Here is a 56,891-nt window from a genome sequence, read left to right as displayed (position 1 = left end):
CCGGCGACGACGGCGTCGTTCGATCCGTGCACCTCTAGGCGGCAGTCGTATCCGCGCGCGTTGTAGCGGGTGTTCGAGACGACGCCGATCGTTCCGTTCTCGAACGTGAGCGTCGTCGTGGCGGTATCGACGTCGCCGTACTCGGTGAACTTCGGGTCGCCCTGGTTGGACCCGGCCGCGTACACCTCGGTGACCTCGTGGCCGACGATCCACCGGACGATGTCGAAGTCGTGGACGCTGCAGTCACGGAAGATGCCCCCCGAGACCGCGACATAGTCGAGCGGCGGGGGCGCAGGATCGAGAGTGGTCGAGCGGACGGTGTGCAGCCATCCGAGATCGCCCGACGCAACAGCGTTCTTGGCCGCGGCGAACGCCGGTGCGAACCGGCGGTTGTAGCCGATCTGCACCTGGACGCCCGACGACTCGATGCCCTGGACGACGGCAAGGCTCTCGCCGGGGGTGGCGGCGATCGGCTTCTCGCAGAACACGGGGATGCCGGCGTCGACGCAGGCGAGTACGAGCGAAGCATGTGCCGGAGTTGCCGCAGCGACGACAACTCCGTCGACTCCGGACTTCAACAATGCCTCAGCGCTGTCGACCGAGGTGGCGCCGAACTTCGAGGCGACTGCCTCCGTGACGGCGGGGCGCTCGTCGGTGACGACGAGTCCGTCGACCCCGGCGAGCGTGCTCAGTGTGTCGGTGTGAAATGCGCCGATCCGGCCAAGGCCGATGACGCCGACGGTTACGCCCATCTGTGGTGGTCTTTCTGCAGGAGAAATGTAGACCTCGAGTGTGACTCAGATCGAGGCGTAGGATCAACCGTCGGAACGCATCAAAAACGCCTCAGAGGATGGTCGTGACGCATCGCTACAAGGTCAGTGAGATCGCCCAGCAAGCCGGGCTCAGTCGCGCCACCGTCGACCGCGTACTTCACGAGCGGCCGGGGGTGCGCAGTGCTACCAGAGCGGAAGTGCAGCAAGCGATTTCCGACCTGGACAAACAGCGGTCACAGCTTCGTCTGAACGGCAGGAAGTTTCTGTTCGACGTCGTCATGCAGACACCCGCGCGCTTCTCGGCGGAATTCAGGGCGGCGCTGGAGGCGGAACTGCCGATGCTCTCGCCCGCCGTGGTTCGGTGCCGGTTCCACTTCCGGGAGACCGAATCGGTGACCGAGATGGTGGACACGCTGGGCCGGTTCACCGCGCGCGGATCGCACGGTGTCATCGTCAAGGCGCCGGACGACCCCGAGGTGGTGGAGGCGGTCGACCGGCTCGTGGCACTCGGTATTCCCGTCGTGACGTACGTGACCGACGTGCCGAGCAGCGCGCGGCTCGGCTACGTCGGCATCGACAATCGGGCGGCGGGATCCACCGCGGCCTACCTGGTCGACTCCTGGCTGGGCGACGCGCAGTCCTCGGTACTGATCTTGTTGACCAGCAACATCTTCAGGAACGAGGGGGAGAGGGAGATCGGGTTCCGCAGCAGGTTGCGGGCGTTGGACTCCGGCAGACGCGTCGTCGAGATATCCGACAGTGAGGGGCTCGACTCGACGGTGGAGGAACGGGTCTCGGACGCGCTCGCGGAGTACCCGGACATCGAGGCCGTGTACTCCATCGGCGGCGGCAACACCGGCGCGGTCCGGGCGTTCGAACGGGCGGGCAGGAGGTGCCGGGTGTTCGTCGCACACGACCTCGACGGCGACAACCGGCCGCTGCTGCGCTCCGGAGCCTTGTCGGCCGTGCTGCACCACGACCTGCGCGCCGACGCCAGGACGGCCTGCCGCCTGCTGATGCAGGCCGCAGGTGCCGTCGACGGCGTCGCGGCCGAGCCGTCTCCGATCCAGATCGTGACGAGGTTCAACACCCCGGCTGTGCGCTGAGGGCTCCGGCGCGCGTCGTTACCGGGCGAACGGGCCGTCGGTGATGCCCAGCTGTCCGCGAATCGAGTCGATGATCGCCAACGTCTGCACGGCGTCCTCGATCGTGTGCACCGACGATTCGAGGCGTCCTTCGCCGATCGCGCGGGCAGCATCGACGGCTGCGTAGTGGAGACCGTCCACCTGCACGCCCTTGTCCTCGCGGTACTCGAGGGTCTCGCCGTCGCGGAGGGTCACGGTGAAGGATCCCGGCATGAAGAACGGGCCCTCGACCGTCAGCGTTCCGTCGCGGCCACAGATCGTCGCCGACGTCGGGGTGTTGCTCAGGATCGTGGTGTTCATGACCGAATGGTTGCCGCCGGTGTGGGTCAGCACGGCGGAGACCTGGCCGTTCAGTTCGTCGTTCGCGGGCTGGCCGACGGCGGTGATGGACTCGGGCGCACCCAGGATCGTGTGGATGAACGATGCGTCGTAGGTGCCGAGGTCCAGCAACGGGCCGCCTGCCAGTGCCGGGTCGTAGATGCGGTGGTCGGTGGTGAAGTACTCGCCGTGGTCCACCAGGACCGTCCGGATCGGGCCGAGCACGCCGCTGTCGACGATCTGCCGGAGTACGTCGAACTTCGGCAGGAACTTCGTCCACATGGCTTCGCCTACGAACACGCCTGCTTCGGCGGCGGCTGCACCGATCTCGGCGGCGCGAGTTGCATCGACGGCAAGTGGCTTCTCGACGAGCACGTGCTTGCCTGCGGCTATCGACGCCAGCGCGTTCGTGTGGTGTTCGGTGTGCGGCGTCGCGATGTAGACGACGTCGATGTCCGGATCGGCGAGCAGAGCGTCGTAGCTTCCGTAGGACTTCGGCAGGGAGTGGCGCCCGGCGAATTCCGCTGCTCGATCTTCGCTTCGGGAGGCCACGGCCACGACCTGCTGAGTCGAGTTCTTCGCCAGCGATTCGGCGAAGCGGTCCGCGATCCAGCCCGGACCGAGAATGCCCCAACGCAGTACCGGTGCCTCGTTCGGATTCGGCACGGTGGAGACGGGTAGCGAAGTCATCGGCAAACCTGTTCTGTCGAAGGGTAGTTTGTTAGGACATCAGGATGTAATACTCAGCACATGACTGTACGCGTTGGAATCATCGGAGTCGGCGTCATGGGTGCCGATCACGCTCGCAAGATCAACGGATCGATCTCGGGTGCGGAGGTGTCGGCAGTCGCCGATTTCGACACCGACCGGGCCAAGACCGTCGCCGCAGAGCTGAAGGCCGCAGACGTGGCGGCCGACGGCTTCGAGCTCATCGCCAGCGACTCGGTCGACGCGATCGTCGTGGCGTCGCACGACTCCACCCACGCCGAGCTCGTGCACGCCGCGCTCGCAGCGGGCAAGCCGGTCCTGTGCGAGAAGCCCCTCGCGCCGACGGCCGACCTGTGCCGCGAGATCATCGCCGCACAGGGCGACCGCAACCTCATCACCGTCGGGTTCATGCGCCGATTCGACCCCGCGTACAACGAACTCAAGCGCGCAGCGGCACCCGAGCGGATCGGCGACACCCTCGTTGCGCACTGCATCAGCCGCAACGTGGTGGCCGGTCCCGGCGACTCCGCCGCGACCATCACCAACTCCGCGATCCACGAGCTCGACATCATGCCGTGGCTGCTCGGCTCACCCATCACCGAGGTCAGCTGGCATGCGGGACGCACCAGCAAGTACTCGGGAGTTCGTCAGGACCCCCAGATCATGCTGCTGCGCACCGAATCCGACGTTCTCATGACCGTCGAACTGTTCGTGAACGCACGGTACGGTTACGACACGCGATGCGAGATCGTCGGGGAAGAAGGGATCGCGCAGTTCGCCATCCCGGCACACGTCATCGTCGACAGCGAACTCAAGCGCTCCATCGAATACCCCCTCGACTGGGTTCCCCGCTACGCCGAGGCCTACCGACTCGAACTCCAGGAATGGGTCGATTCGATCGAGGAAGGCCGCGCCTCCACCCTCGCCGACGCCGACGCGGGCCTGCGCGCCGGTCTCGTCGCCGACGCACTCGTGGTATCGATGAACGAGGGCGGCCGAACGGTCACCGTCGAATACTGATCGAAAGAGGTTCCATGACATCGACATTCCCGCTCGCCGACGGAACCGTCCTCCCCGCAGTGGGTCTGGGGACGGTTGTCGCCGACGGGGAAGACATGGCGGCGACGGTCACGTCGGCGCTCGAATCCGGTTACCGTCTGATCGACACCGCGCTGCGGTACGGCAGCGAGGAAGGCGTCGGACAGGCTGTCCGGGAGTCCGGCGTTCCTCGTGACGAGATTCTCGTGACGACGAAGATTCCCGGTCACTACCACGGCTACGACGAGGCCAAGGAATCCGTCCGGCTCTCGCTGGAGAACCTGGGCCTGGAACGAATCGACCTGCTGCTCATCCACTGGCCCCTGCCGAAGGTGGACAAGTACGTGGACACGTGGCGCGCGATGATCGACCTCCAGCGTGACGGTGTCGCGACGTCGATCGGTGTTTCCAACTTCACCGAAGCGCATCTCGACCGGCTGGTGCAGGAGACCGGAGTTGCTCCGGTGGTCAACCAGATCGAGCTCCATCCGTACTTCCCCCAAGCACGGTTGCGCGCGTACCACGCCGAGCACGGAATCGTCACCGAGAGCTGGAGTCCACTCGGTCGAGGCTCGGAGCTGTTGAAGGCCGACCCGGTTGCGGATGCAGCCGCCGCACACGACGTTTCGCCGGGCCAGGTGGTCCTGCGGTGGCACAATCAGCTCGGTTCGGTGTCGCTACCGAAGTCGTCCAACCCTGACCGTCAGCGCCAGAACCTCGACATCTTCGGTTTCACCCTGACCGACGACGAGGTGGCGGCGATCTCGTCACTGGAGCGTGGGCGTATCTGGGGCCAGGATCCCGACACCCACGAGGAGTTCTGACCGGCGCAGGCGCGTCGGTATTTCCTCGCGGGCTGGCGCTGCTCGTCGCCGGCGCGTTGTTCATGGAAATTCTCGACGCGACGGTCATCGCGACCGCTGTGCCCGCGATGGCCGAATCGTTCGGAGTGGATCCGGTCGACATCGGTATCGCCATCTCGTCGTACATCCTCACGCTCGCCGTTCTGATCCCGGCGAGCGGGTGGATGGCCGACCGCTTCGGTGTTCGACGTGTGTTCCTGGCTGCGATCGTGGTGTTCACCGCGGCGTCGATCGGGTGTGCGCTGAGCCCGACCCTTCCGGCTCTGGTCGTGATGCGGGTACTGCAAGGCGTCGGCGGCGCCATGATGGTGCCGGTCGGCAGGCTGGCAGTGCTGCGCGCCACGACGAAAACCGAACTCGTGCGAGCGATCGCGTACCTCACCTGGCCTGCACTGACCGCGCCGGTCATCGCCCCCGCGGTCGGCGGCGCAATCGTCACCTATGCGTCCTGGCGGTGGATCTTCCTGATCAACGTGCCGCTCGGCATCATCGGATTCGTGGTGGGACTGCGGCTCGTGCGCGGCGTCGACGGCAGCCGGGCGCGTCGGCCACTCGACTGGCGCGGGTTGGTGGCTACTGCCGTCGGTGTCGCGGTGTTGATCGTGTCCCTAGACGGTGTTCGCACCGAGGGAACGAACTGGCTCACGGTGGGAACCGGCGTGGTCTTCGCGGCGCTGGTCCTGGCTGTCGCCGCTGTTCACCTGACCCGGACCGAGCATCCGCTGCTGGACCTGACGGTGCTGAAGATCGAATCGTTCCGCAACACCGCGACCTACGGATCGTTCTACCGCATGCTGATCACGGCTGTCCCGTTCCTGCTGCCGTTGATGTTCCAGCTTCGCTTCGGCTGGTCGCCGTTCGTCTCCGGACTGATGGTCATCGCTCTGTTCGCGGGCAACATCCTCGTCAAGCCGACGACGACGCCGCTCATGCGACGATTCGGAATCAGGACCGTCATCATCGCCGACGGAGCGTTGTCGGTGCTGTGCTTCGGAGCGATAGCACTCGTCGACGTGGACACTTCGCCGGTGATCATCGCTGCCGTCCTGGTGATCAGTGGGGCGTTGCGGTCCGTCGGATTCACCGCGTACAACACCCTGGCCTTCGCGGACATCGACAGCGACCGACTCACCCACGCCAACACGTTCCACGCGTCGGCTCAAGAGCTGTTCTCCGGATTGGGCGTCGCGCTGGGAGCAATCGCCCTGACCGTGTCCACCGGCGTCGTCGGCGGGTTGGGGTGGCAGTCGGGGCAGGCGTTCGCACTGTCCTTCGCCTCACTGGGGGTCCTCATGACCGTCGTGGTGGTCGGCGGCCTACTCCTCCCGTTCGACGCCGGTGCCGCGGTGACGAAGCCCAAGACCTCGGCCTGATCCACCCTGGTGGACGATGAGAATTTCCTCATCTCGGCTTCCTCTTCCTCTCACGTTCGACGGACATGCTTGCCATGTCACCGAAAGTCGGACATCGAAGGGAACACACCATGAGGAAAGTAGTCACGCTCGCCGTCGCCGGATCCGCGGCGACACTTCTCGCACTCGGCGGAATCGGCGCCGTCGCACTCGCCGACGACAGCCCAGCGCCCGCACAGCTACCGACATCGACTCCGACCGCACCCGACTCCGCGCCGGCATCGCCGAACCCAACCGATCCAGGGGTACCACCGCAGCCGTTCGACGACGACTGGCACGACGACGACTGGGACGACCGGCACGATGATGACTGGGACGACCGGCACGACGATGACTGGGACGACCGGCACGACGATGACTGGGACGACCGGCACGACGACTGATTCCCCCTCGACGCAGCGGGGCCTGTCCGACCCATCACATACGCGAAAGGGCCGTGCATACGATCAGATCGTATGCACGGCCCTTTCACGCGATCAGCGGTGCGGCTACCCGCGACGCCGTGGCGACAGCGGTCTAGCGAGCGAACAACAGTGCGCGCTTGACTTCCTGGATCGCCTTGGTGACCTGGATGCCACGAGGGCATGCGTCGGTGCAGTTGAAGGTGGTGCGGCAGCGCCACACGCCTTCGACGTCGTTGAGGATGTCCAGACGCTCGGAGGCGCCTTCGTCGCGGCTGTCGAAGATGAACCGGTGTGCGTTGACGATGGCGGCCGGACCGAAGTAGCTGCCGTCGCTCCAGAAGACGGGGCACGACGTGGTGCAGCATGCACAGAGGATGCACTTGGTCGTGTCGTCGAACCGGGCGCGGTCGGCCTGGCTCTGGATGCGCTCACGCGTCGGCTCGTTGCCGCTGGCCATGAGGAACGGCTTGACGGCGCGGAAGGCATCGAAGAAGGGCTCCATGTCGACGATGAGGTCCTTCTCGACCGGCAGACCCCTGATGGGCTCGATCGTGATGGTCAACGACTTGGACGAGTCCTTCGGCAGCATGTCACGCATCAGCACCTTGCAGGCGAGACGGTTGACGCCGTTGATGCGCATGGCGTCGGAGCCGCAGACACCGTGCGCACAGGAGCGACGGAACGTCAGGGTGCCGTCGAGGTAGCCCTTCACGTACAGCAGCAGGTTGAGCAGGCGGTCCGTCGGCAGCGTCGGCACCTGGAAGCTGTCCCAGTGCTGTCCTTCGCCGTTCTCCGGGTTGAAGCGGGCGATCTTCAGGGTGACCATCACTGCACCGTTGGGCACGGGCGGCTCGGCGACCTGATCTGGCTTGTCGAGAGTGGGGGCGCTCATATCAGTACTTCCGCTCCATCGGCTCGTAACGGGTCTGGATTACCGGCTTGTAGTCCAGACGGATGTCGGTGAGCAGGCCAGTGCCTTCTTTGTAGGCCATGGTGTGCTTCATGTACTCGTCGTCGTTGCGGTTGGGGTAGTCCTCGCGTGCGTGTCCGCCGCGCGATTCCTTCCGGTTGAGTGCTCCGACGACCGTGACCTCTGCCATCTCGAGCAGGAAGCCGAGTTCGACGGCCTCGAGGAGATCGCTGTTGTAGCGAGTTCCCTTGTCCTGCACGGTGATGTGGTTGTACCGCTCCTTGAGGGCGCGGACGTCCTTCAGCGCGGTCTCGAGACGCTCCTCGGTACGGAACACCGAGGCGTTGTTGTCCATGGACTGCTGCAGCTCGGTGCGGATGTCCGCGACGCGCTCGTGGCCGTGGTCGGACAGAACGAGCTCGAGCCACTCCTCGACCATCTTCGCCGGCTCCTCCGGAAGCGGGGTGAAGTCCACGGAGTTGGCGTACTTGGCCGCTGCGATGCCCGAGCGACGTCCGAAGACGTTGATGTCGAGCAGCGAGTTCGTGCCGAGACGGTTTGCGCCGTGCACCGACACGCATGCGCACTCACCTGCCGCATAGAGGCCGGGGACGATGTCGTCGTTGTTGCGCAGCACCTCACCGTTGATCTTGGTGGGGATACCGCCCATGACGTAGTGGCACGTCGGGTAGACGGGCACGGGCTCCTTCACGGGGTCCACGCCGAGGTAGGTGCGCGAGAACTCCATGATGTCCGGGAGTTTCTCGTCGAGAACTTCCTCGGGGATGTGCGTGACGTCGATGTAGACGTAGTCCTTGTTGGGACCGCCACCGCGTCCTTCGAGTACCTCGAGGACCATCGAGCGCGCGACGATGTCGCGAGGTGCGAGGTCCTTGATGGTGGGGGCGTAGCGCTCCATGAAGCGCTCGCCGGACTCGTTGCGGAGGATGCCGCCCTCGCCTCGCACGGCCTCGGAGATGAGGATGCCGAGACCTGCGAGACCTGTCGGGTGGAACTGGTGGAACTCCATGTCCTCCAAGGGAAGTCCCTTGCGGAAGACGATGCCCATACCGTCGCCGGTGAGCGTGTGGGCATTGGAGGTGGTCTTGTACATCCGGCCCGAGCCGCCCGTCGCGAAGACGATCGACTTGGCGTGGAAGATGTGCAGTTCGCCCGTCGCCAACTCGTAGGCGATGATGCCGGTCGCAACCGGACCGTTGTCCGTCTCGGTCAAGCAGAGATCGAGCGCATAGAACTCGTTGTAGAACTCCACGTCGTGCTTGACGCAGTTCTGGTAGAGCGTCTGGAGGATCATGTGGCCGGTGCGGTCGGCGGCGTAACACGCACGTCGAACGGGGGCCTTGCCGTGGTCACGGGTGTGGCCACCGAAACGACGCTGGTCGATCTTGCCCTCGGGTGTCCGGTTGAACGGCAGACCCATCTTCTCGAGGTCCAGAACGGCGTCGATCGCTTCCTTGGCCATGATCTCGACGGCGTCCTGGTCGGCGAGGTAGTCGCCACCCTTGACGGTGTCGAAGGTGTGCCACTCCCAGTTGTCTTCCTCGACGTTGGCGAGTGCGGCACACATGCCACCCTGCGCGGCACCGGTGTGCGAGCGCGTCGGGTAGAGCTTGGTCAGTACCGCCGTGCGGGCCCGGGGGCCGGCTTCGATGGCTGCTCGCATGCCTGCGCCGCCGGCGCCGACGATGAGCACGTCATAACGATGTTCCTGCATGAATGCTTCAGTTCCCTTAGCTCGCCGAAATGTTCGGATCAAAGGTGAAGATGACGTAGGTGCCCAAGCCCATGATCAGGATCATCGACAGTACGAGCAGCGTCGTCAGCCAGAATCGGGTCGAGTCCTTGCGCGAGTAGTCAGCGATGATGGTGCGCAGGCCGTTGCCTCCGTGCAGCTGAGCCAGCCACAGCATCGTCAGGTCCCAGAACTGCCAGAAGGGGCTCGACCAGCGTCCGGCGACGAACGCGAAGTTGATGCGGTGCACTCCCTCGTCGAGCATCAACATGATGAACATGTGGCCCAGAACGAGGACGACGAGCGCGAGTCCGGAGAAGCGCATGAACAGCCATGCGTACAGCTCGAAGTTGCCGCGGGACTTCCGGCGCGGCGAGCGCGGGTTGTCCAGGCTTGCCGGTCGGTCGTAGGTCTTGCCGAGGGACTTGGCCTCGGATCCGTGTGTCGTTGCCATCAGTGCCCGCTCGCTGTGAACATGTTGTAGAAGATTCGGCCCGCTCCCGGAATCATGACCACGATCCACACCGCGGCGATGACCCACAGCATCAGCTTCTGGTACTTCGGTCCCTTGGACCAGAAGTCGACCAGCATGACGCGGATGCCGTTGAGTGCGTGGTACAGCACTGCAGCGACGAGACCGATCTCCATGAGGCCGACGAGCGGCGTCTTGTAGGTGTCGATGATCGCGTCGTACGTCTCGGGGTTGACCCGGACCATTGCGGTGTCCAGAACGTGGACGAACAGGAAGAAGAACACCAACACACCGGTGATCCGGTGCAGAACCCAGGACCACATTCCGGGATCACCGCGGTACAGAGACCGCTTACGCTCCTTGGCCGGAGCGACTTCCGTCGTGCTACTCATCGAGTGCAAAGCCTCCAACGTCATTGGTGGACGCGTCGAGCCTGGTAGCCGGGGCTTGAATGCCTGGCTCGATTTGTCTTACTCCGGCTCCGAACGGTTATCGAATGCCGCCGTCTTCGAACTCTAAACCCATTGGAAACTTGGAACTAATTCGACTCGAGATTCGTACTGACCTGCATTTCGTTGTTAGGTTTGCCTTCCCAATTCTTCGGGATCGGTTCAGTCGTCTGTGGTGCACGGCGGACTCGCCCGTGATTTGATTGTGAACATGCCTGAAATCGACTGGAAAACGTTGCGAGACAAAGCTCATGAGGTTATGAGGCAAGCCTATGCGCCGTACTCCGACTATCCGGTCGGTGCCGCGGCTTTAGTGGACGATGGGCGAATTGTCACCGGATGCAATGTGGAAAATGTCTCATATGGTTTGGGGCTCTGCGCAGAGTGTGGGCTCGTGTCCAACCTTCATTCGACCGGAGGCGGACGTTTGGTCGCCTTCGCATGTTGCGACAGCCGCGGGCAGAAGTTGATGCCCTGCGGCCGATGCAGGCAGTTGTTGTTCGAGTTCGGCGGGGCCGGATTGCTCGTCGACACCGCATCCGGACCGACCCCGCTGGGGGACCTGCTGCCGTCTGCCTTCGGTCCGGACGACCTCGATTCGGGCAGAGTAGGGAACCATGTCTGACGCAACTTCCGTCATCTCCGCCAAACGCGACGGCCACGAGCTCACCGCCGACCAGATCGATTGGGTGATCGACGCCTTCACTCGGGGCGTCGTCGCCGACGAGCAGATGGCCGCCCTCGCGATGGCCATCTTCTGGCGAGGCATGACGCGCTCCGAACTGAGCCGATGGACGTCGGCGATGATCGCGTCTGGATCGACGATGGACTTCAGCGGTCTGCCCCGGCCCACCGTCGACAAGCACTCGACGGGGGGAGTGGGTGACAAGATCACGTTGCCCCTCGCCCCGCTGGTGGCCGCCTGCGGCGCTGCGGTTCCCCAGCTGTCCGGTCGGGGGCTGGGCCACACCGGGGGCACGCTCGACAAGTTGGAGTCCATTTCTGGGTGGCGCGCGGACCTGACCGGCGACGACATCCACCGGATCCTCGCCGATCCCGCGGTCGGTGCCGTCGTCTGCGCCGCCAACGCGGACCTCGCGCCCGCCGACAAGAGGCTCTACGCCCTGCGTGACGTCACCGGAACCGTCGAGTCGATCCCGTTGATCGCCAGTTCCATCATGAGCAAGAAGATCGCCGAAGGAACCGGCGCACTCGTCCTGGACGTCAAGGTGGGCGCGGGCGCGTTCATGAAGAACCTCGCCGACGCTCGGACATTGGCGGAAGCCATGGTCGATCTCGGAAGCGACGCAGGTGTGCGCACCATCGCTCTTCTGACAGCGATGGATTCACCGCTCGGACTGACCGCAGGCAACGCGCTCGAAGTCGAGGAATCGCTGGAAGTTCTCGCCGGCGGAGGGCCCGCGGACATCGTCGAACTGACGGTCACGCTTGCCCGAACGATGCTGTCCGCAGCCGGAATCGAAGGTGTCGACCCCGCGGACAAGCTGGCCGACGGTACTGCCATGGACCGGTGGAAGGCGATGATCTCCGCGCAGGGCGGAGATCCGTCGGCTCCGCTTCCGGTCGCGGCGGAGTCGCACGACATCACCGCCGAGTCCGACGGTGTGATCACGGGCCTCGATGCGATGGGTGTGGGCGTCGCCGCCTGGAGGCTCGGCGCGGGGCGGGAGCGGCAGGGCGAGCCGGTGCAGGCGGGCGCCGGGGTACGTCTGCACGCGAAGCCTGGGGACCGCGTCACCGCCGGGCAGAAGATCGCCACCCTCTACACCGACACCCCCGAGAAGTTCGAGTACGCGACGGCGGCGATGGCCGACGCCTGGTCTTTCGGAGACACGTTCGAGGCGTCGCCTATCGTCCTGGAACGAGTGGGCGGGTAGCGCGCAGCCGTGGGTGCGGCGCGGGGCCGATGACACGCGAACGTTCGACGATCGCGCTACCGTCGGACCATGAGTACCGCGACCAGATCGACAGAGTCCACCGGCGGGTCGTCGCCGCTCGACCTCCCCACCATCAAGACCGCTCCGAAAGCACTGCTGCACGACCATCTCGACGGCGGTCTGCGGCCGCAGACCGTCCTGGAGCTCGCCGAGGAATGCGGATACGACGGCTTGCCCGCGACGGACGGACAGGCTCTCGGGGAGTGGTTTCGCACTGCCGCCGACAGTGGTTCGCTCGAGCGGTACCTCGAAACCTTCGCGCACACCGTTGCGGTGATGCAGATACCGGAGGGGTTGTCGAGGGTTGCGCGTGAGTGCGCCGAGGATCTCGCCGACGACGGGGTCATCTACGCAGAGGTCCGCTTCGCGCCCGAGCAACATCTGGATCGAGGGCTCTCGCTCGACCAGGTCGTCGAGCACGTTCTCGAAGGATTCCGGGCCGGCGAGTCGGCGGCACGGGTGAACGGCAAGAGGATTCGGGTCGGTTGTCTGCTGACGGCCATGCGCCACGCGGCGCGGTCTCGGGAGATCGCCGAGCTGGCGGTGCGCTTCCGTGATCGCGGTGTCGTCGGGTTCGACATCGCCGGTGCGGAAGCAGGCTTCCCTCCGAGTCGTCACCTCGACGCATTCGAGTACATGCGAGCAGCCAACGCGCACTTCACCATCCACGCCGGTGAGGCCTTCGGGCTGCCGTCGATCCAGGAGGCCGTCGCGTTCTGCGGGACGGACCGACTCGGGCACGGAGTGCGAATCATCGACGACATCGACGTCTCCTCCGACGGTGTCCCGAACCTCGGCCTGCTCGCCGCATACGTGCGGGACAAGCGGATGCCCCTGGAACTGTGCCCCAGCTCCAACGTTCAGACAGGTGCAGTCGACAGCCTCGAGAAGCATCCGTTCGATCTGTTGGCCCGGCTGCGTTTCCGCGTCACCGTCAACACCGACAACCGGCTCATGAGCGACACCACCATGTCACGCGAGATGCACAAGCTGGTGAGCACATTCGGATACGGCTGGACGGACCTCGAGCGGTTCACCATCAATGCCATGAAGTCGGCGTTCATCCCGTTCGACGAACGACTCGAGCTGATCGACGACGTCGTCAAACCGGGTTATGCGGTACTCGTCGGCTGAACCGGCCACAGGTCACTCCTTGCGTAGGCGGGCCTCGAATTCGCGTTCGAGCGCCCGCCACGCCTCGGCTTCGACGGCGAACGGCGGACTCGGCGCCAGCCTGTTCGGATCCGGCTCGAGGGTGTACGACACGTACCACCCCAGAGGCGTGGAACTGGCGAGCGCCTCCTCCACCGAATCGTCGTCGGCGAAGTCCGCTGCATCGGTGAACAATTCGACGGCCAGATCCAGCTGGTCGGTATCCACCGAATCCGGACCCTCGGCGAGGTCGTCGGCCAGGCCGGGGAGGACGTAGACGTTGTCGTCGGTCACCTCGATCTGCAGTGAGCCGTCGATCGCGGCCGTCTGAACGTCGGCGAACGTGCTGACCTTGGCGAGATCGTGATCGTGATCGTCGGCGAGGTAGCGGGCCAGCGAACGCTCGGACCCGAACACGGTGATGGACCCGGTGCGCCCGAGAAAGATCGGCTCGTCGTCGATGTAGCACCGCAGGGTGTAGTAGGTGTCCTCGGACGTGATGATGCGTACCGGGTCGATACCGACACCCGCCCAGAAATCGTCCTCGGCGGCGTGCACGGCAATGGGATCCGGATCCTCCTCGGTGTCGCTCTCGCCGTCCTCGGTGTCCTCGTCGGGGTCGTCCTCGCTGAGATCGTCGGCGTCGACGATGTTCTCCGCGGCAGCCAGTAGTTCCGCCTCCGCGACGTCCACGGCCTTGGCGTCGACGTCGGGTGTGGTGACCACCGAGTCGATGGCGTCGATGATGTCGTCCCAGCTCTTGGCGATGGACGCACCGATGCGGTCCCACAGCTTCTGGCCGTCCTTGCCGACGTAGGCGTCGACGCCGAGACCCACCGAACCCAGGTGGGGGTTGCCGGCGAAGAACGAAGCGACAGAGTTGATCTCACAGACATCGCCGATGGTCTGAACCATCTCGAAGATGGCAGTGAGCTCGGCCAGGACGTCGGAGTCGGGTTCCTCGGCGACGAGCTCCGGCACACCGACCAGATCGAACCGGTGGAGATCGTCGGGCTCGAGCTCGTTCGCCGCAAGCGAGGACACGACCGTCCACGACGGATGGTCGACGAGGTCGTTGTCGTTGTCGTTCCGGATGAATGCGGCGAGGTGAGCCACGGCTTCGAAGCCGTAGAGGTCTTCCTCGTGCCCGAGGAACGCCTCCCACTCGTCGTCGCCCTCTCGCCACTCCGGAGCCCACAGGGTGACGAAGTCGCCGCGGGTGAGACCAAGTTCGATCGGGATGATGTCGCCAGCCATGGCCGGAAGCCTATCTCAGGTCTCTGAGAGGGAACTTTGCATCCTGTCCAAGATCGCCGCGCGACGTTCGAGAGCTTCCCGCGCCGCGTCGGAGGACAGTTCGACGATTGCTCGTCCGAGGTCCCGGGCCGACGTTCCCGTGAGGTCGGGTGCCAGCTCCAGCGCGGTCAACGCACCGCTGCCGTCGACGGTGACCGACACGTGCCCGTCCTCGGTGCGACGTGTGACCTGCAGCGATGCCAGTGCCTCCGACGCGTCGTGCATGGTGTCCAGAGCACGGTCCGCGTGTGCCACGAGCATGACGATCGGATCGGTCACAGTGGTGTCATCCACGACGACGGTGGCTGCTCGGTGTCCATCAGTTCGTTCTCCGCGTCCGCGACGTCGGATGCGGACGGCAGGCCGAGCATGTCCAGGACGTCCCTGCTCATCCCCGATTGTTCGAGAAGTGTTCTCCGTTCGGCACGCGCTCGTTCGGTTGCGCGCCTGCAGAGATCGAGCACCGTGGCAGCCAATTCTGCACCCCCGTAGCGGAGTTCGGCCGAATCGATGTGAATGGACACAGGCAAGCCGGACTCGGATGCACGTACCCGTACCGAGTCGTCTCGAGTAGCCGCCTGCGCGATCATCGGCTCGCTCGTCGTCTCGTCCGTCATTCGGTGGGCCTGTAGAAGCCCTTGAAGCCCATGCCGGAGTTGGTCGTCCTGATCTCGCCGACCTGTACCGGGTCACCTGCTTCCACGAGTTGGCCGTTCCCGATGACCATCGCGACATGGCCGTCCCACACAGCCAGATCGCCCGGCATCAGCTCGTCCTGCCCGACCTGGGTGCCGACGTTCTGTTCCTGAGCCAGCCGCGGAATCTCGACTCCCTGCTCGCCGTATGCCCACTGGGTGAGCCCGCTGCAGTCGAGGCCCTGCCCGGGGGACGTGCCTCCCCAGACGTACGGAGTGCCCTGCTGAGTCAGAGCGCTTCTGACTGCACCCGCGGCTTGCTCGTTGGGAGCAGTCGCGACGCTGCCGTCGGGCAGAGCGACCTGAACGCCGCGGCCGGGCGCGCCGGTGTCGGCTGTCGTGCGGTCCGGAGTTCCGGTGTACATCGACATGCCCGGCGGGGGAGGCGATGCGGCCGGACTCGAGGACGGTGAGAGGAGCGAGGACGGTGCGTCGGGCATCGAGGGTGCCGACGCGGACACCGTGCGAAGGAAGTTCCGACCGAACTGGCTTCCCGGATCGGATCCAGGCGCCGCGGCCGTCACGGTCCTGACCGGGTCCGGGGCAGGGGAGGCGGCGGTGGGAGCAGCCCCGGCGGGCTCGGGAACCGGCGGTGGCGCCGCGTACGCGCCGATCTCCGCTGCGTGGCCGGCGAGCTCGGCTCGCACACGTGCGACGACGGCAAGCGCCCGCTGCAGATGATCGATTGCCGCACCGATCAGCATTGTCGACCCGGCCGGAGTGAACAGCACGGGTGCGGCAGTGGTGGCCACCGCGACGAAGGACTGCAGGATGCCGTGGAGCTCGGCCAAGCCGGCTTGTACCTTGTCGCATGCGCGGTCCACGACGGCCGCGATCTCGTCACCGTGCTCGGACAACCCGATCGCGCTCGTCTGCGCCTGTCCGGCGAGGTCCAGCGCCGCCGTCGCGGCCGGACCACTCCACGTGGCAGCCAGTTCTCCGATGGCGGATCGCCCGATGCTCTGCACGGAGTCGAGTGCCCGAGACGACGATCTCAGTACATCCGCCGGACCACCTGCGGGAATGATTCCCGACCCGAATCCGCCCAGCAGATCCGTGATCGGTTTCGCCAGCACATCGATCACGCCAGGCTCGCAGCCGTCGACGCATCGGTGGTGTCGTACCCGGCGGCCGACGCGGACGCAGCAACCCCGATGCTCGCGACGGTGCCGGCCAGCCGGGACACCGCAGCGGTGTGGGCAGTGTGCACCGCGGTGAACGCGGCGAGGAATTCCGTCCCGATTGCGCCGAACACCGGCGCGAGCACGGCCGGGCCCGTCGCGGCCGTGGCGGCGGCCGCGACGGCGACCTCGGCCGCCATGGACCCCGCCGTCGACGAGAACGCGTGTATCCCCGCTGCCACTGCCGAAATCTCCGTCACCGGTTCCCCCAGGTTGCTCGAGCCGCTCGATCCGCGCAGGGAAATCCCTACATTTATCTTCGACGCAACCGAGGGCCGATCGGTTCCCACAATTATCCTTGGATCCATGGAAACTCACGTGGTCGAACATCCACTGGCCGCAGCACTGCTCACGAGGATGCGCGACGAGCGCAGCGACAACGCAACCTTCCGCTCCGCCCTTCGCCAACTCACCCACATGTTGGTCTACGAAGCCACCCGCGACGCGGCGATCGAGACGTTCGACGTCAAGACTCCGGTCGCCGTCACCAGTGGCACGCGGCTGAGCAAGCCGCCACTGCTGGTTCCCGTCCTCCGCGCAGGACTGGGGATGGTCGAGAAAGCGAGCGGTCTCATCCCGCAGTCGCGTGTCGGCTTCGTCGGGATGGCGCGTGACGAGCAGACGCACCAGCCGGTGCCGTACATGGAATCGCTGCCCGACGACCTGTCGACGACGCCCGTGTACGTGCTCGATCCCATGCTGGCGACCGGCGGGTCCATGGTTCACACGATCGAATTGCTCGTCGAGCGGGGTGCAGCGGATGTGACGTGCATCTGCGTCGTTGCCGCACCGGAGGGCGTGGCGGCGTTGGAGGCGTCGGGACTGCCGGTACGACTGGTCGCCGCGAGCATCGACGACGGTCTGAACGAGGATGCCTTCATCGTTCCCGGGCTCGGCGACGCCGGTGACCGTCAGTTCGGTCCACGCTGAGCGTCTCGCTGGTCCTCGGGGTCACCTGGCCCGCGCAGGAGGGTGACCCTCGGTTGCGTGTGCTGGACGTCGAGTCGCGTGAGGTGAGAACGGTCGATCTGCGCGGCGGGCATCTCGGGTTCCACGCGCTCGGTGCCCAGCGCTGGTGCACCGGGCGTGTGGCGTTCGGGGCGGCGCCCGGATATGTACCGTGCCCCGATCAACGTCCCGTGGACAGCGGTAGTCAGTGCGAGGAGTGCGAGTCGAAGGATCCGTTCCGGTTCGTGCACACCGTCCACCGCGGAGGATTCGTGTCGAAGGATCTCGAACCTCATGTGATGCAACCGCATTGGTTGTACATCGCGACGTTCGCGGGCGGAGTGCACAAGGTCGGTACCGCAGCGGATACCAGGAAATGGGGCAGGCTCGCCGAGCAGGGAGCGGTCTGCGCCGAGTACGTGGCGCGGGCCGACGACGGCAAGATCGTACGGGTGCTCGAAGATCGCGTCACCGAGCGACTCCAGGTACGCCAAGCCGTCCGGTCGTCGGCGAAGGCCGCGGCCCTGGCCCTCCCCGTCGACACTGCACGGTTGGGTGCTGCGACGGCGTCACTGGCGACGACGGTGCGCGAGGACCTCGCTCCGGTGTCCGACGACCCCGGGTATCGCGTCGTCACCGAATCCTGGGAGGTGGCAGGGTTCCGCGACCTTGCCTCCGGCAACCGGCTCGCCTACCCCGGCGACCTCACGAGCGGCCCGCACGGATTCACCGTGAATGCCTGCATCGGTCAAACGGCCATCGTGGACATCACCACGTCGACCACGGGACGAGACGCCGCCGACGAGACGTCGTACGTGGTGGATCTGCACGCGCTGAAAGGGCGCCGAATCAGGTTCGGGGACTACACGTCCGACCTTCCCGCCGTCCAGACCGCACTGTTCTAGGTCACAGGTCCTGCGCGAAGGCCCTCAGTTCGTCGAGCGTCGCCTGCGCCCGGACTCGTGCATCCGCCAGTCCCTCGCGGGAGTCCACGGGTTCGACGACCTCGAGGTACGCCTTCACCTTGGGCTCCGTCCCGGACGGCCTGACGATGATGCGTACGCCTTGTCCGGCGAGCTCCACCGCGTCGGTGCGCAGCGCGCCTGCATTCTGCAGATAATCCGTGACGGTGAGTGGGCGAGGGCCCAAGTCGGTCGGTGGAGCGTGCCTCAGATCCGCCATCATCCGGGTGATCCGATCGGTGTCCTCGACTCGCTTGGACACCTGTGCGCCCGCGTGCACTCCGAACTCGACGGCGAGATCGTCGAGAGCGTCCAGGAGCGTGCGTCCGTTCTGCTTCAGCGTCGCAACGAGATCTGCCAGCATCACGGCAGCGGAGATTCCGTCCTTGTCGTTGACCGACCGTGGGTCGACGCAGTGCCCGATCGCTTCCTCGTAGGCGTACACCAGGCCGTCACCCGCACGGACGAGCCACTTGAATCCGGTGAGGGTTCGTGCGTAGCGCGCACCCCGGGCCGGTGCAAGTTTCGACAGCAACTGCGAGGAGACGATGGTGTTGGCCACCAACGAGTTCGGAGGTGCGTTGCTCAGGATGTGCTCCGCGAGCAGTGCACCGGTCTCGTCACCGCTGAGCATGCGCCACCCGTCGAGGCCCGGGACCCCGATCGCGCAGCGATCCGCGTCCGGATCCAACGCGATCGCCAGATCTGCCTCGATCTCGTGGGCCAGCGCGAGCACGGCGTCGGCGGCGCCAGGCTCCTCCGGGTTGGGGAAGTCCACCGTCGGAAACTCGGGGTCTGGGTCGAATTGGCTTGTCACGAATGAGATGTCGCGGAATCCGGCGCTGCGTAACGCTGCGACCGCGACCTCGCCGCCGACGCCGTGCATCGGCGTCAGTGCGATGCGGATGCCGCGTTCGGTCGAACGTGCCAGGGGCGCAATCGTGTCGAGGTAGCGTGCGGTGACGTCGGAGCCACCGGAGAAGACGATGGTTCGTGGGACGTCGGCGGCGGGACCGACTGCGGCGATCTCCGCCTCGATCTCTTTGTCTGCGGGCGGAACCAACTGCGCGCCTCCACCGAGGTACACCTTGTATCCGTTGTCCGCGGCGGGATTGTGCGACGCCGTGATCTGGACGCCCAACTCGGCGTTCAGGGCTCGCACGGCGAACGCGAGGACGGGTGTCGGCAGTGGTCGGGGGAGCAGGACGACGTCGAAGCCCTGTGCTGCGAAAACCTCGGCGGCTGCCGTTGCGAAGGCATCGGAACCGTGTCGCGCATCGCGGCCGACGACGACCGTGCTTCCGTCGAGCTTCTGCTTGTGCAGCCACGCTGCGATTCCGGCGGACGTGCGGGTGACGACCGCGACGTTCATGCCGTTGGGGCCTGCACGCACTGCGCCTCGCAGTCCTGCAGTGCCGAAACTCAGTGGTGCCGAGAATCGTTCCGCGAGTTCGCTTTCCGGGAGCTCGGCCAGCTCTTCTCGGGTGGCAGGGTCGGGATCGGCGGCGATCCACGCCGCGACCTGCGCCTGAAGGTCGGAGGTCACAGTGCGCCGACCAGGCGGTGCAGCAGCTCGCCCATCCGCTCCGCCGACGCCTTCCCGGCTTCCAGTACTTCCTTGTGATCGAGGTGCTCGCCGGTCATTCCGGCTGCAAGGTTGGTCACGAGGGACACGCCGAGGACACGGGCGCCCAGCGCACGTGCGGCGATGGTCTCGTGCACCGTCGACATACCGACCAGGTCCGCACCGAGCGCTCGCAGCATCCTGATCTCGGCAGGAGTCTCGTAGTGCGGCCCTGGCAGGCCCGCGTAGACACCCTCCTCCAAGGTCGGATCGATGCCCTGGGCCAGGGCACGCAGCTCGGGCGAGTAGGCATCGACGAGGTCGACGAACTCTGCCCCGATCAGTGGGGATCGCGCCGTCAGATTCAGGTGATCGGAGATCAGCACGGGCTGTCCGACGCCCATGCCCTCGCGGATTCCGCCCGCGGCGTTGGTGAGAACCACCGTGCCGACACCCGTCGCGATGGCCGTGCGAATCGGGTGGACTACCCGGCGGAGCTCGTGGCCCTCGTACGCATGGGTGCGTCCCTGCAGCAGCAGGGTGTCGGTGTCTCCGACCTTCACGGATGTGATGGTGCCCGAGTGCCCGGACGCCGACGGCGGGGCGAACCCGGGGAGGTCGCTCATCGACACCGTGGCGGTCGGTGCGCCGAATCGGTCGGCTGCGGCCTGCCACCCGGAGCCGAGCACGATCGCGACCGAGTGCGAGGCGACACCGGTCGCGTCGGCGATGGCCTGCGCAGCGCCGGCGGCGGCACCGGCCGGGTCGACCGTCGGGTCTGCAGTGCTGGAGTTCGAGTCAGAAGTTCCCACGGTTGACCACCCTAGGAGATGGGTGTCCCGTGGTTCTTGGACCATCGCATGTTACCGATGGGTAGGATTGCCGCATGCCATATCTCGAGCGCAACGGTGACGTCCACATTCTCTTCCTCGGCGACCAGGACGGTCCCGAGAACAACGAGAACCGCTTCCATCCCGACTGGATCGACCGTGTGCACGCACTGCTCGACGAGGTGGAGGCCGTGGAAGGCCCGGCGGCGCTGGTGACGACGGCGACCGGCAAGTTCTTCACCAACGGACTCGACACCGACTGGCTGTTCGCCAACCTCGACAAGATCACGTCCTACCTCGACCGCGTCCACACGCTCTACACACGGCTGTTGACCTTTCCGATGACGACGATCGCCGCGGTGCAGGGCCATGCGTTCGGCGCAGGTGCCATGTTGGCCACCGCGCACGATTTTCGGATCGTGCGGGCCGACCGAGGGTTCTACTGCCTTCCGGAGGTGAACCTGAACATGCCGTTCACGGTGGGCATGTCCGCCCTCGTCAACGGCCGGTTGCCGAAGCAGACCGCGGTCGAGGCCATGACGACAGGACGCCGCTACGGAGGTGCGGACGCGGTCGCGGCGGGGATCGCCGACGCCGCCGTCGACGAGGATCAGGTGCTGGTCGCTGCTGTCGAGCGGGCCGCCGCGTCGACGAGCACGCGGGGGAAGAACCTGGCGGGGATCAAGGCAGGGATCCACGCCGACGTCCTCGCAGCGTTGAACATTCCGACCGGTGAGAGCAACTTCAGCTTCGGAAACCAGTAGTGACAGACTGGTGCGGTGATCGATGAGACCGACAGCGGTGTCCACCGCGCCGCACCAGAGCTGCTCGCGCTGTCGCACTCGATTCATTCCGAGCCCGAGCTCTCGTTCGAGGAGCATCGAAGTGTCGCCAAACTGACCGATCTACTCGCCGCCCACGATTTCGAGATCGAACGCGGTGTGGCCGATCTTCCCACCGCATTCACGGCGACGTTCGGTAGCGGAGATTTGGTCATCGGCATCTGCGCGGAGTACGACGCACTACCGGAGATCGGCCATGCGTGCGGACACAACATCATCGCCGCAGCCGCTGCGGGTGCAGCGGTGGCTCTTGCCCCGCTCGCCGACAGCCTCGGCATCACCGTGCGTCTTCTCGGCACTCCCGCCGAGGAGAGCGGCGGCGGCAAGGTGCTGATGCTCGAACGCGGGGTCTTCGACGGTGTCGGTGCGGCGCTGATGGTGCATCCCGGCCCGTTCGACATCGTCGGGGCGACATCGTTGGCGTTGTCGGACGTCGCGGTGACGTACACCGGGCGCGCGGCACACGCGTCGGCTGCCCCGGAGTGGGGAATCAACGCCGGTGACGCCGTCACCGTCGCGCAGGTCGCCGTCGGTCTTCTGCGCCAACACCTGTCGCCGGGACAGCAACTGCACGGGATCGTCGGCGACGGTGGGCTGGCGCCCAACATCGTTCCCGGCCATGCCGAGCTTCTGTACTACCTGCGGGCGACGTCGTCGGAATCGCTTGCGGCTCTGACGCGCAAAGCGTTCGGCTGCTTCGAAGCGGGGGCTGTCGCCACAGGCTGTACTCACGAGATCCGCACCGTGTCACCGACGTACGAGGAACTGACCCCCGACCCGTGGCTGGTCGCGCAGTTCCGGCGCGAGGCCGAAGCGATCGGTCGTTCACCATTGGCACCCGAACTGGAAGGATTCCGCCCACTGGGCAGCACCGACATGGGAAATGTGACGAACGTTCTGCCGGGGATCCACCCGGTCATAGGCTTGGATTCGGCAGGTGCGGTGACGCATCAACCGGAGTTCGCGGCAGCCTGCATCACCGAGTCGGCGGATACCGCGGTGCTCGACGGAGCGCGGTTGCTTGCGCGAACAGCAGTGCGCGCGGCACAGGACCCGGCTGTGCGCGATCGCCTGCTCGACGGCGCGGAAGCGCGGGCGAGCAGATGACGATCGCGTCGACCGACGATCGGTTCGCCCTCGTCGACAAATGGATCCTCGACCACACCGACGAGCTGTCGGAGTGGCGTCGTCACATTCACGCCAACCCCGAGCTCGCTCGCCAGGAGTTCGCCACCACTGCGTTCGTCGTCCAGAAACTCGAAGCCGCCGGCCTGAGCCCGAAATTGTTGCCGGGCGGAACGGGACTGACGTGCGACATCGGACCCAGCGGCCCTCGCGTCGCGCTGCGCGCGGACATGGATGCGTTGCCGCTGCAGGAATTCACGGGCGCGTCGTACAGCTCGACGGTCCCCGGTGTGTCCCACGCCTGCGGACACGACGCCCACACGACGGTACTTCTCGGCACGGCGCTGGCGTTGGCGTCGCTGCCGGACCTGCCGTTCGGGATCAGGCTCATTTTCCAGCCCGCCGAGGAAGTCATGCCCGGTGGTGCCCTCGACGTGGTCGCCGCCGGCGGTCTCGACGGTGTGTCCAAGATCTTCGCACTGCACTGCGACCCGAGGCTCGAGGTCGGCAAGGTGGGAGTGCGCGTCGGCGCCATCACGTCCGCGGCCGACACCGTCGAACTACGCCTGGACTCCCCGGGCGGTCATACGTCCCGCCCGCATCTGACGGCGGATCTGGTGCACGCACTCGGAACCGTGATCACCGGCTTGCCCGGCATGCTCAGCCGGCGGATCGACCCGCGGACCAGCACGGTGATGGTGTGGGGCGCAGTTGTCGCGGGTCAGGCACCGAACGCGATCCCGCAGACAGGCATGCTCACCGGAACCGTCCGTACCGGCGATCACGAGACCTGGGCACTTCTCGAGCCACTGGTGACGGAAATCGTCGCGGGCTTGCTCGCCCCGACAGGCGTCCGATTCGAACTGAACTACCGGCGCGGGGTTCCGCCCGTGGTCAACGGACCCGAGGTGACGCGAACGTTCGAGAACGCCATCCGCAGGCTCGGGCCGACGGCGCTCGCGGACACGCCTCAGTCCGGCGGAGGCGAGGATTTCTCCTGGTATCTGGAAGATATTCCGGGTGCCATGGCCAGGCTGGGAGTGTGGTCCGGCTCCGGACCCCAACTCGACATTCACCAGCCGACGTTCGACCTGGACGAGCGCGCTCTCGCGGTGGGCGTCAAGGTACTGACCGGTATCGCCCTCGACCCACACTGACGTGAGCTAGGGGGTGCCGGGGCCGACGTTCCGGCTGTTGCGCGTGCGGAGGTCTCGGACGTACTCGGCGGGCGCCCCGGCGATCTCCGCTGCCTCGGCCATGACCCCGAGGTAGCGTGCGGACGGCAGACCTCCCTCGTAGGCGTCCAGCACATAGAGCCACGCGAGCACCGGCCCGTCCGCGGTGTCGACACGCAAGCGAACCTTGCGGTGGATGCCGAGCTCCGAGCCTTCCCACCGGTCCAGGCTCTGCTCGTCCTCGTCCGACACGTCGTAGAGCACGACGAAGACCTTCTCGTCTGCATCGGGTGCAACGGTGGCCAGCGCACCTTCCCAGCCGATATCGCCGCCACCGAACGTCAGGCGCCACCCATGCAACCATCCTGTTCCGGACAGCGGGGAGTGAGGGCAACGCTGCAACATCTGCTCCGGATGCATGTTCGATCCGTAGGCGGCATAGATTGGCACGTCGGCCAGCCTAAACCGTCGGCGTGCGGTCGGTCGCGGGCCGACCCCGGATCGTGGCATTCGTGCTGGTCGAGGCGAAGTGAAGTAATCCTTACCACTGCATGACGCGCGTCACTGGAATAGCCTCGATGTCAGCAACGAGGCTCCCCCAATCTTCAGAAAGAGGATCAATGACGACGCGGATCGTGATCATCGGTGGCGGACCCGCTGGGTACGAGGCAGCACTGGTGGCGGCGCAGCACGGGGGAACGGTGACGCTCGTCGACGCCGACGGGATCGGTGGTGCGTGTGTTCTGTGGGACTGTGTGCCGTCGAAGACCTTCATAGCGTCGACCGGCATCAGAACGGAGATGCGGCGCGCGAGCGATCTCGGCATCGCCCTCGACCCGTCGCAGGCGGCGATCGCTCTGCCGCAGATCCACGAGCGTGTGAAGTCGCTCGCGCAGGCGCAGTCCGCGGACATCGCCGCCCGTGTGCGATCGGTGGGCGTCGAGCTCATCTCGGGTCGAGGTGAGCTGATCGACTCGAAGGTGGGAATGGCCGCGCATCAGATTCGCGCGACGCTCGCCGACGGGTCCGAGCGGATCCTCGACGCCGACGTCGTACTCATCTCGACGGGGGCGAGCCCGCGCATCCTGAAGGGCGCCGAGCCCGACGGTGAGCGCATTCTCAATTGGCGTCAGCTCTACGATCTCGATGCACTTCCCGAGCACCTCATCGTCGTCGGCTCCGGTGTGACCGGTGCCGAGTTCGTCTCGGCGTACACGGAGATGGGCGTGAAGGTCACCGCCGTGTCCAGCCGTGATCGTGTGTTGCCGCACGAGGACGAGGATGCAGCGCTGGTGCTCGAGGACGCGTTCAACGAGAGGGGCGTCACCCTCGTCAAGCATGCCCGCGCGGATTCGGTGGAGCGCACCGACAACGGTGTCATCGTGAAACTGGCCGACGGACGCACGGTCGAGGGATCCCACGCTCTGATGACGGTCGGTTCGGTTCCCAACACCTCCGGGCTGGGGCTGGAGAACGTGGGGATCGAGCTCGACAAGGGTGGTTACCTGCGCGTCGACCGCGTCTCTCGTACGTCCGTGGCCGGTATCTACGCCGCAGGCGACTGCACCGGATTGCTGCCTCTGGCCTCGGTCGCGGCGATGCAGGGCCGCATCGCGATGTACCACGCTCTCGGTGAGGGCGTCACGCCGATCAAGCTGAAAACCGTTGCCTCGGCGGTGTTCACGCGTCCCGAGATCGCGTCGGTGGGCGTCAGTCAGTCCTCGATCGACAAGGGTGAGGTGCCGGCCCGGACCGTCATGCTTCCCCTGGCAACCAATCCGCGGGCCAAGATGTCCGGCCTCAAGCGTGGTTTCGTCAAGATCTTCTGCCGCCCCGCGACGGGTGTGGTCATCGGCGGCGTCGTCGTCGCCCCGACGGCATCGGAACTGATCCTGCCGATCGCGATGGCCGTGCAGAACAACCTGTCCGTGGGCGATCTCGCTGCGACGTTCTCGGTGTACCCGTCGCTGACCGGATCGATCACCGAAGCTGCTCGTCAGCTCATGCGGCACGACGACCTGGACTAGCTGCTGTCTCGAAATGTGAGATCCGCATTTCATATTTTGATTTGTCATGACATAGTGGAGGAGCCGACCACCATCCGGCTCCTCCACACCCCAGTCGATCCTCGGGTTCTTTCAGACGCATCCGACACGGGGAGATCTCATGACTTCTACCTTTCCGACCCTGGCACGCCGACTCGACACCGTGCACAGTTCCGCCATTCGTGATCTTCTCGCGCTCACCGCGCGAGGTGACGTGATCAGCATGGCGGGCGGGCTACCGGCCACGGAATTGATTCCGCTGCAACGGATTCGCGACGCCGCGCACGACGTTCTGGCCGAGACCGCGTCGGTCCAGTACGGCGAGACCTCCGGCGTTCGCGGGCTCCGAGACATCGTTGCCGCCCGCGAATCGGCCGCGATCGGACGCAGAATCGACGCGTCCGAGGTCGTCGTGACGCACGGTTCGCAGCAGGCCTTGACGCTGGTCGCGCAAGCAGTGGTCGACCCGGGGGCAGTCGTCGTCGTGGACGAACCCGCCTACACCGGTGCCCTGCAGGTCTTCTCGATTGCCAGCGCCGACGTCCGTGCGGTTCCGATCGACAACGAGGGCATGGACGTCACAGCGTTGGAACGGCTGCTGGCAGAAGGGCTTCGGCCGGCCCTCGTCCATACCGTCAGCAACTTCCACAACCCGCGGGGAGTGACGATGTCGGCCGATCGCCGACGCGCACTCGCCGAACTGGCCGAACGGTACGGCTTCTGGATTCTCGAGGACGACCCGTACGGGGAGATCTGGTTCGACGCACAGCCTCCGGCACCGATCGCGTCGCACTCGGACCGCGTCATCAGACTGTCGAGCGCGTCGAAAATTCTGGCGCCCGCGCTGCGGGTGGGGTGGTTGGTCGCGCCGAAACCCGTGTGCGACGCCGTCGAGCTGCTCAAGCAGGGCGCGGACCTGTGCGGATCGTCGATGACGCAGCAGATTGCGGCACGGCTCCTCAGCGACTCACCGTGGTTGACCGCGCACCTGGACACGTTGAGGGCCGAGTACGGCAGCCGCGCAGCCGCGTTGCATCGTGCTCTCACCACCACGTTCGGTGACGCCATGTCGGTGTCGCCTGCGGACGGCGGCATGTTCGTGTGGGCGACGCTGAACGACGGTACCGACGCGACGGCTCTGCTTCCGCGAGCGCTCGATCACGGCGTCGCGTTCGTCCCGGGTAGAGCCTTCGCGGACGACAGGGTGTACGAAGGCGCCATGCGGTTGTGCTTCGCCAGCGCCGAACCCGACGTTCTACACGAGGCCGTGCGCAGGTTGGCGTCGGCTCACGCGCTGTCGTAGGTGCGCTCGACCGCTCGATTCCACCGGGCGTACATCTCGTCACGAACGGTGGGGTCGAGGTCGGGCTCCCACGTCTTGTCGTCCGACCAGTTGGCGCGGATGTCGTCCTCGCCACTCCAGTAGTCGACGGCGAGCCCGGCAGCGTATGCCGCACCCAGTGCGGTGGTTTCGTTGACGACGGGGCGCACGACGGGAACGCCGAGTATGTCCGACTGGAACTGCATCAGCAGTTCGTTGACGACCATCCCGCCGTCGACCTTGAGCGTGGTCAGTTCCACGTCGGAATCGGCGCGCATCGCGTCGATCACTTCCCTGGTCTGAAACGCTGTGGCTTCCAATGCTGCTCGTGCGATGTGGCCCTTGTTGGCGAATCTGGTCAGTCCCGAGATCACGCCGCGGGCGTCGGGGCGCCAGCGCGGCGCGAACAGCCCGGAGAACGCAGGCACGAAGTAGACGCCGCCGTTGTCGTCGACGGTGCCCGCCAGGTCTTCGATGTCCTTCGCGTTCTTGATGATTCCGAGGTTGTCACGTAGCCACTGGACGAGCGAGCCGGTGACGGCCACGGAACCCTCCAAGGCGTAGACGGTGTCCTTGTCTCCCAGCTTGTAACAGACGGTGGTGAGAAGTCCGTGCTCGCTGCGGACGGGCGTGGTTCCGGTGTTGAGCAGTAGGAAGTTTCCGGTTCCGTAGGTGTTCTTCGCTTCACCGGGCTCGAGGCACGCCTGGCCGAACGTGGCGGCTTGCTGGTCGCCGAGGATGCCGGCGATCGGTACTCCGGCAAGCACTCCTTTCGGGCGTACCTCGCCGTAGATCTCCGAGGAGGTGCGGATCTCCGGGAGCATCGAGACGGGAATGTCGAAGTCTGCGCAGATGTCCTCGCGCCACTGCAACGTCTCGAGATCCATCAGCAATGTGCGTGAGGCGTTGGTGACGTCGGTGACGTGGATTCCGCCGTCGGTGCCTCCGGTCAGGTTCCACAGGACCCAGGAATCCATCGTGCCGAAGCACAACTCACCGGCCTCGGCGCGCTCACGTACGCCGTCGACGTTGTCCAGGATCCACCGAACCTTCGGCCCGGCGAAGTACGTGGAGAGGGGGAGTCCGGTGATGTGTTGATATCGGTCCGTTCCCTCGTCACCGGCCAACCGGGTGCACAGCTCGTCGGTTCGAGTGTCCTGCCACACGATCGCGTTGTACACCGGCTTTCCCGTCGCGCGGTCCCACACCAGAGTCGTCTCACGCTGATTGGTGATGCCGACCGCGGCGATGTTCTCTGCTTTGACGTCGGCGTTGCCGAGCGCTGCGCCGACCACCTCGCGTACGTTGACCCAGATCTCCTCGGCGTCGTGTTCGACCCAGCCCGCCCGGGGGAAGATCTGCTCGTGCTCCTTCTGTGCCGACCCCACGGGCTTCCCGTCGTGGCCGAAGATGATGCACCGGCTCGAGGTCGTTCCTTGGTCGATCGAAGCGATGAAGGTGTCGGAGGTCACGTCTCTCCTTACGTAGGTGCGATGCACAGGGCGGGTACTCGCCTCGAACGGTAGCCTTGATTCGGCGCCGACAGACGGACAAACGAACCATCCACGTGGGGAGCGAGCTCTTGAGCAACCGATCGAACACCACCTTCCTTGGTCCGCAGGCACGTGAAGACGCGTGGCAGGCTCTCGGTTCGGAACAGTTCGACGTGGTCGTGGTCGGCGGTGGAGTCGTCGGCGCGGGCGCTGCACTCGACGCCGCGACGCGCGGCCTGAAGGTAGCGCTCGTCGAGGCACGCGACTTCGCGTCGGGCACGTCGAGTCGATCGTCGAAGATGTTCCACGGTGGCCTTCGCTACCTCGAGCAGCTCGAGTTCGGCCTGGTGCGCGAGGCGCTGCACGAGCGTGAGCTGTCGCTGTCGACGCTCGCGCCGCATTTGGTGAAGCCGCTGAAATTTCTCTTTCCGTTGACACATCGTGTGTGGGAACGCCCGTACATCGCGGCCGGAATCTTCCTCTACGACACCATGGGCGGGGCCAAATCCGTTCCGGCGCAGAAGCATCTGACTCGTTCCGGTGCGTTGCGGATGGCTCCCGGCATGAAGCGCAAGTCCTTGATCGGTGGGATTCGCTACTACGACACCGTCGTCGACGACGCACGCCACACCATGAGCGTCGCGCGCACCGCAGCTCACTACGGCGCCGTCGTGCGTACGTCCACCCAGGTCGTCGGCTTCCTGCGTGAAGCCGACCGAGTGTCCGGTGTGCGCGTGCGCGATTCGGAGAACGGTGCGACGACGGAGGTGCGTGGCCACGTCGTCATCAACGCCACCGGTGTGTGGACCGACGAGATCCAGGCGTTGTCCTCGCAGCGAGGACGCTTCCGCGTGCGCGCGTCGAAAGGCGTGCACATCGTGGTTCCGCGCGACCGCATCGTCAGCGAGGCCGCGATCATTCTGCGCACGGAGAAGTCCGTGCTGTTCATCATTCCGTGGGGTGCACACTGGATCATCGGGACGACGGACACGGACTGGAAGCTGGATCTGGCGCACCCGGCAGCAACCAAAGCGGACATCGACTACATCCTCGGTGAAGTCAACTCGGTGTTGGTCACTCCGTTGACGCACGAGGACATCGACGGTGTCTACGCCGGACTTCGTCCGCTGCTGGCAGGGGAGAGCGACGAGACCTCGAAACTGTCCCGTGAGCATGCGGTCGCGCGCGTCGCGCCCGGACTCGTCGCGATCGCGGGCGGAAAGTACACGACGTATCGCGTCATGGCGGAGGATGCCGTCGACCTCGCCGCCGACGACATCCCGGCGCGGGTCGCGTCGTCGATCACCGAGAAGGTGCCGCTGGTCGGCGCCGACGGATACTTCGCGCTCGTCAACCAGACCCATCACCTCGCGGAGATGTACGGACTCCACCCGTACCGGGTGACGCATCTGCTGGACCGCTACGGCTCTTTGATCGACGAGGTGCTCGAACTGGCCAAGGACAAGCCGGAACTGCTGCAGCCGATCACCGACGCGCCCAGTTACCTCCAGGTCGAGGCCGTGTACGCTGCGGCAGCCGAGGGGGCACTTCACCTCGAGGACATCCTGTCTCGGCGAACGCGCATCTCCATCGAGTACTCGCACCGCGGCGTCAACTGCGCCGGTCAGGTCGCGGCACTCGTCGCACCCATCCTCGGTTGGGACGACGCAACCGTGGACCGTGAGGTGGAGACCTACACCGCTCGCGTCGAAGCCGAGGTCAAGTCTCAGATGCAGCCCGACGACGAATCGGCCGACGCCCTGCGCGTCGTAGCTCCCGAGGCGCGCCAGGAAATCCTGGAGCCGGTACAGCCACTGACGAAGTGACGCTCACCGTCGCTCCGGGGTCCGAACGAGGCTCCGGGGCGCACGGGATGCCACGGCACCGGACACCGCCATCACGGTCAGGGTGAGAATTGCCAGGAAGATCATGACTCGATGGTGAGAGTCGAACCTGTGGATCAGCTGGGACGAGGCTGGCAATACGGGCACGAATAGATCTGGCGTTCCTCGAGCGGATTGTCTCCCAACAACCCGAATTCGACGGTGGTGCTGCATCGTCTGCAGGGCTTGTTCTCTCGTCCGTACACCCAGAAGTGGCGCCCCGCTCGGCGGTCACCGGTGGTGACTCGCTGGTTGCGGTCCTTGTTCGCCATGATGGTGCGGAAGGAGAGGTCGACGAATTTGGCGATGCTCCCTGCGTCCTTCACCGGTGTGCGCGGATCGACGCCGCGAAGAAAACAGATCTCGTTGCGGTAGACGTTGCCGAGCCCGGCAAGGTTGCGTTGATCGAGGAGAGCGAGACCGATGGGGCGTTCGGGATCCGATTCCAGATTTAGTACGGCCAGTGCCGCGTCCCAGTCCGGCCCCAGGAGATCCGGGCCGAGGTACCCGACGGCGTCGTTCGCGTCCTCGACGATGTCGAGCACACCCAGCTCGAAGCCGACGGCCTGCGACGTGTCCGTGGTCAGGATGATCCGAGCTTGAAACGCCGGACGACGCCACCGCTGGCCCGATTCGTAGACCTGCCAGGTTCCTTCCATCTTGAGGTGACTGTGGATCCAATGATCGTCTACCCCGATCAGCAGGTGCTTACCTCGCGACTGCACCGAGTGCACGGTCTGGCCGGTGAAATCGACTGTGGCGTAACGCGGAACACGGATGTCGCAGCCGGTGAGTTCCTTGCCTTCCAGTGCGGTGCGCAGTCTGTTGGCCGAGCGGTACACGGTGTCGCCTTCGGGCACGTCAGTTCCTCAACCGTAGGCCGCGAGGGGTGGCGGAGAATCCTGCGTCCGTCAGCATTCGGGAGAAGCCGGTGCCGTGAATTTCTTGCCCGTCGACGCGTTCGACGAGCAATTTGTCGACCCCGCCGCGCTTGACGACCTCGGCGAGCGCACCGGCGGCAGCAGCCGTCACCGCATCGTCGTCGGAGAAGGTGAGAACGGTTTTGCCGCCGCGCTCCACGTACAACGCGAGCTCGCCCTCGTGCAGAACGACCAGCGCGCCTGCCTTGCGACCCGGTCGATGTCCCGGTCCATCTTCGCCCGTGTCGCGTTTGGGCCACGTCAGCGCCGCGCCGTACGGGTTGGCAGGATCGCAGGCGGCGAGCACCAGCGCGCCTGTCTTCTCTCGCTCCTCGTAACTGCGCAGTCGGTCCACCACCTCGGATGTGGAGAACTGAGCACCACCGAGGGTGTCCACGAAGTAACCGCGCCTGCTACGTCCGGAGTCCTCGAAGGTGGTCAGCACCTTGTACATCGTCGCGAATCCCCCGGGCACACCTTCGTTCATGACCGCACCTCGCGTGACGACGCCGTATCGCTCGAGCAGTACGTCCGCGGTGGCGTGCGCGCGAATGGTCGCATCGGGTTCGATCTCGGGGACGCGTGACCACCTGCCGCCCGCAGTGGGCGGACCGGTGCGGGTCGGTAACGACGGCCGCTCGAACCGTCGGTACGACCGCAGCCGTGGGGTCCTCCGCGGGGAGCGATGGCTGGGGGCTGCTCGCGTCGTCGAGTTCAGCAGTGCCCGCAGCGGCGCGAACGTGTCGTTGCCGATTCGGCCCGCCCACACCAACTCCCACAGCGCCGCATGCAGACTGTCGTCGTCCGTGCTTCCGACGGTGTCGGAGAGTTGCCGGAAGAAGTAAGCGCCACCGGCAGCGACGGCGTCGAGTATCGAGATCTGTAGTTCGGAGAGATCCGATTCCGCAGGAGGAGCCAAGGTCAGGGGAGCGGTGTCCGCCATGTGCAGGCATACCCATCCGTCCTTGGACGTGATGGACCCGTGGCCGGACCACAGAACCTCACCGGTCGAGGTCAACTCGTCGAGCATTGCGGGCGAGTAGTCCCGTACACGGGAGGACAGCACCAGCGACTCCCACGCGGAGGCTGGAATGGGCACTCCGGCAAGCTGCTCGACGACCGCCGCGACTCCGTCGATTCCGGAGAGCTGCCTGCTCTGCACGTGCTGCCACGCAGGGAGGAAACGGCCGAGGGTGGCGGTGGCGACGGGCTCCACTTCCTGGCGCGCCGCGGCGAGGGACCGCCGCCGCAGGCGGCGCAGGACTTCGGCGTCGCACCACTCCGATCCTGCTCGGTCCGGACGGAATTCACCTTCGATGATCCGTTTGTCGGCGGCGAGCCCCGCCAGAGATGCTCGCGCGACAGCGATTCCGAGGCCGAACCTCTCGGCGAGGTCGTCCACCGAGAACGGTCCGTGGGTGCGTGCGTACCGGCTGACCAGGTCGGTCAGGGGGTCGTCGACCGGTTCGATGAACGCGGCGGGCGTCCCGATGGGAAGGGGCACACCGAGTGCGTCGCGCAGCCTGCTGGCGTCCTCGATGGCCACCCACCAGGACGTGCCGGCGAACGTGACCTCCATGGCGCGCTTCGCGGAGACCAACTCTGCCAACCACATCGGCGATTCCTCGCCGTTCGTTCGGGCAGCCACCTCGTCGGTGGTCAGCGGCCCGAGCATCCTGAGGAGGTCTGCGACACCCTCGATGTCCTTGGCACGACGGTCCTCGGCGAGGCGTTGCAGCTCCAGTTCCGTCGTCTCGATGACGGCCTGATCGAGGAGCTCGCGCAGCTCCACACGTCCGAGCAGTTCCGCGAGCAGCGTCGAGTCGAGGGACAGGGCTTGGGCACGGCGTTCCGCGAGGGGGCTGTCGCCCTCGTACATGAACGCCCCGACATAGTTGAACAGCAACGAATTCGCGAACGGAGACGGGGTCGGGGTCTCGATCTCGACGATGCGAATCTGACGCCGTCCGATCTGCGCGAGAATGTCCTCGAGCGCGGGCAGATCGTAGACATCTTGCAGGCACTCACGGACCGTCTCGAGCAGAATGGGGAACGTCGGGTACTTCCGCGCCACATCGAGCAGTTGCGCCGAACGTTGCCGTTGCTGCCACAGCGGTGCGCGCTTGCCGGGATTGCGACGCGGCAGCAACAGTGCACGAGCGGCGCATTCGCGAAAGCGTGATGCGAAGAGCGCCGATCCACCGACCTGTTCGGTGACGACGTCGGCGATCTCGTCTTTCTCGAACACGAACAGATCCGCGCCGGGCGGCGTGTCCTCGGTATCGGGGAGCCGGACGATGATGCCGTCGTCGGACGCAGTGGGTGCCGCGTCGATTCCGTATCTCTCGATCAGCCGTGCTCCGATCGCCAGTGCCCACGGTGCGTGCACTTGCTGCCCGTAGGTCGAGTGCAGCACCAGACGCCAGTCTCCGAGCTCGTCCCGGAACCGCTCCACGATCATTGTTCGGTCGGTGGGCAACTGCCCGGTCGCTTCCTTCTGATCGTCCAGCAATGCAACGAGATTGGTCACGGCGTTGGGGTCGAGGCCGTCACCGGCGAGACGCTGTTCGAGATTTTCTCGCTCGGACGTACTACGCAGGAACTCGCCCAGGGCGCGGCCCAGCTCGGCGGGACGCCCGAGTCCGTCGCCGTGCCAGAACGGCAGTCGTCCGGGTTGACCGTATGCAGGGCTGACGAGGACCCGGTCGTGAGTGATCTCTTCTATCCGCCAACTGGTCGCACCGAGCGCGAAGACGTCCCCGACACGGGATTCGTACACCATCTCCTCGTCGAGTTCGCCGACACGCGACGCCTTCTCGCCCACCATGTACACCGTGAACAAGCCGCGGTCCGGGATGGAGCCACCGGAGGTGACGGCGAGGCGTTGCGCGCCGGGCCTGCCCGTCAGCGTGTTCGCGTCACGGTCCCACACGAGGCGAGGGCGAAGCTCGGCGAACTCGTCCGACGGGTACCGACCGGACAACAGGTCGAGGGTCGACTCGTACGCAGACCGGGGCAGAGTGGCGAAGCTCCCGGTCCGACGCACCGCGTCGTACCAGTCGTGTGCATCGATGGGCTCGAGCGCGCACGCCGCCACCGTCTGCTGCGCCAGAATGTCCAGCGGATTCGCGGGAACGAACAGTGCCTCGATCTTGCCCGTCGTCATCCGCTCGACGGTCACCGCACAATGAATCAAGTCGGTTCGGTGCTTGGGGAACAGCACTCCCTTGGAGATTTCACCCACCTGGTGACCCGCACGCCCCACGCGCTGCAGACCGCTCGCGACCGAGGGCGGTGCTTCGACCTGGATGACCAGATCCACCGCGCCCATGTCGATTCCGAGCTCGAGGCTGCTGGTCGCCACGACGCACCGCAGGCGTCCGGTCTTCAGATCGTCCTCGATGAGGGCGCGCTGATCCTTGCTCACGCTGCCGTGATGCGCACGTGCCAGCAGCGGTTCGGCACCGTGGCCCACGTCGCTGGAGCTACCGACGAGAGACGCGGGGCCGTGGGCGGCGTCGACCCCGTCGCCGAGACGGTCGGCATAGATCTCGTTGAGGCGAGCGGTGAGACGCTCGGCCAGGCGTCGGGAATTGGCGAACACGATGCACGACTTGTGGTCGAGAACCAAGTCCACGACCTTCTCCTCGACGTGCGGCCAGATCGATCCGTGCTGCGGCGCAGCCGAGGCATCACCTTCCGCTGTCTCCACGACACCCAGTTCCGTCATGTCCTCGACCGGGACCTGAACCGTGAGATCGAACGTCTTCGGTGACGGGGGAGCAACGATCTCGATGGGGGCGGCGCCGGTGAGGAACCGTCCGACCTCCTCGTGGGGCCGCACCGTCGCCGACAGCCCGATCCGCTGCGCGGGTGTGCCGAGCAGCAGATCCAGACGCTCCAGGGACAGCGCGAGGTGCGAGCCACGCTTGCTGCCGGCGACTGCATGGACCTCGTCGACGATGACCGTCTCGACCGAGTCGAGAGATTCTCTGGCCGCGGAGGTGAGCATCAGGAACAGAGACTCGGGGGTCGTGATCAGTATGTCCGGCGGAGTCTTCAGCATGGCCCGACGATCTGCCTGACTGGTGTCACCGGAGCGGACTCCGACCGAGATGTCCGGTGGCTCGAGGCCCAGCCGTTTGGCCGTCTGTGTCACCCCGACGAGCGGCGCGCGGAGGTTTCTCTCCACGTCGACGGCCAATGCCTTGAGCGGCGAGATGTACAGAACCGTCGTCTTGCGCTCCGCAGGCACGTCACGGACCGTGAGCTGATCGATGGACCACAGGAACGCGGACAGGGTCTTACCCGAGCCGGTCGGAGCGACGACAAGAGTGTGCCGACCACTGGAAATAGCCTCCCAGGCACCCGCTTGCGCGGCCGTGGGGGCGTCGAACGCGCCGGTGAACCACTCCTGGGTGGCGGGAGAGAACTTGGCCAGCGCCGGGTCCACCTGGTGCGCGTTGGTTCTCTTACCGGCCATTCCACCATGATGCCCCGTGGTACCGACAAACAATCACAGGTGTAGGACCGTCCACTCATGGGTACGGGGTACCGATGACCGACGACCAAGAGATCATGCAGAAGATTTCCGCAAAGCTCGACGCTCGTCTCGGTGAGAAGACGAACGGCTTGCAGAACGAAGTACCGCCGGGTTCCAGCATTCAGCGCGACGACGAGGACGGTGAGCGGGGCCCACTCGGCCGGGATTACCACTTGGCCAGCAAGTACGCGCAGGCCTTCGCGATCGGTGAGCCCCAGTTGGTGGACCGCGACGAGTTCGATCGTCTCGTCGCCGAGTACGGCTGACCACTCACCGAGGCCACGTCGGCCGCTGCCCGTCCTTCTCACAACACCGCCGTGTGTTCACAACCGTCATGACGATTGTGAACACACGGCGGTGTTGTATCCACGTGGGGCCACCCGCCGCCGTCAGATCACGATACGAGACCGATTCCCCCGTTACGGCCCGATCCCCTTTACTATTCGTTGGACCGACTCGGGGAGTGGAGTTCTTGAATTGTTGACCGTGTTCATCGTGTGTTTCGTCGTGGGCGTCGTCGGGCTGGCGGGAACGTTCACCGTCGGCGAGGTCTCGGATCTCGGTGACAGTCACGGCGACGGTGTGCCGTTCCTGTCGCTGACGACGATCGCGACGGCGCTGTTCGGTTTCGGCGCGGCCGGATGGATCTCGGCGCTCACCGAACTGCCCGACCCGATTGCAGCGCTCGTCGGCATCGCGGTGGCGGCGGGTCTCGTGATCGTGACGCGAGGGCTGTTGATTCCGTACATGCTTCGGCAGCAGGACAATTCGCACATCGGGCGAGCATCGTACATCGGGCTGCTCGGCACCGTCACGCTGGACGTCACGGCGGACGGATGGGGAGAGGTGTCGTTCGCGGACGGTGAAGGCAATCGCGTCGGCGCACGGGCTGTCAGTTCGGGCAAGGTCGCGCTCCCGCGAGGCGTCACCGTCTACATCGCCGATGTGGACGACACCTACCTCCACGTCGTTGCCGTCGACGACGTCGTGGACGGTCGATGATCGGAAAGACCTGCACGGTGGGGGCTTTCGACTACAAGCACAGTTCGTGAGGGGTACTGATACATGCTGACAACAATCGTGATCGCGGCGATCGTCGCGCTGATCGTCTTCGTCGTGCTGCCGACGGTGTACGTCAAGAACTACATCAAGGTTCCGCCCAACGAGGTCGCGGTGTTCACCGGTCGAGGCAAGCCCAAGGTGGTGCGCGGTGGTGCCCGATTCAAGGTGCCGGGCATCGAACGAGTCGACATCATGTCTCTCGAACCGTTCAACATCAGCATCAACCTGCAGAACGCACTGTCCAACGACGGTGTCCCGGTCAACGTCGAAGCAGTGGGCCTGGTGCGTATCGGCTCGGCCGACGAAGCGGTTCAGACTGCGGTGCAACGCTTTCTGACGTCCGACCTGACGGAACTGCAGCGTCAGATCAACGACATCCTCGCCGGTAGCCTACGAGGGATCACCGCGACGATGACCGTCGAGGACCTGAACTCCAACCGCGACACGTTGGCGCGCAGCGTCATCGACGAGGCAGGGAACGACCTCGCGCGCATCGGTATGGAAGTCGACGTCATCAAGATCGCCGGGATCTCCGACAAGAACGGCTATCTCGAATCTCTCGGACAACGTCGAATCGCCGAGGTCAAGCGTGACGCAGCGGTCGGAACCGCGGATGCCGAGCGCGACGCCCAGATTCGTTCGGCCAAGGCACGCCAGGAAGGTTCGGTGGCGCAGGCAGAGGCGGACACGGCCATCGCGACCGCGAATCAGCGTCGTGACGTCGAGTTGGCACGCCTCCGTGCGCAGACCGAAGCGGAGAACGCCGAGGCGGACCAGGCGGGACCACTTGCCCAGGCCACCGCGGCGAAAGCCGTCGGCATTGCGCGGGAGCAAGCCGAAGCCGCCCGGGTCGAGGCACGCACCGAAGTGGAACGTCGTCGCTCGCAGCAATCGGAAGCAGCACTGCAGGCGGACGTCATCGCCCCCGCCGAAGCCGAACGCCAGGCCGCGATCGCGCGGGCCGAAGGTGAGCGTCGAGCCGCAATTCTTCGCGCGGAAGCACAGGCCGAATCGGCGCGTCAGTCAGGAGCGGCACAAGCGGACTCGCGCAAACTCGTCGCAGATGCCGTGCGTTCGGAGCAGCAAGCCGACGCCGACGGTCTGCGGGCGAAACTGGAAGCAGAGGCGGAAGGTCGCAAGGTCGCGGCGGATGCGCTGCGCGCCGAGCAGCAAGCAGAGGCCGACGGTCTGCGCGCCAAGCTGGAAGCGGAAGCGGCTGGCAAGCGTCAGATCGCCGAGGCGCTCAATTCCTACACGCCGCAGGCCGCTCGGTTGCTCACGCTCCCCGACGTGCTGGCTGCTCTCGTCGAGGCGACGGCGGCAGCGGCGAAGCCGGTGGGCGACATCGACCGCATCTCGATCATCGGCGGCGCCGACGGCGCGAAGGGATCCATCGGTTCACTGCTCGGCATCAGCCCGCAGGTCATCGCGGGCGTCATCGAGACGTTGGAAAGCTCGGGCGTGAACGTCACCGGCCTGCTCAACAACCTCGACGGCAAGAACAAACTGGCAGGTAGCGACAACCTGGCAAGCAGTGACAACCTGGCAAGCAGCGACAACCAGGACGAGGACGCGGCCACCTCGAACGGAGTGGCGCACCCCGAGTCGATCAGCTGACACACGACGAAGGGCCCCACGGACTTCAAGTCCTGTGGGGCCCTTCGGTTGTCGAATCGGTGTAGCGGTAGCGGCTCAGGGCCTGCCGGTGAAGTAGTCGAACGCGGCCGACTGCAGAGGGTAACCTCCGGTGTTGATCAGGCCGATCACTCCACCTGCGGCGGCACCGATGAGGACACCGGGGATGCACCCGACGAACACCCCGACGACGCAACCGATGACCAGACCGATTCCGGCACCGATGGCGGCACTGACTCCGGCGCCGAACGATGCCTTGTTCAGCTCGTCGAGGAAGCGCCCCTGCGAGTTCACGTCGGTGACAGGCAGGACCGAGCGCGCCACCGGGGTGGCGAACGCTGGATCGGTCTCGGGCGTGAGGGTCAGTTCACGGTCGTCGACGCCGATGAGAGGCGCGATGGAGAACTCCTGGTCGCCGACGCGGTAGGCGAGGGGGATCGTCGCGACGGACGTGCCGGCGGCGTCGAGGACCTCGACGGTCTCCGAGGTCGCGCCGAGTCGGAAGGATCCGGTGTCGAGGATCGTCGTCACGGCTTTGCCGTCCTCGGTGGTGGTGGTGCTGTAGGCGATGCCCTGGTCGGTTCCCGTCACCAGTGGTGCAGGCTCTGCGTGGGCAGTGCCCGTGGCGACAGCCAGCGCCGAGACGGCGATGACAGCTGTCACCGTTGTTCGTGCAAGTCGAGCGAACTTCATGAGACTCCCCGTGGTCCGAAGTGAACGATCCCCCTGAGGTCGACGACGGCGCCGGCCTGGATCGACGTGAGTACCCTAGCGGAATACGGGCGTTTCCGGCAGTGAGGATGTCCAGCGGTGGAACGGCGGTGCAGCAGTGGTGGAACGGAAGAAGCCAGGGGTGACGTTCGAGTCCTTCGTGGACCGGCAGATTCGCGAGGCGCAGGAGCGGGGCGAGTTCGAGAATCTCGAGGGGGCGGGTAAGCCGTTGCCCAGTTCGGCTCACGACGATCTGTGGTGGGTGAAAGGGTTCTTGAAGCGGGAGAACCTGTCGACGGACGCGTTGCTGCCCGAGTCTCTGCAGTTACGCAAGGAGATCGAGAAACTTCCGGTCACGTTGATCGAGCTGCGTCAGGAGTCGTCGGTTCGAGAAGCGTTGCAGGACCTCAATGCGCGTGTCGTGGCGTGGATCCGGATGCCGTCGCCGCCTCTGGTGCCGATCGGCCCGGTCGACGTCGAGGACTGGGTGGCGCAGTGGAAGCAGAACCGCGCAGCCGCGGACGCCGATGCACGCGAGGCACTGTCGTCGCGGAAGGCGAGCGGAGCCGCCGGATCTACCGCGCCGACGAGTGGGCGCGTGAGCTGGTGGGTTCGGCTGCTCCACCGACGAGATCGATGACCTCGGCGACGGATGTCGCGGTGGTCGTCCTGGTCTTGGTACGCCCCCGGAGTGTGTGCGCGCGGACACGACGGGGAAGTAGTCCATCGGCCGGATTGACGGGGTGGTGCCGCCGGAGTCCGCGCAACGTCTGCTTCGGCGGGGGCGCGTGATCGCCGATGTCGACGACGGTGACGGCCGATCCGAAGGTCAGTCGCGCGTAGTCGGCTGCATCGGCGACGGCGTCGTCGAATTCCGCAGCAGTGACGCGTCCTCGCGGCCCCGTGCTGAGCCCGTGACCCGGTAGGTCGAGCAGGATGGTCGTGACGCCGGCGTGCGCCAGTTCCTGGCCTACGGGTGTGAGGTAGCGGGCATGCAGTCCAGGGCGCACGGGCACGACAACCGTCGGACCCTGGGCCGAGCTTCGGTGCAGTTCGACGTGAAGCCGACCCGAGGGTGTCGTGATCGACACGTGCTCACCGCCCACGGTTCCGACGAACCTCGACGCCGGTTCCAGTGCGGCCTCGCAGGCGTCGTGGCTTGTCAGCGCATGCTCGGCGCCGAGAATCGGCTTGCCCTGCAGCAGAACCATGACGGCGGCGCACTCGTGCGAGGTGAGAGTGGGTGTCCAGCCGGTCTTCTCGCTCAACGCAGTGGAGTCGACGACGGGCTCGCCCGCAGTGACCCACTGGCCGGAGAACGGGGTGAGTCCGAGTCGGAACGCAAGATTCGCGGCCGCCACGGCGGGTTTCTCGGGTACGTCGAACAGGATCTGGCCCTGCATACGTGCGAGTTCGCGGACCGGCGTCCAGTCGCGGGGACCGACGTTGTAGGGGCCGATCAGGTCCTGCTTGGCGGCGCGGTGGAAGGCGTCGGCGAGGTCGTTCTGGTGCAGGAACTGGTAGCTGGCCCGGTCCGCCTGTGGGAACGCACCGACCCGGCCGGTGAATTGATCGATGCCGTCGTTGGCGAAGTCCGGACCGATGATGTACGTCGGTCGCAACATGGATACCGCCATCTCGCCGGGGTGGCGGCGGAGCCACCACTCCGCGTAGTGCTCCACCTCCGCCTTGTCGTGAAAGTAGTACCTGTCGGGATCGCCGGCGGGGTAGTGACTTTCGTCGAGGGGCTCGTCGTGAATGTCCGCACCGTACGCATTGATACTCGAGGCGATCACGAGCCTGCCCACCCCTGCGGCGTACGCGGAATCGAGAACGTTCCGTGAGCCGCGTTGGTTGATGTCGTGTGTCTCGGTCTTGTCGCGTAATTCTTCGACGACGAAGGCCAGATGGATGACGACGTCGCTGCCTCGAAGAATCTCTTCGAGTCCGGGTGACCTTATGTCGGCACGTACCGATTCGAGTTTGGGATGCTGCATGCGGAGCGGACGCCGAGCGATCCCGACGACGGAGTCGACGTCGTCGTCGGCGAGCAGGGCAGGCAGGATCGCCGCGGCGAAATCGCTCGTTGCGCCCGTGACGGCAATGCGAAGGGTCACGAGGGCAACTCCGCGACCGTCTCCGCGATGGTGGCGATGGCGGTTCGGATCTGTTCGTCGGTGTGGGAGGCCATCACGCAGAGTCGGAGCAGCGCACCGTTGCGGGGAACGGCAGGATGCAGGGCCGCCGAGGTGAATACTCCCTTGTCGAACAGTTGGCGCCAGAGATTCATGGCGGACAGGTCGTCCCCGATGTGCAGCGAGACGATCGGTGACGCGGTGTCTCCTCCCGGTATCGGGGACCTGGCGCCGACGTCGAGTCCTTCGGCCGCGAGTCCACTGCGCAAGGCTTCGGCGTGTTCCAACACTCGACGCGCTCGCTGACGTCCTTCCTCGCTCCTGATCAGCTTGATCGACGCGAGGGACGCGCCGACTGCGGCGGGCACACCCGATGTCGTGAACAGGAATGCTCTCGCGTGTATACGAAGACTGTCGAGGAGATCGTGGGATCCTGCGATGAAGCCCCCGGTGGAGCTGGGGCTCTTGGACAGAGATGCCATTCTGATATCGGTGTCGCCTGCGGTGCCGAACAATTCCGCAGCGCCGGTGAGACTTTCGCCGTAGATACCGAGGCTGTGGGCCTCGTCGACCATCAACGCGGCACCGTACTTCGTGCACAGAGCGGTCACCTGGTCCAGAGGCGCCAGGTCACCTTCCATCGAGTACAGGCCGTCGACGATGACCAGGACGGCGCCGTCGCCGACGACGGGTCCCTGCAGTTGGAGTTCGAGGTCGGCCATGTCGTTGTGAGCGAACTTGCGGATGGTTGCTCCGGACAGTTGGCTTCCGTCGCGGATGGACGCATGTGCGGCGGAGTCGACCACGATCACGTCGCCCTTGCCCACGACGGCGGCGATGGTCCCGAGGTTCGTCTGGTAACCGGTGGTGAACACCATCGCGTCCTCGGTGCCGTGCCATTCCTTGATCTCGTTCTCGAGCTCGAGGTGTATGTCCATGGTGCCGTTGAGCAGTCGGCTGCCGGTGATGGCCGAGCCGAAGGTATCGAGTGCGTCCTGCGCGCCCTGCGTGATGTCCGGATGGTCGGCGAGCCCCAGGTAGTTGTTGGAGCCCAGCATGATCTTGTCCTTGCCTTCCACCTGGACGATGGGCGCGGTGGCGGACTCCATGACGCGGAAGTACGGGCTCACGTCGGATTCGCGCACGGCGCGGAGGAGGTCGACTCGGTCGTCGCCGTCGAGTCGTTTGATCAATCGGTTGACGGTCATCGCTGCAGGTTCTCCTGACACAGGGTGGGTTTGGAGTCGGTCGTCGAACGATGGTCGCGAATTCGAGAAGTGATTCGGCTCCATGGGATGGGCAGGATTGGTTCGAATCAAACAAATTTTTATTACTCCAGGTGGGAGGCCATAACAAACTCATCGCCCAGTTTCGAAAAGGGGGGAAGTTTACCTACTCTTGGATGTTTTGCCTGGTAGAACGGTGGGTAGTGAGCACGAGGTTGCGAATTCGATTCACCTTTGTCTGCCATGCGAATTTCAAATTGTTAGGGAGAGTCATGACTGCATTGATGGTTCGAGAACGCGAAATTCTGGAACAATACATTCCGGGTTTACTGGATTATCTGGACCGCACGCCACTGAAAGACCTCGAAAGCAGGGACGGCGAAGCAATCGCCAAATTCAAGGAGTTCGGCGGCACCTCGCTCATCGTTCCCACGGAGCTGGGCGGCAGCGGCGCCTCCGCGCTCGACGCCGTGCGCGCACAGCGGGCGATCGGATCGAGATCTCCGTCGCTCGGAGCGGCGACGACCATGCACCATCTGTCGATCGCGTCGCTCAACGAGTTCGCCAAGGGAGCCAGCGAAGAAGATCGTGCGCTGATGAAATCGCTCATCGAGCAGAAGGCCGTGATCGCGTCGGGGTTCTCGGAAGGCACCCCGGGGGGCAGCGTCTTCATTCCCACGATGAAGGCCAAGCGGGTGGGCGACGTGTACGTGATCAACGGAAGCAAGAAGCCCTGCAGCCTGTCCGGTTCGATGGATCTGTTGACGGCCAGCGTCGAGGTCGAAGGTGTCGGCGCGAAGGACGGCGAACGCGCAGTTGCCTTGATCCCCGCGTCGCTCGACGGAGTGTCCGTCACGAAGTTCTGGGAGACACCGTTCCTCGAAGGCTCGCAGAGCGACGAGGTCGTTCTCCGCGATGTCGAGGTACCGGCGGATCTGGTGCTGCTCAACAGCGACGACGACCCGGACGGTGTCCACGAGATGACCGGGTACCTGTGGTTCGGGATGTTGATCAGCGCCAACTACCTCGGGGCGGCGACGATGCTGTTGGAGAAGATGCTTGCGCAGGACAAGGGTGACTACGAGGGTTACACCCGAGCCGCGGCGGAGATCGAGAACAGCATCGCGGCGATCGAGAGCGTGGCACGTGCCGTCGACGACGGTGAGCGAGGCCAGGACATCTCCGCGCGACTGCTGTTCTGCCGCATAGCTATTCGGGATGCGCTGGTTCGGGCGAGTTCGACGGCGATGGAATCCCTCGGCGGAATCGGATTCATCACCTCGCCCGACATCGGGTACCTCGCAGCTGCGTTGCAGGCCTACGCGTTTCACCCGCCGTCCAGGCGCTCCATCTCCGAGACCCTGGCGAAGTACCACGGTGGTGACGAGTTCGCGTTCGTCAAGTAGTCCCGGAGAAGAAGTAGTCCCGGAGTGATCGAGTCGAGGAGGGCCGCAGACGATCAGTCGCGGCCTTCCTCCTCGTCGAGTCGGTCCTGGCCTCGGTTGCGGAAGAACTTGAACCCGGGTATCCCGATCACTGCGCGACGGACATCCTTTGTCACGCCGAGCAATTCGTGGATCTCCGGTGCGACGGAATCGAGGGTTGCCAGGATGGGTATGACGGCTTCCATGTGCTCGACGAGCCCGGGGAGTTGGTCGACCATGGCGATGGCCGCATCGACTTCGTTCTCGTCGAGGTGGTCGACGAACTTCTTCGCGAACGGCGCGGAGCGCTGCGCTATCGGGTCGAACAGTTCGACCAGCTGCAGTGCCGTCACCGACGCCTTGGACGCAGAGTCGACCACACCTTCCGCCGAACGGGTGGTCGTCGCGGCCTCGGCGACGACAAGCTCGGCAGCGTCGACGACGGCGTCGATTCGGGCCATCAGTGCCGTCACCTCGTCGAGAAGCGCCTCGATCCGGCCGGGAAGCCCCAGTGCGAAGACGGCAGTGTCCCGGGTCCACCGCACCCCGTACCGCACCACGTCGAGTCCGATCCTCGCAGCGACGAGGCCGCCGGCAGGATCGGGAAGCCGCACGCCTGCGAGCACCAACGCCATGTGTCAAACAATGCCACACCACCTCTGTCCACCAACGCACACCGCGCCCGGCAGTGCGGCGCCGAGCACACCTTCGGCACAACTCTCGCGAGCCGGTTAGCCTTGGCGAGCATGAGAGTTCTCGTGACGGGGGCAAGTGGTTACATCGGTTCGCGTCTGGTCGCCGCGTTGCTCGACGACGGCGACACCGTCGTGGCCGCGTCACGTCGGCCGGACAGCCTCGATCGCTTCGACTGGCGACACGAGGTGGAGACGGTGGCGCTCGATGCAGGCGACACGAGCTCGCTGGCCGACGCGTTCGAGGCTGCCGGAGACATCGATACCGCGTACTACCTGGTGCACGCGATCGGCCAGGAGGACTACCGAGCCCAGGACCTGCGCTCGGCGGGGCAGTTCGCCGAAGCGGCGGCAGCGGCCGGTGTCAGGAGAATCGTCTATCTCGGTGGTTTCGCTCCGGAAGGTGAAGCGCTGTCCGAGCATCTCGGCAGCCGCGCCGACGTCGGCGAAGCACTCGACGTCGACGGCGTGGAGGTGGTGTGGCTCAAGGCCGCCATCGTCCTCGGCGCAGGCTCGACGTCCTACGAAATGCTCCGCTATCTCGCCGACCGACTGCTGGTGCTGCCGCTACCGAGCTGGCTGAACCGGCCCGTGCAGCCCATCGCCGTCGACGACGTTCTGTTCTACCTGCTGGCCTCCAGGCAGGAGGTGCCCGCGGGTGCGTACGACATCGGGGGGCCCGACGTCGTGCCCTACCGAGACTTACTGTTCGCGTACGTCGACGCCGCCGGCCTGACGCGGATCGGGGTGTCCGCTCCCGGCGTCCCCACCGGCCTCGCAGGTCGCGTGATCGGCAAGATCATCCCCGTCCCCGACGCTCTGGCCGAGGACCTCGTTCATTCCCTTCACAACACGATGACGGCGACCGAAAGTCGAATCGTCGATCTCGTCGGAGAGAAGGAGGGCGGGCGGACCACGATCGACGAAGCGATGCGCCGCAGCGTTCTCGGCACCGTCGGTGAGCCGCCGGGAGTTCGTGCATCCAAGGATCCGCTCCGGCTCGCGCACACCGACGCGGTCTGGAGTGGCGGCGACGCAATCGGCATCCGCCGCTACGGCGTCGCAGCATCCTCCGACGAGACGTGGAGCTTGCTCGAAGCCCTCGGTGCACGCAAGATGCTCTACTCGTGGCCGGTGGCAGCGGTGGTGCGCACCAACCTCGACGTGGTCGGTGGTGTTTCGGAACGCGCGAGATCGGTGATACGACGCGTGCGCGGGGGATCGAACGACGAACACGGCGGGGACGAGGAGGCTTGATGGCGACGTGGCAGACCACGGTGGTCGACGTGATGAAGTCCGCGCTCGTGGACAAGGTCGACCGTGATCACCGGCAGTCCGATCGCGCTTTCCTTCGCCGACGCATCGTCGTCGGCATCACACTCGTCGTCGGAGCAGTTCTTCTCGGTGTGTCGCTGTCGGTGAGCCCGGGCGACAACGCCTTCTACCCGCTGACGATCGCGCTGGCGGCTACGTGGATCATCGGCGGATTCGTCTCCGGCCCGTTGCACCTCGGGCGAATCACGTTCAACGGCTCGATGCGTCGGCCGATCATCACACCGATTCTCATCGGTCTCGCTGCCGGCGGTGTGTTCGTCGTCGGCGGTCTCGTCGTTCGCCAGATTCCGCCCCTCGCGGACTTCGTCGCCAACGTGTTGGCGCACGCCACGATGGGGTCGATGGGCCTGATCGTGTTCATCACGCTCCTGAACGGTGTGGCCGAGGAGATCTTCTTTCGTGGCGCACTCTTCGCCGCCATCGGACGCCGCAAGCCGGTTCTGATCTCGACGCTCGTCTACACGGTCGTCACCCTCGCCAGCGGCAACCCGATGCTCGCGTTCGCCGCCATCACCCTGGGGTTCGTCCTGGCGCTCCAGCGCCGCTCCTCCGGCGGCATCCTGGCGCCGATGCTGACTCACGTCGCCTGGTCGACAGTGATGGTGTTCGCTCTACCGCCACTCTTCGTCTGACGGCCACCGTCCGCTCCTGCCTGCGGGGTCGCCTTGCAAGGTCCGGAGTAGTTCGGCTTTGATCTGGGGCCGTCCCGCGCCGACGAGGGTGAACGTAGCCTCCCGCACCAGCCGCTCCGGCGTGCCGTGCCCGACGATTGCTCCCGAACCGGTGGCGGTCACCAGCGCAGCCGCCGCCCGCATCGCCAGTTCCGACGCTTCCGCCCGCGCCGCGAACATGTCGTACGTGCCGGCGAGGGCGTCGTCGAATGCAGCGCGACGCTGGGAATGAGAGCGGCGAAACGATGAGGTATCGGTTCCGATGTCGTCCATCTGAGTGATGGCGCGACGTGCGACACCCATCGCCATGCACCCGTTCAGATACGACCCGTAGATCTGTCCGGACTGGAACTCCTCGTCCGTCACGACGGACACGACCTGAGAATCGTCCACCTCGACGCCGTCGAACAGCAGCCGGACCGTGTTGCTCGCGTCGACGGCGATCAGCGTCAGGCGTTCGACCTCGATACCGGCCGCATTCGTGGCCGGGATGACGAGGTGCACGATGGAATCGTCGAACTCGTCGCGCGCGGATACCTGAAGGATGTCGACTATGCCCCATCCCGTGACGAACGGCGCGTGCCCGTCCAACACGTAGCCGGTGTCGGTTCGGCGCGCATACAGCTTGGGCGGCCGCGGTATCGCGCCTGCGAAGGCAACACCCGCCTTGACGGATCCATCGATCACGCCGTCGAGATACCGTGTGCGCAACGACGTGTTGCTCGAGTGGGAGAGCGACATGACGACGCCGTTGTGCTGCATCCAGGTGAAGGTGGTTGCCAGGCAACCGGCGCAGAGGGTTTCGACGACGAGCGGCAACTCGTCCGACCCCAGCGGTTCACCGCGGTCGGATGCGAGCCCGTAGAAGCCCTCCGCCGCCAAGATTTCGAAATGGCTGGAGGGGATCTCACCGTCGGCGTCGACGGAGTCGGCGGCAGGGAACAGTACCGAATCGGCAAGTTCACGAGCACGCTCCGGCCAGGACGACACGGACACATCCTAGCCCGCACCCGGTGCGGATTTCCGGTAGTCCAGTCCGCCGAAACCGGGCGTTCTGGGCTACATTGCGCAGGTGAGCGAAAATCTCGACCGGATCGACCGGTTGATCATCGACGAACTCGTCGCAGACGGCCGCGCGACCCTCGCGACTCTGGCCGACAAGGCAAGCCTGTCGGTGTCGGCGGTGCAATCGCGTGTACGCCGTCTGGAATCGAGACGAGTCATTCGCGGCTACACCGCACAGGTCGACTCGGAAGCGTTGGGCCGGCCGCTGTCTGCGTTCGTTGCGATCACCCCGATCGATCCGGCGCAGCCCGACGATGCGCCTGCCCGCCTCCGGCACATCACCGCGATCGAGTCGTGTCACTCGGTCGCCGGTGAGGAAAGCTACGTCCTGTTGGTGCGAACCTCGTCGCCGCGTGCACTCGAACAACTGCTCCAAGACATTCGAGCTACCGCGAACGTTCGTACCCGCAGCACCATCATTCTGCAGACGTTCTACGACCGATGACGCGTTCTGGAGTGCGCAAGGTTGTCTCCGCCGTCCTGTCGTACGGGGTGGTCGGACTGGTGATGTGGCTCCTCTACCGGACCGTCGGTAACTCCGGTTCAGTGTCCGACGCCATCGGGTCCATCTCCCTCACCCACGTTCTCGTCGTCTCCGGTCTCGGCCTCGTCTACCTCGCATCGATGTTCAAGCCCATGACCTACACTCTCCCGGGGCTCGACCTGCCGCGTGCCGGGGTAGCACGAACCGCGTCGTCGGCGCTCGCCAACACTGTGCCCGAAGGCGGCACCGTCGCAACCGGATTGACGTTCGCGATGTATCGATCGTGGGGGTTCACGCTCGCCGCGAGCACGACCTCCATTCTCGCCGTGGGGTTGTGGACCAATCTTTCGCGCTACGGAGTCATGGCGATCGCGCTCGTCGTACTCGTCGTGTTCGGCTCGGTGTCCGGGTCGGTGGTGTGGATTGCCGTCGGCGCGTGCGTGGTCGTGACGGCCATCTGCGCATCGATCGGATGCATCCTGAGCAGCGATCGGTTCGCTCGCGCCCTCGGTCGGCTGCTCACACGGATGCGCGGTGCCGTGGCCGAGCGCATCACCAGAATCCAACCTCGGGACATGGAAGAGCAGATCGCCAACTTCCGTGCCGATCTGCTCGCCGAAGTCCGGACGTCCTGGAGGTCACTGACCGCCACGATGGTGTTGACGCAGGTACTCGGCGCGACAGTGCTCGGTGTGTCGGTTCGGATGGCCGGTCTGGGTCACGACGACATCGGGTGGGACAGAATCTTCGTGGCGTTCGGAGCGATGTCGCTCGCAGCGTTCGTTGCCCCGACGCCGGGTGGCCTCGGGGTCGCCGAGGCCGCGTTGATCGCCGTGCTCGGGGTCGGGTTGTCCACCGGTCAGCAGGCGGAACTCGTTGCGGCTGTTCTGGTGTTCCGATTCGCGACGTGGTTCCTGCCCATTCCCATCGGCCTCGTGTCCTACCTCTACTGGCGTCTGACGAAGAACTGGAAGGTCTTCCAGTCGCCCCGTTCTCAGCCGTCGAGTGAGCGCCACACCCGATCCGAGGAGAGCGGAAGGGCATGAAGCCGTGATCCGATGGCGTCCTTGATCGCATTCGCCAGCGCCGGGGCGACCGGGTTGTACGGTGATTCGCTCATCGACTTGGCGCCGAACGGGCCGAGCTGGTCGTAGGTGTCGGCGAAGTACACCTCGGTCGGAGGTATGTCGGCGAACTGCGGGACGTGGTAGCTGCGAATGGAATCGGTGACGACCGTCCCCGCGCCGTCGGTCTGGATCTCCTCGTACAACGCCGAACCGATGCCCTGAGCCACGCCGCCTTCGACCTGGCCACGGCACTGTTGAGGATTCATGACGGTGCCTGCGTCGGCGCTCTGGATCGACTGCAGGATTCGGACGGTGCCGGTGCTCTCCTCGACTGCGACGCGGAAGGCGTGAACGTTGAACGCCAACGATCGGGGGACCCCGCCACTGTCACCCGACGCGGTCAGTGTTCCGCCCGCGTCGGCGAGGACGTCGGGCAGGGACATGAAGCGATCCTCGCAGTGCACACCCTCCGGCCCGAGGATGCATGCCTCCGGCGCGACGCCGAACGCCGACGCGGCAACACCGCGAATGCGCTCGGAGAGGAGCAGGACCGCTGCTAGGAGCGCTTTGCCCGCCACGACGGTCCCGGCCGAACCGAAGGCACCCGTGTCGTATGTCGCGGAATCGGTGTCGGACTGCCGGACAACGATCCGGTCGGGGGACGTGGCGAGTTCCGTCGCGGCGATCTGCGTGTGCACCGTCGTCGTCCCGTTGCCGAACTCTGCTGTGCCGATGCCGATCTCGTAGGTTCCGTCGCGGCCGAGCGATACGGTGACCTCCGCGAAGTGCCCACGCGGCGGGATGGTTGCGATCATCGCGATCGCCATTCCCTCGCCGACCTTCCATCCCGGTGGAGCACCGACACCGTTGCCCTCCCTCAACGCGCGCTCTGCCAGGTCGAGACACTGGTCGAGGCCGTAGCTGCCGAACATCAGATCGTCTCCCTCGACGTGCGCGGCCACGAGGGGATCACCCGGCACCACGACATTGCGGCGTCGGAACTCGAAGGGATCGATGTCCAGGTCGCGTGCCAGATCGTCGATCGCGGACTCGACCGCGAAGATCACCTGTCCCAGCCCGTACCCGCGGAACGCGCCGGACGGAATGTTGTTGGTGTAGACGGACTTCGCGTCGACCCGCTTGTTGGCGCATCGGTAGACGGCGACCGATTCTCCGCACCCGTGGAACATGACGCCGGGGGAGTGGTTTCCGTACGCCCCTGCGTCGGTCACCACATCCACCGCCAGCGCGGTCAGGACGCCGTCGGCGGTGCCCGCCACCGTGACGTCGACCTGGAACGGGTGACGGCACGGTGAGACGGTGAACTCGTCGCCACGGGTGAACTCGAACTGGACGGGCGAGCCCGTTCTCAACACTGCGAGCGCAACGATGTCCTCGGTCAGCAACTCCTGCTTCCCTCCGAACCCACCGCCGACGCGGGCGGTGAACACCCGGACGCGGTCGGGGCGAAGACCGAAGATCTCGCAGATCTCGTTGCGCACCAGAAACGGAACCTGAGTGCTCGTCCGTAGCGTCAGGCGTCCGGAGTCGTCCATCCATCCGATCGTGCCGTGCGTCTCGAGATGCACGTGCTGGATTCGCTGTGTGGTGAATCGGCCGGTGACGACGGCATCGGCATCGGCGACGGCCGCGTCCACATCGCCGGTGCCACCGTGCAATTCGGCAACGAGATTGCGCGACGGGTCCGCGATCCGCGACTCCTGGCCCTTGTCCGCATGTACGAGCGGCGCCCCGGGAAGCGACGCCGCTGCGGGATCGAACACCGCAGGCAGTACCTCGTACTCCACCACGAGCGCTCGGCATCCCGCTTCGGCATCGGCCAGGGTCTCTCCGACGACCACCGCGACGCGTTGCCCCTTGAAGCGCATCACCGTGTCGATCACGCGAGTGTCGTCCGGGTCGTCCGTCCGTTGTTCGTGGCGGGCGGTGGAGAACAGCCGGTCCGGGCTGTCCGCGGAGGTGAGGACCAGTCTGACTCCGGGTAGTGCCTCGGCGACCGACGTGTCGATCGACACCACTCTCGCGTGTGGATGCGGACTGCCCAGAACACTGGCGTGCAGGAGCCCGGCCGGCTTGATGTCCAGTGTGTAGTCCTCGGTTCCCGTGACGATTCGCGTTGCCGCAGGAGCAGACAGCGACCGACCCGACGACGGACCGTCGGTGACCTTCTCGGTGTTCACCACGCCGCGCACCGCGTCGGCGATACTGCGATACCCGGTGCAGCGGCACAGGTTGCCCTTCAGCTTCTGCGCAAGATCGTCGCGGGGCAGATCCGTTTCATCGTCGAGCGTCGACGCAGTGACCACCATCCCCGCAGTGCAGAAACCGCACTGGAAGCCTCCCGCCTCGACGAATCGTCGCTGGACAGGATGCAGGTCCTCGGGCGTGCCCAGCCCCGCGACCGTGGTCACTTGCCGATCGACGGCACGAAACGCCGGAAAGATGCAGGAATGTACCGGCTCTCCGTCGACGAGAACCGAACAGGCGCCGCAGTCTCCGGCGTCGCACCCCTTCTTGACCTCGAAATGCGCGTGATCACGCAGCAGAGTGCGCAGGCATTGCCCTGGGCGAGGGGAACATTCGGTGGGTGTGCCGTTGATGCCGACTAGCACGTCAGTTCCTCCAGAATCTCCGCAGCCGAGCCGATGGTGATGTGTCGGCGCCAATCCGGCGCTCCGTGGGGGTCGCCGTACCAGGCAGTGTCGGGAATACTCCCGGCGAGCGCTCCTCTCAGCTCGTCCTGGCTCGGCAGCCCAGGAAAGCGGAGTACGTACGGGCGCCTCGTCGCGGCCGTCACGCTGACGACGAACTGTTCGTTGGTATCGCGACGCCCGACGACCACCGCCGCGGAACGTCCGAGCGGAGAGAGAGCAATCTTCCGGAACGCGGTTGTCGCGGAGAGTGCCTCGGAGGTGAAGCGAACGCTGCGCAGCACGTCGCCCACCCGCAGGGCGTTCTCGTGCGGCCCGGTCACCAAGTCGACCACCGGGACGGTGTACTCGGAACCGTCGTCGGCCCAGACCGTCGCGACGCCGTCCAGAGCCGTCGCGAGTGAGATCATCGCACCCGCGGGTAGAGAGAGACAGATGTTGCCGCCGACGGTGGCGACCTTCCAGATCTTGAACGACGCGAGCAATGCTGTCGCACACTGCTCGAACAACACCGTCGCCGGCCAGTCCCGTTCGAAGGTCGCCGTCGCCAGTGTCTCGATCGTGCAGGTCGCCGCGACGGTCAATCCGGCGTCGTCCACCACGAGCGGCGGCCAACCCAGACCGGTGATGTCGACCAGACGCGTCAGATGGTCCTGTTTCTCCGACATCAACCAGGTTCCACCGGCGATGACCGCACTGTCGTCGCGGCCGGGAGGAACATCGGACCGCATGCGCGGAATCACCACGTCGGCAATCGTTCCCAGGTCCATCCGTCACCGCCTTCGTGTGCCGCAGGAGCGGAGCCTGCGGAGTGACCATCGTGTGCCGCAGGAGCGGAGCCTGCGGAGTGACCATTGTGCTCCGCAGGAGCGGAGCCTGCGGAGTGACAATGTGCGAACTCTAGTGAACATCTGTTACGGCGGCGGCGTACTGATGCGATACGACCGAAACGCGACCGAAACACTCCGCGGTTATTGTCCGTTCCTACAAAGCCGGGGAACATCGGAGGTGAACATGCAGGTCAAAGACCTGCTCGCGGTTCCGGAATTTGGCATCCGCATGCTGACCACGGACACGGAGGCGTACGAGCGAACCGTCAAGTGGACGTTCACGACCGATCTACCGGATCCGTCTCGCTACATCGCGGGCGGCGAGTTGGTCATCACCGGACTCGTGTGGCGCCGAGCGCCCGAGGATTCGGACGCGTTCGTTCGGGCAGTGTTCGGCTCGGGCGCTGTGGCATTGGCAGCCGGTGAGGGGTTGCTCGGTCACGTTCCGGTCGATCTCGTCGACGCGTGCGAGCGGCACGGACTGCCCCTGCTCGCCGTACCGGCGTCGGTGTCGTTCGGCGATCTGACGGAGTTTCTCGTCGACCGGGTGTCGGGCGACAGGATCGCCGCGTTGAACACCTCGCTCATGCGACAACGACAGCTCCTGACGGCTGTCGCCGACGGCCGTGCCCTCGACGAGCTGGCCGTCCACACCACACGCGAGACCGGGATGCAGTGCTCGATCTTCACCGCGACCGGGCGTCGACTCGTCGTCGAAGCGACCCCCTTCTCCGACGAGGACGTCGATGCGCTGACCCGCTGCGCCCTGTCCGCCGACAGCCTGCCCGCGACGGTCACCCTCGCAGGAGGCCGCGTCCACAGCATCTTCGGTGTCGGTGCGGCGCTGTCCACCAGAGCGATGCGCTGGTTCCTTGCCGTCTCCGGTGACTACCGGACCTTCGGTCCGGCGATCTCCGACGCCCTCGGTCAGCTCGCGTCGATCGCTGCTCTCGACCGCGCTCGCAGGGAGGAAGGCCGCCTCGTGCGACGCGAAATCGCCGACCAGGCCGTGCGATTGCTGGAAGAGGACTGGTCGACATCGGAGACGCTCGTACGGCTTCGCCAAGCCGGCGTCGATCCCGAACAACCACTCGTCGTGATCAGTGCGGTCTTCGTCGGTCGAGGTGACATGCACGAACTGCTCAGGACCGTTCTGTCGGACACTCTGACGTCCTTCGGCGGTGGATGCGTCGGTGGCGGAAGCCGCGGCGACATAGTGGGGATCGTGACAACCAAAGCCGTCGACATCGTGCCCGTTCTCCGGACGAGATTGCGCAGGCTGGCCGCCGGGATCGGGAGGAGCAGGCTCGTCGTCGGCGTCAGCTCCGAGGTGACGGGCTCGGCACTGGAAGGTGCGGTTCAATCCGCTCGTCACGCGTCCGACGTGGCGAGGGCGAGCGAGAAACAGGTCGCTGTCGTCGCCGCGGGCGATCTGGACTCGGCGGTCTCGCTGGTGTCGATTCTTCCCGACCGTGTCCGACGCGACTATGCCGAGCGTGTCCTCGGTCCGGTGCTTCGGTACGACGGCGACTCCGGACTACTCGACACCCTGCGTGAGTTCCTGGCCCAGGGCGGTTCGTGGAACAGGACAGCCGACGTGCTTCACGTCCATCTCAACACGGTCCGCTACCGGATCAAACGCGTCGAAGAACTGCTCGGCCGCGATATGGCGTCCACTGCGGACCGCGTCGACGTCTACCTGGCTCTGCAATCGGTGGCGCAACCGCACACCTAGAATCGGGCTCATGGCTTTCACGGGGATCCCTTTCGCCGCTCTCGACTTCTACGAGGACCTGGAAGCGGACAACAGCAAAGTGTGGTGGAACGCCCACAAGGACGTCTACCAACACTCGGTGAAGGAACCGATGACGGCGCTTCTCGCCGAACTCGAGTCCGAGTTCGGTCCCGCGAAGATGTTCCGGCCGTACCGCGACGTCCGATTCTCGAAGGACAAGACCCCCTACAAAGCGCACCAGGGTGCGTTCGTCGCGCGGGGCTCGGCCCTGGGGTACTACGTTCAGATCGACCCGGCCGGACTTTTCGTCGCGGGCGGCTTTTATCACGCGGACGCCGACGGAATCGCCCGGTTCCGGGACGCCGTCGACACCGAGGTGCGCGGGACCGAGCTCGAGAACATCGTTGCGGCGATGCAGAAAGCAGGCTTCGAGATCGGCGGCGACCAGCTCAAGACCAAACCGCGAGGTTACGACGCCGACCACCCGCGGATCGAACTGCTCCGCCACAAGACCCTGACCGTCAGCAGGCATTTCGGTTCGCCTGCCTGGCTCGAAACACCGAAAGCCGCTGCACGGGTCCGTGAATCGTGGCGGAAGATGGCCCCTCTCGTCGAGTGGGCCGAGCAGGTTCTGCAGTAGGTACCGGTGCTCAGCCGACCACCGAGTAGGTGCGCCATGCACTGCCGGCGTCCGGGGCATCCTCGCGCTCGACCGTCGCCTGGATCAAACCATAGGGTCGATCGTCGGCGTTGAATACCTCGTTGTCGTTGGGGACACCGAAACGTGCTGTGTCGTAGAGGAAATGATGCTTGTTGGGTGCCGACATCCGAATCTCTGCGATGAACGGATACTTCTGCAGTACCGCCTCACCCATCGCGTACAACGTCTGCTGCAGTGCAAGTGACTGCAGATTGGCGAACCGCTCGATCATCGCGGCCTTCACGCCTGCGTGGACTCCGTCCCAGTCCACGTCGGTGCGAGTGTAGCGCCACTGCGCAGTGAGAGACGTCGCCATCACCCGGTCATGGGTCGGTTCGAGCACGGTCAGCTCGTCCTCGAGGAAGCCCGCGAACTCCGACCCGGTGGACTTGAGGATGATCAGTTCCTTGAAACCGCTGACGACCCACGTCTTCTGGTACTCGCCCTTGCCTTCGACGGTCACCGCGGACGTGCGGATCTCCTCGCCCTTGCGCGTCCACGTGTGGTCGTGCTCGGCTCCGTCGACGACAACACGCTGCCAGGCGTACTCCTCGAGCTCGATGCGGGCGCCCTCGACGGGCTCGACATCGTCGACGTAATGCCGGGCAAGGTCTAGCCCGTAGCTCTCGATGTGCAACAGGCCCTTGGACTTGGCGTACGTGTATGCCGTCTGCTTCTGCGTATCCGTCGGTAGAACATTCGATTGATCGCCGACGAGGTGGGCGGGTGAGAAGTCGCCGCGCAGCGCGCTCGAGACGTTGATGTCGTGGATCTCGTGTCGCGGAGAATCACGGTAGATCCGTACGACTCGGTTCTCGGCTTTGCCGTACTGGTTTGCCCCGAGGACGATCTTGCCGTTCAGGTCGGTCATCTCAGCTCCCGCGATAGGTGGAATAGGCGAACGGGGACAACAACAATGGAACGTGGTAGTGCGCATCCGGGTCGGTCACAGCGAACGAGATGGACACTTCCGGATAGAACGTCGCCGTGCCGTGGACGTCGAAGTAGCTGCCGGTGTCGAAGGACAGGCGGTACGTACCGGTAGCGACCGGACCGGGTACCAGTTCCGGCACCCGTCCGTCGGCGTCGGTGGCCGCCGTCGCGATCTGTCCGTCCACCGGATGGAACAGCGCGACCCGTATCCCCACCGCGGGAGCCCCGGCGACCGCGTCGAGAACGTGCGTGCTGATCCCGCTCACTGCTGCGGCCCCAACACCCGGTTCAGTCGAATTCTGTTGATCTTGGCCAGTTCCACGCGCAGCACCCGTC

55 protein-coding genes (2 of these 55 running past the window's edge) are annotated in these 56,891 nt (G+C 65.5%); 27 read left to right on the top strand and 28 right to left on the bottom strand.

Translation table 11 applies throughout. The annotated features are described in order from the left end of the window. Window positions 1-752: the 5' portion of a Gfo/Idh/MocA family protein gene (locus H292_RS0117260; protein ID WP_020112188.1), read on the bottom strand. The gene continues 256 nt to the left of window position 1, outside the view; 752 of the gene's 1,008 nt are visible here — the first part of the coding sequence; its start codon is at window positions 750-752; its stop codon lies off the left edge, out of view. Window positions 753-856: 104 nt separating this feature from the next. Here H292_RS0117260 and H292_RS0117255 point away from each other — a divergent pair, with 104 nt between their 5' ends. Beyond that, a complete protein-coding gene (locus H292_RS0117255; protein WP_027498887.1) occupies window positions 857-1,879 on the top strand; it encodes a LacI family DNA-binding transcriptional regulator in 1,023 nt (340 codons plus the stop codon). 18 nt (window positions 1,880-1,897) lie between these two features. On the opposite strand, the gene H292_RS0117250 is transcribed toward H292_RS0117255, so the two are convergent. Further along, a complete protein-coding gene (locus H292_RS0117250) occupies window positions 1,898-2,926 on the bottom strand; it encodes a Gfo/Idh/MocA family protein (RefSeq protein WP_020112186.1) in 1,029 nt (342 codons plus the stop codon). A gap of 60 nt (window positions 2,927-2,986) precedes the next feature. Between H292_RS0117250 and H292_RS0117245 the strand changes: the two genes are divergently transcribed. From H292_RS0117245 to H292_RS0117230, 4 genes are all read left to right on the top strand, one after another. Then, a complete protein-coding gene (locus H292_RS0117245) occupies window positions 2,987-3,964 on the top strand; it encodes a Gfo/Idh/MocA family oxidoreductase (RefSeq protein WP_019666220.1) in 978 nt (325 codons plus the stop codon). Between the two features lie 14 nt (window positions 3,965-3,978). Beyond that, window positions 3,979-4,806 (top strand): aldo/keto reductase, encoded by an 828-nt coding sequence (locus H292_RS0117240; RefSeq protein WP_020112185.1) that lies wholly within the window; start codon window positions 3,979-3,981, stop codon window positions 4,804-4,806. 32 nt (window positions 4,807-4,838) lie between these two features. Further along, complete coding sequence (locus H292_RS0117235) at window positions 4,839-6,218, top strand: MFS transporter (RefSeq protein ID WP_027498885.1); 1,380 nt, start codon at window positions 4,839-4,841, stop codon at window positions 6,216-6,218. 110 nt (window positions 6,219-6,328) lie between these two features. After that, complete coding sequence (locus H292_RS0117230; RefSeq protein ID WP_020112183.1) at window positions 6,329-6,640, top strand: hypothetical protein; 312 nt, start codon at window positions 6,329-6,331, stop codon at window positions 6,638-6,640. A 133-nt stretch (window positions 6,641-6,773) separates the two neighbouring features. On the opposite strand, the gene H292_RS0117225 is transcribed toward H292_RS0117230, so the two are convergent. Genes H292_RS0117225 through sdhC form a run of 4 tightly spaced genes read right to left on the bottom strand, consistent with a single transcriptional unit; the run spans window position 6,774 to window position 10,188 of the window. Further along, entirely contained in the window at window positions 6,774-7,553 is a 780-nt protein-coding gene (locus H292_RS0117225) for a succinate dehydrogenase iron-sulfur subunit (protein ID WP_019666216.1), read from the bottom strand. Window position 7,554: 1 nt separating this feature from the next. Further along, a complete protein-coding gene (gene sdhA, locus H292_RS0117220; RefSeq protein WP_019666215.1) occupies window positions 7,555-9,306 on the bottom strand; it encodes a succinate dehydrogenase flavoprotein subunit in 1,752 nt (583 codons plus the stop codon). A 16-nt stretch (window positions 9,307-9,322) separates the two neighbouring features. After that, window positions 9,323-9,778 carry a succinate dehydrogenase hydrophobic membrane anchor subunit gene (locus H292_RS0117215; protein ID WP_019666214.1) on the bottom strand — a complete coding sequence of 152 codons (456 nt, stop codon included), beginning with the start codon at window positions 9,776-9,778 and terminating at the stop codon, window positions 9,323-9,325. Further along, on the bottom strand, window positions 9,778-10,188 hold the full coding sequence (gene sdhC, locus H292_RS0117210; protein ID WP_094620628.1) for a succinate dehydrogenase, cytochrome b556 subunit: 411 nt from the start codon (window positions 10,186-10,188) through the stop codon (window positions 9,778-9,780). Before sdhC ends, H292_RS0117215 begins: the two co-directional genes overlap by 1 nt. 268 nt (window positions 10,189-10,456) lie before the next feature. On the opposite strand from sdhC, the gene H292_RS27920 reads away from it, so the two are divergent. The 3 genes from H292_RS27920 to H292_RS0117195 all read left to right on the top strand — a co-directional run bounded on the left by H292_RS27920 (window position 10,457) and on the right by H292_RS0117195 (window position 13,337). After that, a complete protein-coding gene (locus H292_RS27920; RefSeq protein ID WP_027498884.1) occupies window positions 10,457-10,870 on the top strand; it encodes a cytidine deaminase in 414 nt (137 codons plus the stop codon). Beyond that, the gene (locus H292_RS0117200) at window positions 10,863-12,143 is read left to right on the top strand and encodes a thymidine phosphorylase (RefSeq protein ID WP_020112181.1); all 1,281 of its coding nucleotides are present in this window, start codon (window positions 10,863-10,865) and stop codon (window positions 12,141-12,143) included. The genes H292_RS27920 and H292_RS0117200 overlap by 8 nt, the downstream gene beginning before the upstream one ends. A 69-nt stretch (window positions 12,144-12,212) precedes the next feature. Then, window positions 12,213-13,337, top strand: coding sequence for an adenosine deaminase (locus H292_RS0117195; RefSeq protein WP_020112180.1), 1,125 nt, complete (start codon window positions 12,213-12,215; stop codon window positions 13,335-13,337). 12 nt (window positions 13,338-13,349) lie between these two features. Here the strand turns inward: H292_RS0117195 and H292_RS0117190 are convergent, their stop codons facing one another. From H292_RS0117190 to H292_RS27205, 5 genes are read right to left on the bottom strand one after another with little or no spacing between them, the layout of a single operon-like run. Continuing rightward, the gene (locus H292_RS0117190; RefSeq protein WP_020112179.1) at window positions 13,350-14,612 is read right to left on the bottom strand and encodes a hypothetical protein; all 1,263 of its coding nucleotides are present in this window, start codon (window positions 14,610-14,612) and stop codon (window positions 13,350-13,352) included. A 15-nt stretch (window positions 14,613-14,627) separates the two neighbouring features. After that, window positions 14,628-14,930 carry a YbaB/EbfC family nucleoid-associated protein gene (locus tag H292_RS0117185; protein ID WP_230595720.1) on the bottom strand — a complete coding sequence of 101 codons (303 nt, stop codon included), beginning with the start codon at window positions 14,928-14,930 and terminating at the stop codon, window positions 14,628-14,630. Next, window positions 14,927-15,268, bottom strand: a complete 342-nt coding sequence (locus H292_RS0117180; protein WP_020112177.1) for a hypothetical protein — start codon at window positions 15,266-15,268, stop codon at window positions 14,927-14,929. The genes H292_RS0117185 and H292_RS0117180 overlap by 4 nt, the downstream gene beginning before the upstream one ends. Beyond that, window positions 15,265-16,431, bottom strand: a complete 1,167-nt coding sequence (locus H292_RS0117175; RefSeq protein ID WP_020112176.1) for a C40 family peptidase — start codon at window positions 16,429-16,431, stop codon at window positions 15,265-15,267. Before H292_RS0117175 ends, H292_RS0117180 begins: the two co-directional genes overlap by 4 nt. Further along, window positions 16,428-16,727, bottom strand: a complete 300-nt coding sequence (locus tag H292_RS27205) for a type VII secretion target (protein WP_026347965.1) — start codon at window positions 16,725-16,727, stop codon at window positions 16,428-16,430. The genes H292_RS0117175 and H292_RS27205 overlap by 4 nt, the downstream gene beginning before the upstream one ends. A 106-nt stretch (window positions 16,728-16,833) precedes the next feature. On the opposite strand from H292_RS27205, the gene upp reads away from it, so the two are divergent. Then, the gene (gene upp / locus H292_RS0117165; protein WP_026347964.1) at window positions 16,834-17,457 is read left to right on the top strand and encodes a uracil phosphoribosyltransferase; all 624 of its coding nucleotides are present in this window, start codon (window positions 16,834-16,836) and stop codon (window positions 17,455-17,457) included. Here upp and H292_RS0117160 read toward each other — a convergent pair. Continuing rightward, a complete protein-coding gene (locus H292_RS0117160; RefSeq protein ID WP_230621115.1) occupies window positions 17,439-17,771 on the bottom strand; it encodes a hypothetical protein in 333 nt (110 codons plus the stop codon). The genes upp and H292_RS0117160 overlap by 19 nt on opposite strands. Before the next feature lie 3 nt (window positions 17,772-17,774). Between H292_RS0117160 and H292_RS0117155 the strand changes: the two genes are divergently transcribed. Next, window positions 17,775-18,380 carry a DUF2797 domain-containing protein gene (locus H292_RS0117155; protein ID WP_230594159.1) on the top strand — a complete coding sequence of 202 codons (606 nt, stop codon included), beginning with the start codon at window positions 17,775-17,777 and terminating at the stop codon, window positions 18,378-18,380. Window position 18,381: 1 nt separating this feature from the next. Here H292_RS0117155 and H292_RS0117150 read toward each other — a convergent pair whose 3' ends face one another. Together H292_RS0117150 and H292_RS0117145 are read right to left on the bottom strand one after the other, a co-directional pair. Beyond that, complete coding sequence (locus H292_RS0117150; RefSeq protein ID WP_020112174.1) at window positions 18,382-19,983, bottom strand: phospho-sugar mutase; 1,602 nt, start codon at window positions 19,981-19,983, stop codon at window positions 18,382-18,384. Then, window positions 19,980-20,813 (bottom strand): purine-nucleoside phosphorylase, encoded by an 834-nt coding sequence (locus tag H292_RS0117145; protein ID WP_020112173.1) that lies wholly within the window; start codon window positions 20,811-20,813, stop codon window positions 19,980-19,982. Before H292_RS0117145 ends, H292_RS0117150 begins: the two co-directional genes overlap by 4 nt. A gap of 74 nt (window positions 20,814-20,887) precedes the next feature. Between H292_RS0117145 and H292_RS0117140 the strand changes: the two genes are divergently transcribed. From H292_RS0117140 to H292_RS0117130, 3 genes are read left to right on the top strand one after another with little or no spacing between them, the layout of a single operon-like run. After that, entirely contained in the window at window positions 20,888-21,595 is a 708-nt protein-coding gene (locus H292_RS0117140; protein ID WP_020112172.1) for an enoyl-CoA hydratase/isomerase family protein, read from the top strand. 15 nt (window positions 21,596-21,610) lie between these two features. Next, window positions 21,611-22,780, top strand: coding sequence for a M20 family metallopeptidase (locus H292_RS0117135; RefSeq protein ID WP_020112171.1), 1,170 nt, complete (start codon window positions 21,611-21,613; stop codon window positions 22,778-22,780). Then, window positions 22,777-23,955: a M20 family metallopeptidase gene (locus tag H292_RS0117130; RefSeq protein WP_020112170.1), complete on the top strand. Its 1,179-nt coding sequence runs from the start codon at window positions 22,777-22,779 to the stop codon at window positions 23,953-23,955. The genes H292_RS0117135 and H292_RS0117130 overlap by 4 nt, the downstream gene beginning before the upstream one ends. 6 nt (window positions 23,956-23,961) lie before the next feature. On the opposite strand, the gene H292_RS0117125 is transcribed toward H292_RS0117130, so the two are convergent. Then, window positions 23,962-24,423, bottom strand: a complete 462-nt coding sequence (locus tag H292_RS0117125) for a gamma-glutamylcyclotransferase (RefSeq protein WP_026347963.1) — start codon at window positions 24,421-24,423, stop codon at window positions 23,962-23,964. Window positions 24,424-24,593: 170 nt separating this feature from the next. Here H292_RS0117125 and H292_RS0117120 point away from each other — a divergent pair, with 170 nt between their 5' ends. Both H292_RS0117120 and H292_RS0117115 read left to right on the top strand, forming a co-directional pair. After that, entirely contained in the window at window positions 24,594-26,000 is a 1,407-nt protein-coding gene (locus H292_RS0117120) for an NAD(P)H-quinone dehydrogenase (protein WP_020112169.1), read from the top strand. A 139-nt stretch (window positions 26,001-26,139) separates the two neighbouring features. Beyond that, window positions 26,140-27,321: an aminotransferase-like domain-containing protein gene (locus tag H292_RS0117115; RefSeq protein WP_020112168.1), complete on the top strand. Its 1,182-nt coding sequence runs from the start codon at window positions 26,140-26,142 to the stop codon at window positions 27,319-27,321. Here H292_RS0117115 and glpK read toward each other — a convergent pair. Then, window positions 27,306-28,811 (bottom strand): glycerol kinase GlpK, encoded by a 1,506-nt coding sequence (glpK, locus tag H292_RS0117110; RefSeq protein WP_020112167.1) that lies wholly within the window; start codon window positions 28,809-28,811, stop codon window positions 27,306-27,308. The genes H292_RS0117115 and glpK overlap by 16 nt on opposite strands. Window positions 28,812-28,921: 110 nt before the next feature. Between glpK and glpD the strand changes: the two genes are divergently transcribed. After that, window positions 28,922-30,658: a glycerol-3-phosphate dehydrogenase gene (gene glpD, locus H292_RS0117105; RefSeq protein ID WP_027498881.1), complete on the top strand. Its 1,737-nt coding sequence runs from the start codon at window positions 28,922-28,924 to the stop codon at window positions 30,656-30,658. 134 nt (window positions 30,659-30,792) lie between these two features. Here the strand turns inward: glpD and H292_RS0117095 are convergent, their stop codons facing one another. Next, window positions 30,793-31,575, bottom strand: a complete 783-nt coding sequence (locus tag H292_RS0117095) for a DNA-formamidopyrimidine glycosylase family protein (RefSeq protein WP_020112164.1) — start codon at window positions 31,573-31,575, stop codon at window positions 30,793-30,795. A 1-nt stretch (window position 31,576) separates the two neighbouring features. Continuing rightward, window positions 31,577-36,118: an ATP-dependent helicase gene (locus H292_RS0117090; RefSeq protein ID WP_020112163.1), complete on the bottom strand. Its 4,542-nt coding sequence runs from the start codon at window positions 36,116-36,118 to the stop codon at window positions 31,577-31,579. Window positions 36,119-36,192: 74 nt separating this feature from the next. Between H292_RS0117090 and H292_RS0117085 the strand changes: the two genes are divergently transcribed. The 3 genes from H292_RS0117085 (at window position 36,193) to H292_RS0117075 (ending at window position 38,857) form a co-directional block, all read left to right on the top strand. Further along, complete coding sequence (locus H292_RS0117085) at window positions 36,193-36,444, top strand: hypothetical protein (RefSeq protein ID WP_019666186.1); 252 nt, start codon at window positions 36,193-36,195, stop codon at window positions 36,442-36,444. A gap of 220 nt (window positions 36,445-36,664) precedes the next feature. Further along, window positions 36,665-37,180, top strand: a complete 516-nt coding sequence (locus H292_RS0117080) for a hypothetical protein (RefSeq protein ID WP_373454663.1) — start codon at window positions 36,665-36,667, stop codon at window positions 37,178-37,180. 63 nt (window positions 37,181-37,243) lie between these two features. Beyond that, window positions 37,244-38,857 carry a flotillin family protein gene (locus H292_RS0117075; RefSeq protein ID WP_020112161.1) on the top strand — a complete coding sequence of 538 codons (1,614 nt, stop codon included), beginning with the start codon at window positions 37,244-37,246 and terminating at the stop codon, window positions 38,855-38,857. Window positions 38,858-38,932: 75 nt separating this feature from the next. Here H292_RS0117075 and H292_RS0117070 read toward each other — a convergent pair whose 3' ends face one another. After that, the gene (locus H292_RS0117070; protein WP_020112160.1) at window positions 38,933-39,568 is read right to left on the bottom strand and encodes a hypothetical protein; all 636 of its coding nucleotides are present in this window, start codon (window positions 39,566-39,568) and stop codon (window positions 38,933-38,935) included. 160 nt (window positions 39,569-39,728) lie between these two features. Here H292_RS0117070 and H292_RS0117065 point away from each other — a divergent pair, with 160 nt between their 5' ends. Further along, window positions 39,729-40,226 (top strand): J-domain-containing protein, encoded by a 498-nt coding sequence (locus H292_RS0117065; protein WP_020112159.1) that lies wholly within the window; start codon window positions 39,729-39,731, stop codon window positions 40,224-40,226. Here H292_RS0117065 and H292_RS0117060 read toward each other — a convergent pair. Together H292_RS0117060 and H292_RS0117055 are read right to left on the bottom strand one after the other, a co-directional pair. Then, entirely contained in the window at window positions 40,162-41,703 is a 1,542-nt protein-coding gene (locus tag H292_RS0117060) for an NAD-dependent epimerase/dehydratase family protein (protein ID WP_020112158.1), read from the bottom strand. The two genes, H292_RS0117065 and H292_RS0117060, sit on opposite strands and share 65 nt — an antisense overlap. After that, window positions 41,700-42,929, bottom strand: coding sequence for an aminotransferase class I/II-fold pyridoxal phosphate-dependent enzyme (locus tag H292_RS0117055; protein ID WP_170947476.1), 1,230 nt, complete (start codon window positions 42,927-42,929; stop codon window positions 41,700-41,702). The genes H292_RS0117060 and H292_RS0117055 overlap by 4 nt, the downstream gene beginning before the upstream one ends. A 290-nt stretch (window positions 42,930-43,219) precedes the next feature. Between H292_RS0117055 and H292_RS0117050 the strand changes: the two genes are divergently transcribed. Continuing rightward, a complete protein-coding gene (locus H292_RS0117050; protein WP_020112157.1) occupies window positions 43,220-44,353 on the top strand; it encodes an acyl-CoA dehydrogenase family protein in 1,134 nt (377 codons plus the stop codon). 53 nt (window positions 44,354-44,406) lie between these two features. Here H292_RS0117050 and H292_RS0117045 read toward each other — a convergent pair whose 3' ends face one another. Continuing rightward, a complete protein-coding gene (locus H292_RS0117045; RefSeq protein ID WP_019666178.1) occupies window positions 44,407-45,006 on the bottom strand; it encodes a hypothetical protein in 600 nt (199 codons plus the stop codon). A gap of 111 nt (window positions 45,007-45,117) precedes the next feature. Here H292_RS0117045 and H292_RS0117040 point away from each other — a divergent pair, with 111 nt between their 5' ends. Beyond that, complete coding sequence (locus H292_RS0117040) at window positions 45,118-46,320, top strand: NAD(P)H-binding protein (protein ID WP_019666177.1); 1,203 nt, start codon at window positions 45,118-45,120, stop codon at window positions 46,318-46,320. Further along, window positions 46,320-47,030, top strand: coding sequence for a CPBP family intramembrane glutamic endopeptidase (locus H292_RS0117035; RefSeq protein ID WP_019666176.1), 711 nt, complete (start codon window positions 46,320-46,322; stop codon window positions 47,028-47,030). The genes H292_RS0117040 and H292_RS0117035 overlap by 1 nt, the downstream gene beginning before the upstream one ends. Here H292_RS0117035 and H292_RS0117030 read toward each other — a convergent pair. Further along, window positions 47,010-48,065, bottom strand: coding sequence for an acyl-CoA dehydrogenase family protein (locus tag H292_RS0117030; protein ID WP_020112156.1), 1,056 nt, complete (start codon window positions 48,063-48,065; stop codon window positions 47,010-47,012). The genes H292_RS0117035 and H292_RS0117030 overlap by 21 nt on opposite strands. 76 nt (window positions 48,066-48,141) lie before the next feature. On the opposite strand from H292_RS0117030, the gene H292_RS0117025 reads away from it, so the two are divergent. Next, window positions 48,142-48,579 (top strand): Lrp/AsnC family transcriptional regulator, encoded by a 438-nt coding sequence (locus tag H292_RS0117025; RefSeq protein WP_019666174.1) that lies wholly within the window; start codon window positions 48,142-48,144, stop codon window positions 48,577-48,579. Further along, entirely contained in the window at window positions 48,576-49,664 is a 1,089-nt protein-coding gene (locus H292_RS0117020) for a lysylphosphatidylglycerol synthase transmembrane domain-containing protein (protein WP_027498879.1), read from the top strand. The genes H292_RS0117025 and H292_RS0117020 overlap by 4 nt, the downstream gene beginning before the upstream one ends. Here the strand turns inward: H292_RS0117020 and H292_RS0117015 are convergent. Together H292_RS0117015 and H292_RS0117010 are read right to left on the bottom strand one after the other, a co-directional pair. Beyond that, complete coding sequence (locus tag H292_RS0117015; protein WP_027498878.1) at window positions 49,613-52,318, bottom strand: molybdopterin-dependent oxidoreductase; 2,706 nt, start codon at window positions 52,316-52,318, stop codon at window positions 49,613-49,615. The two genes, H292_RS0117020 and H292_RS0117015, sit on opposite strands and share 52 nt — an antisense overlap. Further along, window positions 52,312-53,127, bottom strand: a complete 816-nt coding sequence (locus H292_RS0117010) for an FAD binding domain-containing protein (protein WP_020112152.1) — start codon at window positions 53,125-53,127, stop codon at window positions 52,312-52,314. Before H292_RS0117010 ends, H292_RS0117015 begins: the two co-directional genes overlap by 7 nt. A gap of 244 nt (window positions 53,128-53,371) precedes the next feature. Here H292_RS0117010 and H292_RS0117005 point away from each other — a divergent pair, with 244 nt between their 5' ends. Together H292_RS0117005 and H292_RS0117000 are read left to right on the top strand one after the other, a co-directional pair. Next, a complete protein-coding gene (locus H292_RS0117005) occupies window positions 53,372-54,922 on the top strand; it encodes a PucR family transcriptional regulator (protein ID WP_231383864.1) in 1,551 nt (516 codons plus the stop codon). Window positions 54,923-54,932: 10 nt separating this feature from the next. After that, window positions 54,933-55,562, top strand: coding sequence for a DUF2461 domain-containing protein (locus H292_RS0117000; protein ID WP_019666168.1), 630 nt, complete (start codon window positions 54,933-54,935; stop codon window positions 55,560-55,562). 10 nt (window positions 55,563-55,572) lie between these two features. Here H292_RS0117000 and pucL read toward each other — a convergent pair whose 3' ends face one another. The 3 genes in view from pucL to uraD are tightly spaced (at most 1 nt apart) and all read right to left on the bottom strand, a layout consistent with a single transcriptional unit that may run on beyond the window. Beyond that, window positions 55,573-56,493: a factor-independent urate hydroxylase gene (pucL, locus tag H292_RS0116995; protein ID WP_020112150.1), complete on the bottom strand. Its 921-nt coding sequence runs from the start codon at window positions 56,491-56,493 to the stop codon at window positions 55,573-55,575. Between the two features lies 1 nt (window position 56,494). After that, window positions 56,495-56,821: a hydroxyisourate hydrolase gene (uraH, locus tag H292_RS0116990; RefSeq protein WP_019666166.1), complete on the bottom strand. Its 327-nt coding sequence runs from the start codon at window positions 56,819-56,821 to the stop codon at window positions 56,495-56,497. Beyond that, window positions 56,818-56,891, bottom strand: the 3' portion of a protein-coding gene (uraD, locus tag H292_RS0116985; protein WP_019666165.1) for a 2-oxo-4-hydroxy-4-carboxy-5-ureidoimidazoline decarboxylase. 430 nt of this gene lie beyond the right edge of the window; the window shows 74 of its 504 coding nt (coding positions 431-504); its start codon lies off the right edge, out of view; its stop codon occupies window positions 56,818-56,820. Before uraD ends, uraH begins: the two co-directional genes overlap by 4 nt.

This window comes from Rhodococcus sp. 114MFTsu3.1 (assembly GCF_000383555.1).
Taxonomy (GTDB): Bacteria; Actinomycetota; Actinomycetes; order Mycobacteriales; family Mycobacteriaceae; genus Rhodococcoides; species Rhodococcoides fascians_E.
Note: the sequence above shows the minus strand (reverse complement) of the source record. Positions and strands in the feature narration are given on the sequence as shown.

Excerpts from the sequence above, each read along its gene's own strand:
- H292_RS0117250 (WP_020112186.1), bottom strand. The coding sequence starts at position 2,926 with ATGACTTCGCTACCCGTCTCCACCGTGCCGAATCCGAACGAGGCACCG.
- H292_RS0117245 (WP_019666220.1), top strand. The coding sequence starts at position 2,987 with ATGACTGTACGCGTTGGAATCATCGGAGTCGGCGTCATGGGTGCCGAT.
- H292_RS0117240 (WP_020112185.1), top strand. The coding sequence starts at position 3,979 with ATGACATCGACATTCCCGCTCGCCGACGGAACCGTCCTCCCCGCAGTG.
- H292_RS0117230 (WP_020112183.1), top strand. The coding sequence starts at position 6,329 with ATGAGGAAAGTAGTCACGCTCGCCGTCGCCGGATCCGCGGCGACACTT.
- H292_RS0117225 (WP_019666216.1), bottom strand. The coding sequence starts at position 7,553 with ATGAGCGCCCCCACTCTCGACAAGCCAGATCAGGTCGCCGAGCCGCCC.
- sdhA (WP_019666215.1), bottom strand. The coding sequence starts at position 9,306 with ATGCAGGAACATCGTTATGACGTGCTCATCGTCGGCGCCGGCGGCGCA.
- H292_RS0117215 (WP_019666214.1), bottom strand. The coding sequence starts at position 9,778 with ATGGCAACGACACACGGATCCGAGGCCAAGTCCCTCGGCAAGACCTAC.
- sdhC (WP_094620628.1), bottom strand. The coding sequence starts at position 10,188 with ATGAGTAGCACGACGGAAGTCGCTCCGGCCAAGGAGCGTAAGCGGTCT.
- H292_RS27920 (WP_027498884.1), top strand. The coding sequence starts at position 10,457 with ATGCCTGAAATCGACTGGAAAACGTTGCGAGACAAAGCTCATGAGGTT.
- H292_RS0117200 (WP_020112181.1), top strand. The coding sequence starts at position 10,863 with ATGTCTGACGCAACTTCCGTCATCTCCGCCAAACGCGACGGCCACGAG.
- H292_RS0117195 (WP_020112180.1), top strand. The coding sequence starts at position 12,213 with ATGAGTACCGCGACCAGATCGACAGAGTCCACCGGCGGGTCGTCGCCG.
- H292_RS0117190 (WP_020112179.1), bottom strand. The coding sequence starts at position 14,612 with ATGGCTGGCGACATCATCCCGATCGAACTTGGTCTCACCCGCGGCGAC.
- H292_RS0117180 (WP_020112177.1), bottom strand. The coding sequence starts at position 15,268 with ATGACGGACGAGACGACGAGCGAGCCGATGATCGCGCAGGCGGCTACT.
- upp (WP_026347964.1), top strand. The coding sequence starts at position 16,834 with ATGGAAACTCACGTGGTCGAACATCCACTGGCCGCAGCACTGCTCACG.
- H292_RS0117160 (WP_230621115.1), bottom strand. The coding sequence starts at position 17,771 with ATGAGGTTCGAGATCCTTCGACACGAATCCTCCGCGGTGGACGGTGTG.
- H292_RS0117155 (WP_230594159.1), top strand. The coding sequence starts at position 17,775 with ATGCAACCGCATTGGTTGTACATCGCGACGTTCGCGGGCGGAGTGCAC.
- H292_RS0117140 (WP_020112172.1), top strand. The coding sequence starts at position 20,888 with ATGCCATATCTCGAGCGCAACGGTGACGTCCACATTCTCTTCCTCGGC.
- H292_RS0117130 (WP_020112170.1), top strand. The coding sequence starts at position 22,777 with ATGACGATCGCGTCGACCGACGATCGGTTCGCCCTCGTCGACAAATGG.
- H292_RS0117120 (WP_020112169.1), top strand. The coding sequence starts at position 24,594 with ATGACGACGCGGATCGTGATCATCGGTGGCGGACCCGCTGGGTACGAG.
- H292_RS0117115 (WP_020112168.1), top strand. The coding sequence starts at position 26,140 with ATGACTTCTACCTTTCCGACCCTGGCACGCCGACTCGACACCGTGCAC.
- H292_RS0117090 (WP_020112163.1), bottom strand. The coding sequence starts at position 36,118 with ATGGCCGGTAAGAGAACCAACGCGCACCAGGTGGACCCGGCGCTGGCC.
- H292_RS0117085 (WP_019666186.1), top strand. The coding sequence starts at position 36,193 with ATGACCGACGACCAAGAGATCATGCAGAAGATTTCCGCAAAGCTCGAC.
- H292_RS0117075 (WP_020112161.1), top strand. The coding sequence starts at position 37,244 with ATGCTGACAACAATCGTGATCGCGGCGATCGTCGCGCTGATCGTCTTC.
- H292_RS0117070 (WP_020112160.1), bottom strand. The coding sequence starts at position 39,568 with ATGAAGTTCGCTCGACTTGCACGAACAACGGTGACAGCTGTCATCGCC.
- H292_RS0117055 (WP_170947476.1), bottom strand. The coding sequence starts at position 42,929 with ATGACCGTCAACCGATTGATCAAACGACTCGACGGCGACGACCGAGTC.
- H292_RS0117050 (WP_020112157.1), top strand. The coding sequence starts at position 43,220 with ATGACTGCATTGATGGTTCGAGAACGCGAAATTCTGGAACAATACATT.
- H292_RS0117045 (WP_019666178.1), bottom strand. The coding sequence starts at position 45,006 with ATGGCGTTGGTGCTCGCAGGCGTGCGGCTTCCCGATCCTGCCGGCGGC.
- H292_RS0117040 (WP_019666177.1), top strand. The coding sequence starts at position 45,118 with ATGAGAGTTCTCGTGACGGGGGCAAGTGGTTACATCGGTTCGCGTCTG.
- H292_RS0117035 (WP_019666176.1), top strand. The coding sequence starts at position 46,320 with ATGGCGACGTGGCAGACCACGGTGGTCGACGTGATGAAGTCCGCGCTC.
- H292_RS0117020 (WP_027498879.1), top strand. The coding sequence starts at position 48,576 with ATGACGCGTTCTGGAGTGCGCAAGGTTGTCTCCGCCGTCCTGTCGTAC.
- H292_RS0117010 (WP_020112152.1), bottom strand. The coding sequence starts at position 53,127 with ATGGACCTGGGAACGATTGCCGACGTGGTGATTCCGCGCATGCGGTCC.
- H292_RS0117005 (WP_231383864.1), top strand. The coding sequence starts at position 53,372 with ATGCAGGTCAAAGACCTGCTCGCGGTTCCGGAATTTGGCATCCGCATG.
- H292_RS0117000 (WP_019666168.1), top strand. The coding sequence starts at position 54,933 with ATGGCTTTCACGGGGATCCCTTTCGCCGCTCTCGACTTCTACGAGGAC.
- pucL (WP_020112150.1), bottom strand. The coding sequence starts at position 56,493 with ATGACCGACCTGAACGGCAAGATCGTCCTCGGGGCAAACCAGTACGGC.